Below are 55,857 nucleotides of genomic sequence, written 5' to 3' on the forward strand. Positions count from 1 at the left end.
ACATCACGGCACCGACGTACAAGGTTGGCGACACGACGTACAACAACGTCGGCGACGCGCTGGACGCGATGGCGAAGAACGGCGGCTCCGACCCGAACGGCGTGTCTTACGACAGCGCGACGAAGGACAAGGTGACGCTGGCCGGCCAGAACGGTACGACGCTGTCGAACGTTGCGGCAGGCAAGGCCGACACGGACGCAGTGAACGTGTCGCAACTGAAGTCGTCGGGTCTGATCGACAAGGACGGCAACGCGGCGGCTGCGCTGACGTACGACAAGAACGAGGACGGCACGCCCAACTTCACGTCGGCAACGTTGGCAGGCGAAGGCGGCACGACGCTGACGAACGTGAAGGCCGGTGCACTGTCGGCGACGAGCACGGACGCAGTGAACGGCTCGCAACTGTTCGCGACGAACGAGAACCTCGGCAACCTGAAGGACTCACTGACGGATGGCGGCGTGATCGACAAGACGACGGGCGAATCGCTGGCGGTGGTGTACGACAGCACGACGAAGGACAAGGTGACGCTGGCCGGCGGCCAGACCGGCACGACGCTGTCGAACGTGAAGGCTGGTACGGCCGACATGGATGCGGTGAACGTGTCGCAACTGAAGTCGTCGGGCCTGATCGGCGAGAACGGCAAGGCGCTTGCAGCCGTGACCTACGATACGCACACCGACGGCACCACGAACTTCGCTTCGGTGACGTTCGGTGGCATGAACGCCGGCGTCCCCGTCGCGCTGCATAACGTTGCTGCCGGCAAGGTATCGACCGATGCAGTCAACGTGTCGCAGTTGAAGGGCGTGACCGACATCATCGGCGGTGGTGCGGGCATCGATGCGGACGGCAAGGTTACCTCGCCGGTCTACAACGTCGACGGCAAGGATTATGTGTCGGTCGGCGATGCCATCAAGGCGCTGGAGCAGCGTGAGGGCGGCACCGGCAACGGTACGAACCCGAACGCGGTCGTCTATGACGACGCCACCAAGGCAGCGGTGACGCTGGCTGGCGCGAAGGGCACGGTGCTTCGTAACGTCGCGGACGGCTCGCTTGCCGAGTTCAGCACCGAGGCTGTCAACGGCGGTCAGGTGAATTTCCTCGCGTCGAGCATCGCGGATAGTCTCGGCGGCGGTGCGAAGTTCGACCCGGTGACCGGCGACATCTCGGCGCCGACGTATGAACTGACTGCGGCGGATGGCTTGACGAACACGTACGACAACGTCGGGGACGCGTTCAAGCACGTCGACGAGCGCGTGTCGACGCACACGAAGCAGATCGACACGCTGGAGAAGGGTGTCGCGAATGCGGTTCAGTACGACGACGCAACGCATGCCGCTGTCACGTTCGGTGGCGCAGGCGCGGCGCCCGTCATGCTGAAGAACGTCGCGGACGGTGTCGACGAGACCGATGCGGTCAACGTGCGACAACTGCGCTCGGCCGGCCTGGTCGGTGAAGACGGCAAGCTGCAGTCGGCAGTCGTCTACGACAAGAACGCGGCGGTACGACGAACTACGGTTCGGTGACGCTCGGCGGTGTCGGCGCGGCTACTCCGGTCGCCCTGCACAACGTGGCGGCCGGCAAGGCTGCGACGGATGCGGTGAACGTCAGCCAGTTGAGTGGCGTGACCGATGCGCTCGGCGGCGGTGCGAAGATCGACGAGGAAACCGGCAAGGTCGTCGCGCCGACCTACGACGTGGGGGGCAACACCTTCCACAACGCAGGCGACGCACTGACGAACATCGACAACCGGGTCACGCAGATCCAGGACAACCTTGGTGAGGCCACGAAATTGGTCGGCGCTGTCGCTTACGACAAGAACGGCGACGGCACCGTGAATTTCAACACGGTGACGCTGGGCAACGGCTTGTCGACGGGACCGGTGGTGCTGACGAACGTCGCGGACGGCAAGAGCCAGTACGACGCCGTGAACTACGGTCAGTTCTCGAAGCTGGAAGGGCGTGTCAGCAATATCGACGAACGTCTGAACACTATGACCACACCTGGCGGCAACAACAGCGGTAACGACGGTGGGTCCGGCAGCAACCTGATCGGTGGAACGGGCGGTAGCGGCAAGGACAGTGCCGAGATCGTCGCCGCGAAACCGGGCAACGGCAACGGCAACATCGCTGTCGGCTCCAGCTCGCAGATCGTCGATGGCAAGAACAACGCCGCGGCAATCGGTGCCGGTTCGAAGGTGTCGGCCGACAACGGCACGGCGCTTGGCCAGGGTGCGTCGGTGTCGTCCGGTGCGGACAACTCGGTTGCGCTGGGCCAGGGCTCGCAGGCGACCGAGGCCAACACCGTGTCGGTCGGCTCTGACGGCCACGAGCGCCGGATCGTCAACGTCGCGGACGGGGTGAAGGCCACGGACGCCGTCAGCAAGGGGCAGTTCGACCGTGCACTCGGCGGTATGCAAGGCCAGATCAACGACATCTCGCGTAATGCCTATTCCGGTATCGCGGCGGCCACGGCGCTGACGATGATTCCGGGTGTCGATCCGGGCAAGACGCTGTCGTTCGGTATCGGTGGCGGCTCGTACAAGGGCTATCAGGCAGTCGCGCTGGGCGGTGAAGCGCGCATCACGGAGAACCTGAAGATGCGCGCCGGCGTCGGCCTCAGCAGCGGCGGCAATACCTACGGTGTGGGCGCGTCGTATCAGTGGTAAGGCGGTTGACGCGGGCCGTTCGGCCCGCGTCGTCACCTGATGCGTGGCAGGCGGGCACTTGTCGCCCGCCACGCCACGCATCACACCACGCGCAAGCGACTCCATTTCCACCGATCAATTTCCATGAGTCCGCGTCGAACGGACTGAACCATCATGAAAACACCACAACATTTTGTTCGCCGGGGCCTGCTCGGCGCATTCGTAGTTCTGCTGAGCGCATGCGCGACGCAATCCGGCCCGACGTATACCGTTCGGGCGATCAAAGCCACCGATCAACCCGGGCCCGTGTTTCGCGTGACGTGTGAGGGGCTGGTATCCAGCACGCGCTCGTGTGAAGCGGCTGCGCAGAAAGTCTGTGCCGGCAAGCCGGTTACGCCGCTGCAGGCCGTCGATCGCGTTCGTGGCGGCGCCGCGATGGGCGATCCGCGCGAATTGACGTTCATGTGCGGCGTGCCGCCTCAGGCGAGTGTCGCACCTCCTGTCGTCGCGCAAGCGCAACCGGTCGTGCAGGCGCAGCCGGCGGCCGAGCCCGTCGCGCAGCGTCACGTGCTGCTGCAGGGCAGCGCGAACTTCGCGTTCGACAGCGCGGCGCTGACGCCGAGCGCCCGCCAGGAACTCGATCGCTTTCTGGACGTGAATCGCGAGGCCCGATTTCGCCGTGTGACGGTCACGGGCTACACCGATTCGCAGGGTGCGCATGCACATAACGTTCGACTGTCCGAGGCGCGCGCGCGCGCGGTGGCCACGTACCTGCGCACGGGCGGGCTGCACGCGGAACACTTTACGACCGTCGGCAAGGGCGCGGCAGAGCCGGTCGCCAGCAACGCGACGGCCGAAGGGCGCGCGCAGAACCGACGAGTCGAAATCGAACTCGAGAAGGCGTAACGAACGTGATTGACGACTCCGCGGTCACCAATGACGGTCGCCGCGGAGCGCGGATTGACATGTCCGGATGGCTCCGGGGCATCCTGGACTGATACTAGAAGGTAAAAATGGCAGAGCAGAAAGCAACGACGCGTCCGTCGCGTCCGACAATCGAAGCAGTCACCGACAACGTACCGCCGCACACCGGCGTGATTCAAAACGGCGGCCTGACCAACGACTCGAAGCCGACGGTGAGCGGTCGCGGCGATCCTGGTTCGACGATCCATCTTCTGGTGGATGGCATCGAGGTTGGAAGCGTGGTGGTCGGTGCAAACGGGACATGGAGTGTCGCGCTCACGCAGCCGTTGAACGACGGCGAGTATCGCCTGACGGCGCGCGCGAGCAACGACGTCGGCATGAGCGTGCCGTCGACGTCGTACGGCATCCAGGTTGACGTGACACCGCCGTCGCAGCCGAAGATCGAAGCGGCGACGGAGGGTGCGCAGCCGACGCTGTCGGGTCACGCAGAAGCGTATTCGACGGTGGCGATCTACGACGGCACGACGCTGCTGGGCACGACGCAGACGAATATCGACGGAACGTGGACCTTTCAGCTGACGTCGCCCCTGTCGAACGGCACGCATGCACTGACGGTAACGGCGACGGACCCGGCGGGCAATACGAGCGCGCGCTCGGACGGCTTCGACGTGACGGTGGGGCCGGTGACGCCGCCGGTGCCGCTGGCGAAGGCGGTGCTCGACGACATGGGGCACGACAGCGGGAATTTGAATTTCGACCGTCTGACGAACGACGGCACGGGCGGGCGCTTGCTGAACGGTCACCTGATTGGTGCGCTGGCGGCGGGCGAGAAGGTGCAGGTGTCGACGGACGGCGGACGGACGTGGCTGGACGCGCTGATGAACGCGGACGGCACCTGGATGGTGACCGACCTGAACGAGCACGGCGGCAACTGGACGATCCAGACGCGCGTGGTGAACGGCGCCGGCGCGGCGGGCGAGGTGAAGGTGTACGACGTCGAACTGGACACGACGTCACCCGATCCGGTGCTGAAGGCGGTACGCTCGGGCGATGTGATCGACGTCTCGTTCGCCGGCAAGGACATGGTGGTCGGGGACGCGATCAACGTGATGATCGGCGATCAGCGCATCTCGTACAACCTGACGGCGGCCGATATCGCGGCCGGCCGGGTGAAAGTGACGATCCCGGCGGGCATCGCGGCGACGATGGACGAGCACGCGAGCTATGGTATCGCGCTGGTGGATCGGAGCGGGAACATTTCTGACTATCTGGTGACAAGATTTGTCGAGAAAGTGAACCCGGGAACGGGTACCGATGCGGGCATCGAATATCAGACCGTGGATTTCAACGATCGCAAAACACAGGACTTCAACGGCAGCATGCCGATCGACTTCGGCTTGTTTACAGCGGTGCTCGCGAAGCCGGTGCCGGTCAACGGTAAGCCGGGTGTCGAGCAGGGTATTCGTACTGGCGGCGGCGGTGGCTTCGGGCTGGGGTACAAGAAGATCGTGCCGGAAAGCGGGGAGACGGGGTTGCTGATCAACCTCAGCGGGATGCCGAAGTTTTACCTGAACAACGGCGCGCACGCGCGTGCATTGACGGTCGATCTCGGCATCAGCGTCACGGCGAGCTATGAGCATATGACGGCCTATTTCTATGACGACGCCGGCAAGTTGATTTATCGGGAGGACCTGAGGGTCCACGGGACAACGCCGAACGGCGAGATTCATACGTATCAGGTCGTCTTGCCGGATAACCTGCAGTTCTCGGCTTTCAGCATCGGATGGTATTCGGGCACTGGAGCACTGGGTGGCCTGAATGCGCTCTGGGTCGACAATATTGGATTTGCGGGGGGAGACTTTTCGCCGTTGTCGCACGCGGTGAATGTCGACTTCAACGATAAAAAGCCGCAAGACTTCAACGGAAGCATGCCGATCGACTTTGGCACGTTTACCGCCGTGCTCGGTAAGCCGGTGTCGGTCAACGGTAAGCCGGGCGTCGAGCAGGGTATTCGTACTGGCGGCGGCGGCGGTTTCGGGCTGGGGGAAAAGAAGATCGTGCCGGAAAGCGGGGAGACGGGGTTGCTGATCAACCTCAGCGAGATGCCGAAGTTTTACCTGAACAACGGGGCGCATGCGCACGCATTGACGATTGATCTCGGCATCAGCGTCGTGGCGAGTTATGAGCATATGACCGCGTATTTCTACGACGACGCGGGCAAGGAGATTCATCGACAGGATCTGTGGATCAACGGGAGAACGCCGAACGGCGAGATTCATACGTATGAGGTGGTCCTGCCGGACAATTTGCAGTTCTCGTCTTTCGGCATCGGATGGTATGCGAACAATGGGGCAATAGGTGGCTTGAATGCGCTCTGGATCGACAACGTCGGTTTTTCCGGTGGCAGTTTCGCCAAATCGACCTGGGAAACGGTCACCGAACTCGTTCCTCCGGCCGACGTGCAGCACGTGCTGACGTACGCGGATGCCGAGTATTTCGGCTCGGCTCACGGTACGGAATTCCAGCTCGACAACGTGGCGTACTTCATAAACCAGCATGCCGGTCTGCATGGTGGTGCGGGCATCGATACGCTGAAACTCATGGGTGCCGGTCAGACGCTGGATGTGTCGAAACTGTTGAACGTCGGCGGCCACGACAAGATTTCGTCGATCGAGGTCATCGACATCACCGGTGCGGGCAACAACACGCTGAAGCTGTCGATGCGTGACGTGCTGGAACTCGGCCACGAGAACGTGTTCCGAACCGATGGCCACACGCAATTGATGGTGAACGGCAACGCCGGCGATCGGGTCGAGTTGTCTGGCATGGACGGGCTGGACCTCTGGCGCGGCCAATGGACGGACCAGGGCCTGATCGCAGTCGAGGGCCAGGCGTACCGCGTATACGAGAACGCGGCGCTGCACGTCGAACTGCTCGTGCAATCGTCCGTATCGACCCAACTGGTCTAATCCGCGCGCGGGCCGGAATCGCGTCGAGTCGAGACGCGGTCCCGGCCCGTGTCGTTCCCGCTGTGCTGAGGCCAGCGGTTGGGTTCTTTCCGTTGTTTCTTCATGCGTAGCCCGCAGCGAGTTGCGGGCTGCGCATGTCTGCGTATTCAAAGACCTCCATTCAAACTTGTCCCAATGGTTCTGGATTCCTTTTGGGACTCGTCCCATTTTTGCGCGTAGGCACATTTCGTAAAGTTGTTGCTTTCCTGTCGCGGTTCCATTGGCGTCCTGCGATAGCCGTCTCGTCCCGTCATGCGACGGGAGACTCAGCCGCATCGGTGTATGCGCCGACCCTGTCGCTCGTGCGAAACAGCCGCGTCCTGGAGCGCGCCAGGGTTCCGTGAATTCCAGTGGCCAGATAGCGATTTCGATATGAATGCCCGACCTCCCGAGACCGGTGGCGGTAACGCGCCGAATCTTCCGGACACCCTCACCCACGACAGCCTGCTCGATTCAGTCGCATGGCTTTGCACGCACTACGGTTTGGGCAGAAGCCATGCAGTCCTCGTTTCCGGTCTTGCCAAATACGGCCGGCTGACACCATCGCAGGCGATCGAGGCGCTGACGCAGGCCGGTCTTGCGGCGAAGCTGGTGGAGCGCCCGCTGACGCAGTTACCCGAACATCTGTTGCCGGCCGTGCTGTTGCGCCGGAACGGTAGCGCATGCGTGCTGCTCGGCTGGCGCATTGACGATTCGGCGGAGCAGGACGCACGCATCCGTTATCGCGCTGTGCTGCCTGAACTCGGCGATGGGCCGGTCGAATGCACCGCCGCGGAACTGGGCGAGACCTACGCCGGCTACGCGATGCTCGTGAAGCCGGCGGCGAAGGTCGACGCGCGTCCGGACGACCTGCCGACCGAACCGGCCGGGCACTGGTTGCTGCGAACGCTGTGGCGCTATCGCAGCTATTACGCGAGCGCGGCGGTCGGCGCGTTTCTGATCAACGTGCTGGGCCTCGCCAGCGTGTTCTTTACGATGAACGTCTACGACCGTGTCGTTCCGAACCAGGCGTATGTGACGCTCTGGTCGCTCGCGATCGGCGTCGCGCTCGCAATGCTGATGGAAGCGGTGTCGCGGCACGTGCGTGCCCATGTGCTCGATACCGCGGGCAAGAAGGCCGATCTGGTGCTCGGCACCCTGCTGTTTCGGCAGGCGCTGGCGATCCGGATGGAGCACCGGCCGGCGTCGGCCGGCTCCTTCGCGCACCGGTTGCGCGAGTTCGAATCGGTGCGGGACTTCGCGACATCGGCGACGCTGTCGGCAGTATCCGATCTGCCGTTCGTCTTTTTGTTCGTTGGCGTGGTGTTCGCGGTCGGCGGCCCGCTCGGCTGGATTCCGCTCATGATGATCCCGCTGATCGTCGGCCTCGGCACGATCGTGCAATGGCCCCTCGCGCGTGCGATGCGCGAAAACCTGCGTGAGGCGTCGTTGAAGCAGGGCGTGCTGATCGAGTCGATCGACGGGCTCGAGACGCTGAAGGCAGTCGGCGGCGAAGGCGCGATGCGCCACCGCTGGGACGCGTTCAGTGCGAAGACGGCGGCCTCGTCGATGCAGTCGCGCGAGTTGTCCAGCATGGCGACCAGTTGTGTGTCGTTCCTGCAGCAGATGCAGACCGTCGCGATCGTGATCGTCGGCGTGTACCTGATCGGCGAAGGCAAGCTCACCCAGGGCGCGCTGATCGGCTCCGTGATGCTGGCCGGCCGTGTGACGGCACCGCTCGGGCAGGTCATGGGGCTTGCGCTGCGGTTTCAGCAGGCGAAGAGCGCAATGCATTCGCTCAACGAACTGATGGCGATGCCGGTCGAGCACGAGCCAGGGCAGGATTATCTGGCGCAGCCGCCGCTCAGCGGCCATGTGAAGCTCGACGGTGTGTCGTTCCAGTATCCGTCGGCCGGCCTGCAGCAAAACGCGCCCGCGCTGGATCAGATATCGGTGGAGATCCGGCCCGGCGAGCGCGTCGCGATACTCGGCCGGGTCGGCAGCGGGAAATCGACGCTGCTGCGCTTGATTGCGCGGCTTTATCAGCCGACGGAGGGCAAGCTGCTCGCCGATGGGCTCGACGCCGCCCAGATCGCCCCGGCCGACTGGCGCCGAACCTTCGGCTACGTCGGCCAGGACAGCCGGCTGTTTTACGGTTCGCTGCGCGAGAACGTGACGATCGGCCGTCCCGACGTGCCGGCCACGGAACTGCTGCGCGTGCTCAAACTGACGGGGCTCGATGCGCTGGTCGCCCGGCATCCGCTCGGCGCGAATCTTCAGGTCGGCGAAAACGGCCGTGATCTGTCGGGCGGGCAGCGCCAGCTCGTCGCGCTGGCGCGCAGCCTGATCGCGCGTCCGCGAACATTGTTGCTCGACGAGCCGACGAGCGCGATGGACTCCCAGACGGAGTCGCAGTTCATCGAGCATTTGAAGCATGCGACCTCCGACCAGACGCTGGTCGTGGTGACGCATCGCACGTCGCTGTTGGCGCTCGTCGACCGGATCGTGATCGTCGATCAAGGCAAGATCGTGATGGATGGGGAAAAGGCGCGTGTGCTGGCGGCACTGTCGGGCCAACCCGAGGCGGATGAGCCTCCCCCGCAGCCCGAGGCGCAGCGAAACCGTGCGCCGAAAATCCGCGTGGTCGAGCGCGGCGTGCAACCCGGTGCGTCGCCAGCGGAATCGAACGGCGGCGTGGTGTCGTCGGCTGCGGAGGCATCATGATGCGGCGCATTCGATCGATGCCGGGCCGCGGAACGGCGCCGCGCCTGCGAGCCGGCGATGCCGCCTACATGAGCGACATTCGCGAGGCGCTGCTCGTGCGCTCGTCCGCGGGTGCACAGCTGATTCTCTATCTGATCGCAATCGTGCTCGGCGCCGGTCTGGTGTGGGCGCACTTCGCTCGCGTCGAGGAGGTCACGCGCAGCGAAGCGACGGTCGTATCGCCGAGCCGCGAACAATTGATTCAGAGTCTCGAGGGCGGCATCGTCCAGAGCGTGGCGGTGCGCGAGGGCGAGGTGGTCGAAAAAGGGCAGTTGCTCGCGAAGATCGATCCGGCACGCGCGCAATCGAGCTATCGCGAAGTGTTGACCAAGGCGCTGGAGCTCAAGGCGAGCGTGTCACGCGCGCGTGCCGAAGCCTATGGAGTGCCGCTGGACTTTCCGGAAGACGTGAAGCGCGAATCCGGCCTCGTCGCGCAGGCCACCGCAACATACCGTGCCCGCCGCCGCGCGCTCGACGAGCAGGTCACCGCGCTGGAGAAGAGTCAGGCGCTGGTCCGGCGCGAGATCGCGATGTCGGAGCCGCTCGCGGCGAAGGGGCTGGTCTCGGAAGTCGAGATCCTGCGCATGCGGCGTCAGTCGACGGACATCGCCGCGCAGATCGCCGAGCGCCGGAGCCGTTTCACCGCGGAGGCCAGTACCGAGCTGTCGCGGCTCGAACAGGAGCTCGCGCAAACCAACGAAGTGCTGGCCGGGCGCGCGGACGTGCTGGCGCGCACCGATGTCGTCGCGCCGATGCGCGGCGTGGTGAAGAACATCCGCATCCGCACGCCGGGTGGCGTCGTGCAGTCGGGCGAACACATCATGGAGATTGCGCCGCTCGACGGCCGCGTACTGGTCGAAGCGCGGATCAAGCCATCCGACGTCGCGTTCCTGCGGCCGGGGTTGCCGGTGCTCGTGAAGCTGAGCGCGTACGACTTCTCGATCTACGGCGGATTGCACGGGCACGTTGTCAGCCTCGGCCCGGACACGTTGAAGGATGATCAGAAGGCCGCGATGGGGCGTCCCGACGCGAACTATTACCGGCTCATGGTCGAGACGGACTCGGACGCGCTCGCCGCGGCCGGCAAGCGTCTGCCGGTATTGCCGGGCATGCAGGCAACGGTCGATATCCGCACCGGCGAGAAGACGGTGCTCGATTACCTGCTCAAGCCGATCTTCAAGGCCCGCGAGGCCTTCAGGGAGCGTTGAGCATGAGCGGATTTCGAATCAACGGCGCGTGCGTCGATGCGCGCGAATTTCGCGCGGGGCTTCGTGTCGCCGCGTCGGCGGTATTGCTTGTCTTGTCGATGTGGCAATTGGCCGGGACTGCGCACGCCGCCAATATCGTGCCGCCACGTGTTGCGATGGCGTCGACATCGACTGACGCGCAGGCTACTGCCGCCGGCTCCGATGGACCGACGGGCGCATCCGCGCCGACGCGCGATGATTCCGCGTCGGCACCTGCCGCGGGGCGTGCGATGACCGAGCGTGAATTGCGGCAGATGCTGTATGCCGCGGCGGAAGCGGCCGTCGACGTCAGTCCGCAGGTGCGGCGCCTTTACGCGGAGTACCAGGCGGCGCAGTCGGATGTCGATCAGGCGAAAGGCGCGCGTTGGCCGCAATTGCAGTTGAACGCCCAGACGCGCGCCGCGCAGTTCGGCTCGAATGCCGGCAGCGCATACGATCCAGGCAACGCGCTGAACGTGAACCTGACGACGACGCTGTTCGACTGGGGCCGCACCGAGAAAACGATCGGCAGCCGGCAGGACCTCGCGAGCGCGGGTCAGGAGCGCTACGTTGCGCAGATGGAAGATTCCGCCTATCAGGTCACGGCTACCCTCGTCGAGCTGTCGAAGCAGCGCAACATCGCCACGTTGAGTCAGCGCTTCGTCGACCGGATGGCGCGTCTCGTGCGGATGCTCGAGGAGATCGTCGCGATCGATCGCGGTCGCGGCAGCGAGCTTACCCAGGCGAAGGCCCGTTTGCTGCAGGCCGAGGCGAGTCGCGATGCGGCGCTGGCGAAATACCGAACGGTCGAGCTGAATCTTCGCAAGCTGGTGGGCGAGCGGCCGGTGCCGACGCTCATGCTGACGGACTCGCACTGGCCGCTGCATCCTGGCAATCTCGACCGGCTGATGTCCGCGCTCGATGAAAACCCGCGCCTGCGACAGGCACGCGCCGAAGCGAGTGCGGCCGAACTGAACCGCGATGCGGTGCGCGCGGCGTCCAGGCCGCAATTGAACTGGGTCGTCAGCACGAATACCGGCCAGGATGCCATCGGACGCCGCATGCCGTGGCAGACGATGCTCACGTTGACGTGGAATGCGTTCACCGGCGGCTCGGCGACTGCGGCGACGGACGCGGCGACGTTCCGTGCGTCGGCGAGCTGGAGTCAAGTCGAACAGATGCGTCTGGATCTCGAATATCAGGTGCGCAGCGCGGAGGAGGATGCGCAGGCGTTCGGGGAGCGGGCGGATCAGTATCGCGACTTGTCGGTCGAGTCGGCGCGCGTGCGCAGCGCGTTCTTCGACCAGTGGTATCACCTCGGGCGCCGCTCGCTGCTGGACGTGCTGATTGCCGAGAACGACGACTACAACAATCGCGTCAACGAGGTGGCGTACCGATTCGATGGCTATGCCGCGACGCTGCGGGGCTACGCATCGGCGGGCATGCTCGTGCAATGGTTGCGTGAGGGATGACGTATCGCGCGGTGTCCGGCACCGGCCGCGCAACGAGGGGAAATCATGAATCCTGGATCGATCGAGAACTGGTTTGAAGTGCCGCCGCCAAGAGCGGCTTCCTACCTGCCCGGTCCTTATGGCGTTCGGCACGGCGTCACCGATCGCTTCGCGCGCTCGTCGTCGGGGGCGGTCTATCTGTCGAGCCGTCGTTCTGTTATCGCCGCCGACGTGTGCGCGGCCGATTTCGGGCACGACAATCTGGCATGGAGCCGCCAGCCGCTACAGCGCGGTCGCGGCCGCGGTCGCCTCGTCTTGTCCGCGATCGGCGGTGCATTGCTCGGTGCAGCGTTAATGGCGTTGCTCGGCGGGATGATGGCAGTCTGCGGCGCGGAGTTGGGCCATCCGGCGCGGGGCGGCCTGCCCGCGGGCAAACAGGCGTCCGCGTCGGTTGTTGCGGCGGCCCACGAGGCGGTGCCGGTGCCGCCTGCAACGCCGGTTTCGGATTCAGCGCTGGCTTTGGTGCCACCCTCTGCGCCGACGGCCAGCCAGGCGGATGCGTTACCCGATCCAGTCCGCGTGGCGAGCGGGCATCCGGCATCGGCATTGCAGCCGACGCCACTTCGGCGGCCCGACAGGACGGGCGTGCGCGCCCGCGAACGCGGGACGGGGCGGTCGATATCCGCGAAAGCCACGTTGCGTCGCGTGCCGGCCCAGCCTCCCCGAGCGGCGCCGGCAGAGCCATCCGTACCGGGAGCGCCGGACCGATGCGGCGCCGACTGGCCGTGTGGCGACGCGCTGCGCGCGTTGCAGGTCGAGCTGAAGCACCGGGAAGCGAGCAAGCCAATACCGGCGGCGGTACAAAGCAATGCGGCGCAGACGTCGGTTCGCCTGACCGACCACCGGCGCGTGACCGAGTGGTAATTCGGGGGCTGTGAAAGCCGCTGCTTGCCCGGGCGCTTCAGTGTCGTGCCGGAATCCGTGTCACGCGTTCACTGCAGAATCAGCAGCAGATGCGCATCGGCCTGTTCACCCGGCGCCTGCTTGAATCCGCTCTTCGCGAAACGATGCCAGCGCCCGATCACGTAGCTGACGAGCAGGCTCGCGCGGGCCGCGGGATCATAGTCAGCCGGCAACGTGAACGGTGCGGCGCCGTCCTGCGGCGCGTTGGCCTCCGTGCGCGCGACCCTCAGGCATTGCTTGACGGTCGCCTCGATCCGGTCGAGCAACTGATTCACGCGTTCGGTGAGGCGCTCGTCCTCGCCGATCAGGGCCTCGCCGGTCAGCACGCGCGTCATCCCGGGGTTCTTCGCGGTGAAATTGAGCATCGTCAGCGCGATCGTGCGTGCCTGCAGCACGCCGTTCGGCTCCTTCGCGACGATCTGGTTGACGAGTCCGAACAGCGCCTGCTCGATGAACTCGATCAGCCCTTCGTACATCTTCGCCTTGCTGGCGAAATGCCGGTAGAGCGCGGCTTCCGACACGTCGAGCCGGGCCGCGAGCGCGGCGGTCGTGATTTTCTCGGGCTTCGGCACCTCGAGCATTGCGGCGAGCGTCTGCAGGATCATCACGCGCCGCTCGCCCGGCTTTGGGCGCGGGCGGGACGGCGTGGCCTGGTCTTCCTTTACGGCTTGGTCCTGCGGGTAAGTCGGCTGCATTTCTGTCGCCCCGATCGTGTGCCCAGTCGGAGCGATTTTAACGAACGAATGCGCTGGTCGACATAATGTGGACGGCCGATGCTCGGCAGATGGCCCGGCAGGTGGCCGGTGATCCATACGGTACCGATGCCGAGCCGCTTGTAGCGTTTCAGATGGCTGCGGGTATCTTCGACGAGGATCGCGTCGGCCAGCCGCGCGTGCGCGGCACGCAAGGCCCGGCGCAGCATCGTGTGGTCGGGCTTCGCGCGCCAGGCGCGCCGGTCGCGCATGTGCTCGATCGCGATCACGCGCTCGAACAGCCGCTCGATGCGCAGCTCGCGCAGTACCGCACGCGCGTAGTTCTCCGGCGCGTTGGTCAGCACGAACTTGCGACCCGGCAGCGCGGCGATGATGCGCGCGAGGCCGCGCTCGGCGTGCAGCATCGCGGGCAGGTCGGCAAACGTGTGGACAACCCGCAGGAAGTCGTGCGGATCGATCGGATGATGGCGCGTGAGGCCGAGAAGCGCGGCGCCGTAGCGCTGCGTGTAGCCGGTGCGCAGCCGGTCGGCCTCGACACGCCCGACGTGGAGCGTGTCGATGATGTACTGCGTCATCGCGCGGTTGATCTCCGGAAAGATCGCGTGCGATGCGTGGTGCAGCGTGTTGTCGAGATCGAACAGCCAGACTGGCGCGCCGGCACGCGGCCGGCTGCGGGAGATGCGCCGGCGTCGCAGCGACGCCGGCAGGTCGGAACGCTTGGGGAGGCGGCGTGCGCTCAATGCGAGCGGATCATCGTGCCGAACGGCTGCTCGGTCAGGATTTCCAGCAGCACCGAGTGCTCGATCCGGCCGTCGACGATGTGCACCGACTTCACGCCGCTCTTCGCGGCGTCGAGCGCCGACGAGATCTTCGGCAGCATGCCGCCCGAAATCGTGCCGTCCTCGAACAGCGCGTCGATCTCGCGTGCCGACAGGTCGGTCAGCAGGTTGCCGTCCTTGTCCATCACGCCGGGGATGTTGGTCATCATCAGCAGCTTCTCGGCGTTCAGCACGGTCGCGAGCTTGCCGGCGACGAGGTCGGCATTGATGTTGTACGACAGGCCGTCCTCACCGAAGCCGATCGGCGAGATCACCGGGATGAACGCGTCGTCCTGCAGCGCCTTCACGACGGCCGGATTGATCGCCTCGACTTCGCCGACCTGGCCGATGTCGATGTACTGGCCCGGGTTGTCGCGGTCCGGCATCAGCAGCTTGCGCGCGTGGATCAGGCCGCCGTCCTTGCCCGTCAGGCCCACCGCGTGGCCGCCGAAGTGGTTGATCAGCGTCACGATGTCCTGCTGCACTTCGCCGCCCAGCACCCATTCGACGACTTCCATCGTCTCTTCGTCGGTGACGCGCATGCCCTGGATGAAGGTGCCGGCCTTGCCGATCTTCTTCAGTGCCTGATCGATCTGCGGACCGCCGCCGTGGACGATCACCGGATTGATGCCGACCAGTTTCAGCAGGATCACGTCGCGTGCGAAGCCTTGCTTGAGCCGCTCTTCCGTCATCGCATTGCCGCCGTATTTGATGACCACGGTCTTGCCGTGATAGCGACGGATGTACGGCAGCGCTTCCGCGAGGATTTCTGCTTTCAGCGTGGGGGCGATCTGCGAGAGGTCGATGGGCTCGGACATGGCGGCAGCTCTGGCTGGGAACGGTTGAAACAGGGCGAATTGTACAGGAGTGGCGCAGCGCAGCATCGGGTTTTTGGGCTGGCCGGACGGTGGGTGCCGCGGGCCCCGGCCCATACGCGGCGGCCCGCCGGCCGTGGCGCCGAGCCCCGCGACGGCGCCGCAGGCGGGGCGGGCGGCGCGTGTGCCCGGACGTGTTTTGCGGGACGCATCGGCCGATCGGCCGACGTGCAAAATCCGTTCGCCGCGCTATGCTTGACGCGTAGGGTGACGTTCATGCCCGTTACCGCGCCTTCGCCATGACCGATTCCGCCGTCGACACTCGTTCGACCCCGCGCCGCGCGCGCTGCCCGCACTGCGGGCGCGGCTTCGACTGCGGCGCCGGTACCCAGCCGTTCGACTGCTGGTGCGCGTCGATGCCGGTCGTGCCCGGCGGCGCGCCGCCGGCGGCCGGCACGCGCTGCCGGTGCCCCGAGTGCCTCGCCGACGAAATCGCCCAGCGCATGGCCGGTGCGGCCGGCTGACGGCGCAGGCGCGTGCGACCGGCCGAGGCGCCGGCTTGTCGGGCCGTGCCTTGATGCGTTCCTGTGTGTATTCGTCCGCCACGATCCGGCCCCCGGTAGAGGCGCCGCACGCTAAACGGGTAAACTGCTCGGATGCAACGAATCACCACCACCGGGCGCGTCAACCTCAGTCACCTGTTCTGGCTGCGCAATCTCGCGATCATCGGCCAGCTCGCGACGATCGGCGTCGTGCAGACCTATTTCGGCGTGCACCTGCCGTTGCCGGCGATGCTGATGGTCATCGCGCTCGAAATCGTTTTCAACGCGCTGACCTGGGTGCGCGTGCTGCGCGCGCGGCCCGAGACCGATTTCGAGCTGCTCGGCCAGCTGTGGGTCGACCTCGGTGCGCTGTCGGCGCTGCTGTTCCTGTCGGGCGGCACGACCAACCCGTTCGTGTCGCTGTATCTGCCGTCGCTCGCGATCGCGGCGGCCGTGCTGCCGTGGCACCTGATGATCTGGCTCGCGGCGTTCGCGGTCGCGTGCTACGCGGCGCTCGGCTTCGATTCGGTGCCGCTCAACATGGATAACCCGGCGAACCTGTTCGACTACTACCGCACCGGGATGTGGGTGAACTTCATGGTCAGCGTCGGGCTGATCGCGTGGTTCGTCGCGCGCATGTCGAACGCGCTGCGCCAGCGCGATTCGGCGCTCGGCGAAGCGCAGGCGCACCTGCTGCGCGACGAGCGCGCGGTCGCGCTCGGCGTGCAGGCCGCAACTGTCGCCCACGAGATGGGTACGCCGCTGTCGACGATCGCGATGCTCGCGGAGGAACTGCGCGACGCGGCACGCGCCGATCCGGGGCTGGCACGCTACGAGGCCGACCTGAAGGTGCTGGAAGAGCAGATGACACTCTGCACGTCGGCGCTCGCGCGCCTGCGCAGCCGCGCGAGCGCGCCGGCGAGCCGCCAGCCGGTGGACGACTGGCTCGATACCTTCGTCGAGCACTGGCGCCTGCGGCATCCGCACGTGCAGTTCGAACTGCTGGGCGCGCGCCCGTCGGGCGTCGCGCTCGACGACACGGTCGCGGCCGGCCAGATCCTGACGATCCTGCTGGACAACGCCGCGCGGGCGAGCCCGCATCGCGTGACGCTGGCCGCGAAGCTCGCGCACAACGAGCGGGCGGCCGACCAGATCGAATTCGAAGTACGCGACGACGGCCCGGGCATTCCGGCCGCGTTGCGCCAATCGCTCGGCGCGATGCCGGTCGACAGCACGCAGGGCGGACACGGAGTCGGCCTGTACCTCGCGTTCAGCGCGGCCGTGCGCCTGGGCGGCGAAATCGAGCTGTCCGATGTCACGCCGCGCGCGGCGGGCGGCAACGGGCGCGCCGCAGGCGGCGCGAATGGTCACGCCGCTGCCGCGTCGGGCCAGCGCACGACCGAACGGGCGGCAGCCACGCCGGACAGCCGCCCGGCCGGCTCGCCGGGCCGCGGCACGCGCGCGGTGCTGCGCCTGCCGGTGGCGCGCATCGCGGCGCCGGCCGCCTCAACCAACACGTAGACGGAGAAACCACATGAGCGAGAACAATTTCCTGGTGATCGACGACAACGAGGTGTTCGCGGGCACCCTCGCGCGCGGCCTCGAGCGCCGCGGCTATGCGGTCCAGCAGGCGCACGACAAGGAGGCGGCGCTGCGGCTCGCGGCCGGCGGCAAGTTCCAGTTCATCACCGTCGACCTGCATCTCGGCGAGGATTCGGGCCTGAGCCTGATCGCGCCGCTGTGCGACCTGCAGCCCGACGCGCGGATCCTCGTGCTGACCGGCTACGCGAGCATCGCGACCGCCGTGCAGGCCGTGAAGGAGGGCGCCGACAACTATCTCGCGAAGCCGGCGAACATCGAGTCGATCCTGGCCGCGCTGCAGACCAACGCCAGCGAGGTGCAGGCCGACGAGGCGCTCGAGAATCCGGTCGTGCTGTCGGTCGATCGGCTCGAATGGGAGCACATCCAGCGCGTGCTCGCGGAGAACAACAACAACATCTCGGCCACCGCGCGCGCGCTGAACATGCACCGCCGCACGCTGCAGCGCAAGCTCGCGAAGAAGCCGGTGCGCCAGTAAGCGGCGCCGCGCCGTCGGCGTGCCGCACCAACGGCATCAACGAAAACGGGCGGCCCGCCGGGCCGCCCGTTTCGCATTCGACGCCGCGCGCGTTACAGCACGTAGCGCGACAGGTCTTCGTCCTGCGACACCTCGCCGAGCGCATTCTCGACATATTTCGCGTCGATCGTCACGCGCTCGCCGGCGTGGTTGCCGGCCGAGAACGACACTTCCTCGAGCAGCTTCTCGATCACCGTGTACAGCCGGCGCGCACCGATGTTCTCGGTCTTCTCGTTGACCGCATACGCGATCTCGGCGAGGCGGCGGATGCCGTCCGCGGCAAACTCGAGTTGCACGTCTTCCGTAGCGAGCAGCGCCTGGTACTGCTTGACGAGGCTCGCGTCGGTCGCGTCGAGGATCGCCTCGAAATCCTCCACCGACAGCGAGTCGAGCTCGACGCGGATCGGAAAGCGCCCCTGCAGTTCGGGGATCAGGTCGCTCGGCTTCGCGAGGTGGAACGCGCCGCTCGCGATGAACAGGATGTGATCGGTCTTCACCATCCCGTACTTCGTGTTGACGGTCGTGCCCTCGACCAGCGGCAGCAGGTCGCGCTGCACGCCCTGGCGCGACACTTCGCCGCCGCTGCCTTCGTTGTTGCGCGACGTGATCTTGTCGATCTCGTCGAGGAACACGATGCCGTTCTGCTCGACGTTCTGCACGGCCTTCGTCTTCACTTCCTCGTCGTTGAGCATCTTCGCCGCTTCCTCGTCGGTCAGCAGCTTCAGCGCTTCCTTGATCTTGACCTTGCGGCGCTGCTTCTTGCCGCTGCCGAGGTTCGAGAACATCGAGCGGATCTGCTCGGTCATCTCTTCCATCCCCGGCGGCGCCATGATGTCCATGCCGGCCGACGGCTGCTCGAGGTCGAGCTCGACTTCCTTGTCGTCGAGCTGGCCTTCGCGCAGGCGCTTGCGGAAGGTCTGGCGCGTCGCGTTGTTGTCGTCGTTCGCGTGATCGGCGTTGCCGCCGAAGCCGACCGCGCGCGGTTGCGGCAGCAGGATGTCGAGGATGCGGTCTTCCGCCTGGTCGGTCGCCTTGCTGCGCACCTTGCGCATCTCGGATTCACGCGTCTGCTTGACCGAGATCTCGATCAGGTCGCGCACGATGCTGTCGACGTCACGGCCGACGTAGCCGACTTCGGTGAATTTGGTGGCTTCGATCTTGACGAACGGCGCATCGGCGAGCTTCGCGAGGCGGCGCGCGATTTCGGTCTTGCCGACGCCCGTCGGCCCGATCATCAGGATGTTCTTCGGCGTGATTTCCTGGCGCAGCGGCTCGCCGACCTGCTGGCGGCGCCAGCGGTTGCGCAGTGCGACGGCGACGGCCTTCTTCGCCTTGGCCTGACCAATGATGTGCTTGTCGAGTTCCGAGACGATCTCGGCAGGGGTCATGGTGCTCATGGTGCGGTCCTTACTCGATCGTTTCGATGATGCGGTTGTGGTTGGTGTAGATGCACATGTCGCCGGCGATCTCGAGCGACTTCTCGACGATTTCGCGCGGGGACAGCTCGGTGTTCTCCGCGAGCGCGCGGGCCGCGGCCTGCGCGTACGCACCGCCCGAGCCGATCGCGCAGATGCCGCCTTCCGGGTCGAGCACGTCGCCGTTGCCGGTGATCACGAGCGTGGTGGTGGCATCGGCCGTGATCAGCATCGCCTCGAGGCGGCGCAGCATCCGGTCGGTGCGCCAGTCCTTCGCGAGCTCGACGGCCGCGCGGGTCAGATTGCCCTGATGCTTCTCGAGCTTCGCCTCGAAGCGATCGAGCAGCGAGAACGCATCGGCGGTGCCGCCCGCGAATCCGACCAGAACCTGGTTGTTGTAGATCCGCCGCACTTTCCGCGCGCCACCCTTCATGACGATGTTGCCGAGGGTTACCTGGCCGTCGCCGCCGAGCGCGACCTTGTCGCCGCGCCGGACCGAAACGATGGTCGTGCCGTGAAATTGCTCCATCTGCGTTCCTTGAGAAAAACGGGGAAGAGTCGGGCGGCGCGAGGCGCCGCCGCGTGAATCGCAGTGCGCCGGGGAGCGGCCCGGCGCGCGTCCGTTTCATTTTAGGGCGGGCGCCGGGATATCAAGAGGTGGAGGGGGCAAATCGGCCGGCCGGGAACCGGGCCGGAAAAACAAAAAGCGCGCGGCAGGCCGCGCGCTTCCGGGAAGCAGCGTGTCAGAGCGGAACGCCGCTCGATCAGTCGCCGAACAGCTTCTGGCGCAGCTCGCGGCGCTCTTGCGCCTCGAGCGACAGCGTCGCCGTCGGGCGCGCGAGCAGGCGCGGGATGCCGATCGGTTCGCCGGTTTCCTCGCACCAGCCGTAATCGCCGGAATCGATGCGGGCGAGCGACTGCTGAACCTTCTTGAGGAGCTTGCGTTCGCGGTCGCGCGTACGCAGCTCGAGCGCGTGCTCTTCCTCGATCGTCGCGCGATCGGCGGGGTCGGGCACGATCACCGTCTCGCGCAGATTCTCGGTCGTCTGGCCGGCATTCTTGAGGATGTCCGCCTGCAACTGTTCGAGCCGATTTTTGAAGAAGGCGAGCTGATCCTCATTCATGTAATCCTTGTCGCTCATCTTCAGGATTTCGGCTTCGGTCAAGAGTTTCTTCGTCATCTGCTTGCTTCTTCAATGTGCGGCAAATCAGGAGATATTGCCTGCACTTTGGGATTACCCGCAACCGCGCTTGCAATCATTTGCGATCTGCCGCCGCGGGGCCGAAAGCCTCTGGAAAACCGGTTCTCAAATACCAGGACAGGCCTGGCGCTGATTTGCGCGCGGCGAACCGGTGCTGCGCGGCAAATCGCATCGGCCGCGGCCGGGTGGCGGATGGGCGATCCGGCGCGGTTGCGACGCCCGGTATTGGTTCAGCAAGAACCGGGCCTGTTATTGCCGTACTCCAGCGGGCACGTATTGTAACTGAATCGCAAGCGGGCGCCGTATCGGGTCGATCCCCGTCGGCTGCGCCAATATCTAGAAAATATAACGCGCAAATCGCGAAAAAGCGATGACGGTGAAACCCTTGCCGCGCAAGGCACCCGCCAAGCACCGCGGCCGCCCCTGAAGGCGGCCGCGTGGAAGGCGCCCGATGCCGGGGCCTGAACGCTCAGGCGAGGCAGGCGTCGAGGCCGTCGGTGATCAGGTCCTGCGGCAGATCGACGCCGATGAACACCATCTTGTTCGTCTTCTTCTCGACCGGCAGCCACTTCGCGGCGAGGTCGCTGCCCATCATCTGGTGCACGCCCTGGAACACGACCTTGCGATCGACGCCCTTCATGTACAGCACGCCCTTGTAGCGCAGCATCCGTTCGCCGTAGATCTGCAGGATGCCGCCGAGGAAGTCTTCCAGCTTGTTCGGGTCGAACGGGCGGTCGTTGCGATACACGAACGACTTGATCTTGTCGTCGTGGTGCGCGTGGTGGTGGTGATGATGGCCGTGGTCGTGATCGTGCGCGCATTGACCGTGATCGTGGTCGCAATCGGCGTGATCGTGATCATGGCCGTGATCGTGGTGAGCATGCGCGTGGTCGTCTTCGGCGAGGAAATCCGGGTCGATCTCGAGCTTCGCGTTCAGGTTGAAGCCGCGCAGGTCGAAGATTTCCTTGATGTCGGCTTCGCCGAAGTTGACGATCTTGATCGTCGCCTTCGGGTTCATGTGCATCAGGCGATGCTTGAGGCCGGCGACGGTCTGGTCGTCGACGAGGTCCGACTTCGTGATGAACAGGCGATCGGCGAAGCCGACCTGGCGCTGCACGACTTCGTGTTCGTCGAGCTGCGCGTTCGCGTGCTTCGCGTCGACGAGCGTGATGACCGCATCCAGCAGGAAGTCGTCGGCGATTTCGCTGTCGATGAAGAACGTTTGCGCGACGGGGCCCGGGTTCGCGAGGCCGGTGGTTTCGATCACGATGCGGTCGAAGTCGAGCTTGCCTTCGCGCTTCTTCGCGGCCAGATCGCCGAGCGCGCGGGCGAGGTCGCCGCGGATCGTGCAGCAGATGCAGCCGTTGCTCATCTGGATGATCTGCTCGTTCGAGTCCTGCACGAGGATCTCGTTGTCGATGTTCTCTTCGCCGAACTCGTTCTCGATCACGGCGATCTTCATGCCGTGCTGTTCGTTCAGGATGCGCTTGAGCAGCGTCGTCTTGCCGCTGCCGAGGAAGCCGGTGAGGATGGTGACGGGAGTGGCCATGTCGGTCGCCTGTGGTTCGTGAATCGGGGTCAAAACCAGGATGTGCGTCGCGCCTCCCGCTGCGAGCGGGGGCGCACAACCATCCATTGAAACATACCTGTCAAGCCCCCGCCCGTCGTCCGGACGACAGGCGAAAGCGCTGGCCCGCCAGATCGGGCTGGCGCGCCGGGTTGTCCGCCAAGATCGGGGCGATCAGACGATTTGCAACAGCAGGCCCTTCAGATATTCGCCTTCCGGGAACGCGGCGAGCAGCGGGTGGTCGACGCCCGCGCCGAGCCGCTTCAGGATGCGCGCGTCGACCTTCGCGTCGGCCGCCGCGCCCGCGACGATCTTCTGGAACAGGTCCATGTCGATCGCGCCCGAGCACGAGTACGTGAACAGCAGGCCGCCCGGGCGCAGCAGCTTGAAGCCGCTCAGGTTGATGTCCTTGTAGGCGCGCGCCGCGCGATCGACGCTGTCGCGGGTCGGCGCGAACTTCGGCGGATCGAGCACGATCAGGTCGAAACGCTCGCCTTCTTCGACGAGGCGGCGCAGCGTCTTGAAGGCATCGGCGTCGAGCCAGGTCGCGCGTTCGGCGTCGAAGCCGTTGGCCACGACGTTCTGCTGCGCGAGCGCGAGCGCATCGCCCGACGAGTCGATCGACACGACGCGTTTCGCGCCGCCCTTGAGCGCCGCGAGCGAGAAGCCGCCCGTGTAGCAGAAGCAGTTCAGCACGTCGCGATCGGCCGCGTACTGCGCGACCAGCGCGCGGTTGTCGCGCTGATCGACGTAGAAGCCCGTCTTGTGGCCGTTCGGCACGTCGACGTGATAGCGCACGCCGTTTTCGTTCGCGATCAGCGTCGCGGGCGGCGCATCGCCGGCCAGCACGCCGGTCGTCTGTTCGAGCCCTTCCTTGTCGCGGATCGACACGTCCGAGCGCTCGTACACGTTCGGGCAGCCGGTCGCGCCGGTGAGCGCCGCGACGATCGCCTCCTTCCACGCTTCGACGCCCGCGGCCATGAACTGGCAGACGAGCTGGCCGCGCGGCGCGGCGCCGGCTTCGGCCGTGTCCGCGACGTAGTAGTCGACGATCAGCCCCGGCAGCCCGTCGGCCTCGCCGAACACGAGCCGCACCGCGCCCGTGCCCGATACCATCGTCGTACGGTGCGCGACCGCGCGCTGCACGCGGCGCTTGAAGAATGCGTGATCGATCGGCTCGTTCTCGTCGAAGCTCCACACGCGCACGCGGATCTGCGACTGCGGGCTGTACGCGCCGCGCGCGAGGAAGCGGCCGTCGTGCGCACGCACGATGACGGTCGCGCCGGGCGCAGGCTTGCCGTCGACGCGGTCGATCGCATTGGCGTAGATCCACGGATGGCGGCGCAGCAGCGATTTTTCCTTGGACGGCTTGAGGGTGACGGTTTGCATGATGAGATCGAAATGGGCCGTGCGCGACGCTGGCCGTGGCCGGCCGCCGCGCGCGGTGGGTAACACGGGACGCGCGTCAGTCGCGCTTCTTCGCGCGCGGATGCGCGCTGTCGTAAATCTTCGCGAGGTGCTGGAAGTCGAGCGACGTGTAGACCTGCGTCGCGGAGATGCTCGCGTGGCCAAGCAGTTCCTGCACCGCGCGCAGGTCGCCGCTCGACTGCAGCACGTGCGTCGCGAACGAATGACGCAGCACGTGCGGGTGGACGTTGGCGGGGATGCCCGCGGCGAGCGCCGCGCGCTTCACGCGCTCGCGCACGACGCCCGGCGCCATCCGGTTGCCGCGCACGGACACGAACAGCGGATGCGGGTCGTGCTTCACGAATTCGCCGCGCACCACGAGCCACGCGTTCAGCGCATCGATCGCCTTGCGGCCGACCGGCACCTTGCGTTCCTTGTTGCCCTTGCCGCGCACGGTGACTTCGGCTTCGGCGAGATCGAGCCAGCCGGCCGAGCGGTAGCCGTCGGCCTGCGTGTACCTGACGTCGAGCCCGACCAGTTCGGCGAGGCGCAGCCCCGACGAATAGAACAGCTCGAGGATCGCGTGATCGCGGATGCCTTCGGTCGTGCCGGCGAGCGGCGCGTCCATCAGCGCCGAGGCGTCGTCGACCGACAGCGCTTTCGGCAAGGTTTTCGGGCGCTTCGGCGCGCGCACCGCGGCGACCGGGTTCGCGGGCATCTCGATGTGCTGCGCGAGCCAGCGGTAGAACGCGCGCCAGGCGGACAGCCGGTGCGAGATCGAGCGCGCCGACAATCCGCCCGCATGCGCGCGCGCGACCGCGCCGCGCATGTCGACGGCCGTCAGCGTGTCGAACGGGCGACCGGCGGCGAGCTTCTTCAGTTCGTCGAGTTCGTGCGTGTACGCGCGCAGCGTGTGTTCCGACAGCTGCCTGACGTGCTTCAGGTTCGACAGGTAGGCGGCGATCGGATCGTCGGTCATCGCGGGCGCGACATCAGTGCGGCAGCAGGCGCGTGAGCGCGGCGCTCGCAAGCGTCGCGATCTGCGCGAGGAAGTCGGTCGCCATTCCGTCGTGGAAGCGGCGCGGATCGGGCGAGCCGAGCACGAGCAGGCCGAACGCGGGCGCATCGGTGCCGGCGAGCGGCGCGCGCAGCGCGAGCAGCGCGACCGACGTGGCCGCACCGTCGCCGGCCGGCGCGGCTTCGGCGCCTTCCGCCGCGTTCGCGGCCGGTGCCGCGAGCGCGGGCGCGAGCCACTGGGCAGCCTCGAAACCGGTGTTCGCGCCGCAGTACGGCGTCGACAGCCCGTTCGTGAACAGGCGCACTTCCTCGCCGACCTGGCGCGCGAAATCGGCCTGCGCGTAGGTGTCGGCGACGTCCCATACGCGCAGCGCGGTCTGCGGCACGTCGAACACGTCGGCGATGCCTTCGGCGATCGTGCGCGGCAGCGCGTACGGGTCGCGTTCCGCGATCACGCGCGCGGTCCAGCGGCTGAACTTCGCGGACAGGCTGTCGTTCTCGTGGCCATAGCGCACGAGTTCGGCGAGCCGGCGCTCGAGATGCTTGTTCTTGTCGCGCAGCATCTCCATCTGCCGCTCCTGCAGCGAGATCGCGGCCTTGCCGTGCGGGTTCGCGAGGCGGATCGTCGCGAGCAGTTCGGCGTGCTGCGCGAAGAATTCGGGATTGGCGAGCAGGTAGTCGGCGACTTCGCGATCGTTCATGTGGCTGGAGCGTTCAGTTATCAAGGACGTTGCAGGGTCAGGCGGTGAGGTCGATCTCGCCTTCGAACACGGTCGCGGCGGGCCCGGCCATCATCAGTGCGGCGGCTTCGTCGCGCGCGCCGTCCCAGCCGATCGTCAGCGTGCCGCCGTGCGTATGGACGGTCACGGGCGAATCGAGCAGGCCACGCCGGATGCCGGCCGCGACCGCCGCGCACGCGCCCGTGCCGCACGCGAGCGTCTCGCCCGCGCCGCGTTCGTACACGCGCAGCTTCACTTCGTGGCGCGACACGATCTGCATGAAGCCGGCGTTCACGCGCTGCGGGAAGCGTGCGTGGCGCTCGATGAGCGGGCCTTCTTCCAGCACCGGATACGCTTCGACGTCGTCGACGACCTGCACCGCATGCGGATTGCCCATCGACACCGCCGAAATCCAGCGCGTCGCGCCGCCGACGTCCAGCGGCCACAGCGTGTCGCGGCCTTCGGCGCGGCCGTCGAGGCCCGACGCTTCAAACGGCACCTGCGCCGGCGCGAATACGGGCGCGCCCATGTCGACGACGACTTCGCCGTTGTCCTGCAGCGTCAGCGTGATCAGGCCCTTCATGACCTGAACGCGCACGCTGCGCTTGTCGGTCAGGCCGCGGTCGCTGACGAACTTCACGAAACAGCGTGCGCCGTTGCCGCAGTGTTCGACTTCGCCGCCGTCGCAATTGAAGATCCGGTACTTGAAATCCGCGCCGTCGACGGTCGGCTTTTCGACGAGCAGCAACTGGTCGGCGCCGATGCCGAAGTGCCGGTTGGCGAGCGCGCGCACCTGCGCTTCGGTGAGCGGCGGCAACGCACGCGAATAGCCGTCGAGCACGACGAAGTCGTTGCCCGCGCCGTGCATCTTGGTGAACGAGAGTTTCACTGGGTCCGGAATTCCATGACGAACAAGGCGGCCAGCACGACGCGAACGGCCGGCTGCGGTGCCGGGCGGCGTCGTTCGTCGTGCTGATCTCAGCCGCAAATGATACATGCAGCGGACAGGGGCGTCCTGCACGGCCATGCCGGCATCGCGCCCGAAATGGCGCTGCGTCGCGAAGCGGGGCTTGGCGAGGCCGGCGAGCGCATGACGGCACGCTCGCGGTCGCCCGGCAGGGTCAGTACAGGCTCGGCTCGCCGGGCGGGCGCGTCTTGAAGCGCTTGTGCACCCAGTAGTACTGCTCCGGCATCAGCGGGATCTGTTGCTCGAGGAATTCGTTCATCCGCCGCGCGTCGAGGTCGTCGTCGCCGGTCGGGTAGTGATCCCACGGCTTGAATACCTTCAGCCGGTAGCCCTTGTAGTTCGGCAGCACCTCGCCGATGAACGGCACGACCTGCGCGCGGCCCGTCTTCGCGAGGCGGCCGACGGCCGTCAGCGTGCAGGCCGGTACGCCGAAGAAGGGCACGAACGTCGAGTTGCGCAGCCCGTAGTCCATGTCGGCGCCGAGCATCACGGGCTTGCGGTCGCGCAGCCAGCGCAGCACGATGCGCGCGCTGTCCGCGCGGCCCGCCAGTTCCGCGCCGAAGCGGCTGCGGCCGGCTTTCGCGGCGGCGTCGATGTCCGGGTTCTTCATCGGCGTGTAGAGCGACCCGCACGGCCGGTCGAGCGCGAGATTGAGCGCCATCGAGCCGGCCTCGATGCCGACGAAATGGAGACCGAGCAGGAGCGTGGGCGGCATGTCCGGATCGCTCAGGTCGATCTCGCTGTCGATCGTGAACAGCTTGCGGTAAGCCTCTTCCGACGCGAACCACTGATAGCTGCGCTCGACGTAGCTGCGGATCGCATGGCGGAAATGCTGGCCGGCCACTTCCTCGCGCCGTTCGTCGCTCCAGTCGGGGAAGCAGAGTTTCAGATTGGTATGTACGATGCGCTTTCGCCGGCTGGGAATCTGGTACAGCAGCCAGCCGAGGCCATCGCCGAACCGCGCGGTCACACCGTACGGCAGCAGGGCGAGCAGCTTCAGAAAGCCGATGGCGAGATGCGTGCCGAGGCGGCCTAGCATGCGGAATCTCCGTGGGGCCGGCTGGCCGGCACGTTGCGAACAGGGGGGATGGACAGCGGGCGATGCAGCACGGGCGACGCTCTGTGACAATTCACGAAAGTCGCTATAATACGGGCTTCGCCGAGTTAACTGACAACTTGCGGGGCGAAGCCGGCTGGCGCGAAGCGCGCTGCCCGGTCCTGGTAATCCGCTAAAGCGTCGCCGCTTCAGGCCCAACGAAGCTGGCTACGTGAAACCAACCGTAACCACACAGGAGCCTGAAAAAGTGGCAAACGATTATCTCTTCACGTCCGAATCCGTCTCTGAAGGCCATCCGGACAAAGTCGCGGACCAAATCTCGGACGCGATTCTCGACGCCATCCTCGAGCAGGACAAATATTCCCGCGTTGCGGCCGAAACGCTGTGCAACACGGGTCTCGTCGTTCTCGCCGGTGAAATCACCACGACGGCCAACATCGATTACATCCAGATCGCGCGCGACACGATCAAGCGCATCGGCTACGACAACACCGACTACGGCATCGACTACAAGGGTTGCGCGGTGCTCGTCGCGTACGACAAGCAGTCGCCCGACATCGCGCAAGGCGTCGATCGCGCACATGACGACAACCTCGATCAAGGCGCGGGCGACCAGGGCCTGATGTTCGGTTACGCATGCGACGAAACGCCGGAACTTATGCCGCTGCCGATCTACCTGTCGCACCGCCTCGTCGAGCGCCAGGCCAGCCTGCGCCGCGACGGCCGCCTGCCGTGGCTGCGTCCGGACGCGAAGTCGCAGGTGACGGTTCGCTACGTCGACGGCCGCCCGGATTCGATCGACACCGTCGTGCTGTCGACGCAGCACGCACCGGACATCGAACTGCCGGCGCTGCGCGAAGCCGTGATCGAGGAAATCATCAAGCCGACGCTGCCGGCCGACCTGATCAAGGGCGACATCAAGTTCCTGGTGAACCCGACCGGCCGGTTCGTGATCGGCGGCCCGCAGGGCGACTGCGGCCTGACGGGTCGCAAGATCATCGTCGACACGTACGGCGGTGCCGCACCGCACGGCGGCGGCGCGTTCTCGGGCAAGGATCCGTCGAAGGTCGACCGCTCGGCAGCGTATGCCGGCCGCTACGTCGCGAAGAACATCGTCGCCGCAGGCCTCGCGTCGCGCGCGCTGATCCAGGTGTCGTACGCGATCGGCGTCGCCGAGCCGACCTCGGTGATGGTCAACACGTTCGGCACGGGCCGCGTGTCGGATGCCGTGATCACGAAGCTCGTGCGCGAGCATTTCGACCTGCGTCCGAAGGGCATCATCAAGATGCTCGACCTGCTGCGCCCGATCTACGAGAAGACGGCAGCTTACGGCCACTTCGGCCGCGAAGAGCCGGAATTCTCGTGGGAAGCAACCGACAAGGCACTCGTGCTGGCCGAAGCGGCCGGCGTGGAGCCGACGGCACGCGTCGCGTAAGCGTCGTCCGCCTGAAAACGAAAAACCCCGGCATGCCGGGGTTTTTTTATGCGTGTCGAGCGCCGGCGAAATGACGGCGATCGTGGCGGGCACGGCCCGCCGGCGCGGTGTCAGCGGGCGCTGAACCCGAACCACCCATTGCTGGCCGCGAGGCGGCGCGGGCGGTTGATGCGGCGCTGCGGGCCGAGCGTGCGGCGCAGCGCGAGCGCGCGCAGCGACGACGGCTTCTGCAGCAGCGAACGCAGGCCGGCGCGGCGTGCGAACGCCTGCGCGCTCATCATCGAGAAGAATGCGTGGAACCACGCACGGATGCCGTCCAGCCGGCTGTGCGCGTGCGTGTGCCTGGCGAGCGCCTGCGTGCGGGCGCGGTGATGGCGCAGCGAGCGGGCGGGAGCGGAGGGCACGACGCGCTTCGCAGCGCGGTTGAAACGGGAAGTCAGACGGAATGGCATGTGAACGATGCTTCGCTTGTATGGATGGCGCCCTTGAAGAGCGCACTGGTATGAACGGCCTCGGATGACGCAACGGATCTTACCGAAAGTCGTTGCGCGCCGCGCCCGCCAGAATTGACAGGCCGCGACAGGCTACAAGGGTTTCGTGACGTGCAAAAGTCGCGATAAACCCTTGTGCCGCAAGCGAGTCGCCGCATACCGCCTGTCGCTGAGGCTCCCGCCGCGCCGTACAGTTCCCTTGATCGCGATCAAATCCGCGATTGGCATGCCCCTGCGCACGACAATGGCGCTGTTCGCGGTATCCGGCGCCGATTTACAATCGTCAAATTCACACAATAAACGTCTGGCATCCCATGTCGTCTTCATTGCAGTCGGAATCGATCCGCGCGCAAGTCGCGGAATTGCGCGAACGTGGTTTCGTCGTCGCGCGCGGCCTCGTCGGCGAAGCGCAGTGCGCGGCGCTCAAGCGCATCGCGGAGCGCCAGTTGCAGGAAGCGGCGGAGCCGATCGAGTTCGAGGCGGATTTGCGCTACCCGGGCGCGCCCGAGTCGAAGCATGCGCCGGGCGGGCATACGGTGCGGCGGCTGCTGGACGCCTATGGGCGCGATCCGGCGTTCGCCGAGCGCGCGATCGCGCCCGAAATCGGCGCGTGGATGCGCGAGTACTTCGGCGAGCAGCCGGTGCTGTCGCGCACGCATCACAACTGCATGATGACGAAGCACCCTGCGTACGGGAGCCTGACGGGCTGGCATCGCGACTTCCGCTACTGGTCGTTCGAACGCGCGGACATGGTGTCGGTGTGGCTCGCCCTCGGGCCGGAAACGAATGAAAACGGCGCGCTCTGGCTGGTGCCGGGCTCGCACACGGCCGAATTCGGGCCGGAAGCGTTCGACGACGCGAAGTTCTTCCGCAGCGACCTGCCGGAGAACCGCAAGATGATCGATGCGGCAACCTGCCCCCCGCTCCAGACGGGCGACGTCGTGTTCTTCCACTGCAACACGCTGCATTCGGCGGGGCAGAACCGCTCCGACCAGGTGAAATTCTCGCTCGTCTACACGTATCACGGGGTGAGCAACCGACCGGTGCCGGGCACGCGTTCGGCGACGAAGCCGGAAGTGCAGTTCTAGCAGCGGTTCGGGCGGTGGTGCAGCCGTGCCGGTTGGCCGCTGCCGGTCGCCCACTGCCGGGTCGCCCGAAGCCGGTCGCCCGCTGCGGCGCTGCGGCCGCGTGGGCGGATGAAGAAACGGGCGGCCTGGGCCGCCCGTTGCGTTTTGAGCCGCCCGCTCGCGCACCGCGAGTCGTCGCGCGCCGCGCGGCTACGCGATCAGCGCTTGTTGCCCGGCATCGCGAGGCCGATCAGGCCGATCAGCGACGCGACCGCGCCGCCGGCGATCAGCAGGATCGTCTTCGTGGCGGGCGAGCCGGTGAAGAAACGCGACATGTTGTCGTTGATCGAATGGAACGACTGGCCGCCGAAATACAGCAGCACGACGCCGCCGACGAGCAGTGCAACCGAGATGACCCGGGACATACCAACCTCGCTGTAACGGTGATTCGAGACGCCGCAGTGTAGGCGACGCGCGCGGTCGCGTCCATTGCCGTGCAGGCTCGCGCCGCGTTCGCTACCATAGCCGTCGTTGTTTCCTTCGCCGCCGGCGCGCGATGCTCGCGTGCGGCGCGCGTCCCTTCCCCCGACGTCCTGACGGAACCGACCCATGGCCTATGAAGCAGCTTCCGAACGTTATGCCGACATGCAATACCGCACCTGCGGCAAATCCGGGCTCAAACTGCCCGCGCTGTCGCTCGGTCTGTGGCACAACTTCGGCGACTCGACGCCGATCGACACGCAGCGCGACATCCTGCGCACCGCGTTCGATCTCGGCATCAATCACTTCGACCTGGCGAACAACTACGGGCCGCCGTACGGCAGCGCCGAAACCAATTTCGGCCGGCTGCTGAAGGAAGATTTCCGGCCGTACCGCGACGAGCTGCTGATCTCGACGAAGGCCGGCTGGGACATGTGGCCGGGGCCGTACGGCAGCGGCGGCGGGTCGCGCAAGTACGTGCTCGCGAGCCTCGACCAGAGCCTGCAGCGGATGGGCCTCGACTACGTCGACATCTTCTATTCGCATCGCTTCGACGCGCACACGCCGCTCGAGGAAACGGCCGGCGCGCTCGCATCGGCCGTGCGGCAGGGCAAGGCGCTGTACATCGGCATCTCGTCGTACTCGGCCGCGAAGACGCGCGAGATGGCCGAACTGCTCGCGCAATACCAGGTGCCGCTGCTGATCCACCAGCCTTCGTACAACATGCTGAACCGCTGGATCGAGCAGGATCTGCTCGGGACGCTCGACGAGATCGGCACGGGCAGCATCGCGTTCACGCCGCTCGCGCAGGGGCTGCTGACGTCGAAATACCTGAACGGCGTGCCGGCCGATGCGCGGGTGAACAAGCCGGGCGGCGGTTCGCTGAAACAGGACCATCTGAGCGCGGACAACCTCGAGCACGTGCGCAAGCTCAACGGCATCGCGCAGCGGCGCGGGCAAAGCCTCGCGCAGATGGCGCTCGCGTGGGTGTTGCGCAATGGTCGCGTGACGTCGGCGCTGATCGGCGCGAGCCGCGCGGAGCAGGTGCGTGAAAACGTCGGCGCGCTGAAGAACCTCGAGTTCTCGGCCGACGAACTCGCGGAGATCGATCGTCATGCGACCGAAGGCGGCATCAATCTGTGGGAAAAGCCGTCAACCGATCAGGCGATCTGACCGGCCGCGAGGGCAGTCGCTACGGGATGCGAACGATCGCATCCCGTAATCGCGGCGCACGCAAGCAAGCCGTCACGTCGCTGCGGTGCAGCGATGTGACCGGCACGCGAACGCGTTGCTACAGCAGTGCGGGAAGGCCTTCGACGAGCAATACCGCAACGCCGACGCCGAGCATCACGCCGAGCACGCGCAGCAGGTTGTGGCGGAATTGGGTCGCGCAGGGAACCGCGCCGAGAAATAGCGCGCCGGCCAGCGCCATCGGAATCAACAGGATGAAGTCGCCGATCGTGAAATAGGTCGTCATGCGTGTCTCCATAGTCGGCCGGCGCAGGCGCACGCGCCTGTACCCGCCCCATGCCGGGCATTTCTAATATGTGCCGGACCGATTGCGAGTGGGGCCGGCAGTTCGAGTATAGGCAACCGCGCAGCGTTTTTCGCTATCCGAACCATTAAAAGTATGCGGAAACCCCGGGAATTCTGCATTTCCCCGGGGAATCAGACGAATGCCTTGCGCACGGCTTTCCGGCTCCTTTCCGTTTGCGCCGAAACGTCGTACGTGTTCGATACGGGCCGCCGCACTCGCGGGTGCGGCGGCCGTCCGCTTACGCGCGCTCGGGTTGCGCGCGAGCGGCCGGGGTGCGGAACACGAGCACGAGCCCCGCGACGATCGCCCCCATGCCGGCGAGCGCGAGCGGCGCCGGCCGGTTGCCGAGCCAGACCGCGTCCATCAGCGTGGTGACGACGGGCACGAGATAGAACAGGCTCGTCACGTTGACGAGATCGCCGCGCTGCATCAAGCGGTAGAACAGCAACTGCGCGATCACCGAGATCACGATGCCGAGCCACAGCAGCGGCACGACGAACACCCAGCTCGCATCGAGCGCGATGGGCCGGAACGGCAGGATCGCCACGCACAGCGCGAGGCCGATCGCGTTCTGCAGCGGCAGCACGTCGGCAGGCGCCGCACGCACGCGCTTTTGCAGCAGCGAGCCGACGGTCAGCGCGGCGAGCGCTGTGAGCGCGCAGGCGATGCCGATGATCGGCAGGCCGGCGCCGCCCACGCCGCGGCACACGACGAGCGCGAGGCCGGCCAGCGACAGCCCGAGCCCCGCGACGCGCATCGGTTGCCAGCGCCGCTCGACCATCGCGAGCGTGACGATCGGCTGCACGCCGAGGATCGTCGCGAGCACGCCCGGTGCGATCCCCTGATCGAGCGCGAGCAGGTAGAAGATCGAATAGCCGCCCATCATCAGCAGGCCGGTCAGCGCGGCCATGCGCCGCTCGCCGCGCGGCGGCAGCCAGCGGCCGCGCATGACGGCCAGTACGAGCAGCACGAGTGACGCGAGCGCGAAACGTGCGGTGAGAAAGACGAACGCGGATGCATGACGCAGACCGAGTTCAGCGAAGATCGCGCCGCTGCTCCACAGCAGCACGAAGAGCGACGTCACGCCATGCGCGGCGAGCGCGCGTTTGAACGAAACCATATGAATCCACCTGTCGAACGGATCGATACGTTCCATGTCGCGCGCGCGGCAACGCGCCGTGCGTGACGACGCACGAACGGCTGCACACGGGCGAATGGAAAACGAAAAAGCGAAAGCCGGCTGGTCAGCCGACGCGTGCCGCCGGCGGGGGCGGCGCGGCGCCGACGAGCGGCGGTGCGACAGGAGGAGGAAGGACCGACGGATGCGCGCACGCCTGCGGCCGCGAGTCGAACTGCGGCCGGGATTGAGCGAGTGCGGACGTGAACGGATGCATCGTGTCGAAATGCGCTTGAACGCGAATGAGCTTCAACGGTACCGCAAGGCGGCCATCCGGCGCAACTGTCTGCGCAAAGACTCGGTTGCGTGCAGGAACGTCATGTGATGCCGCCGCGTTCGCAAAGACGCGGCCATGCCGACCGCGAGCACGCCGGCGAGCGAGCGCAGCATGAGCATCCGACATTAGTGCGGCGTGAAGGCGGCGACGAGCGTGAGCAGCGACGACAGCACCAGCGACATCGTCATCAACCAGTGGCGGCTCGCACCTTTCGACACGAAGCCCGCGAAAGTACCGCGACGCTCGCGCGCGAGTCGTTGCGCGAGCCGCGTTCGAGATAGGGCGGGTCGGCATCGCTCTGCGCGGCCGCGGGCGTGGTTCCGTCGGATGCGGTCACGCGAGATATCACAACGGCCGGAGCAAAGGCCAGACGATACGTGCATCGCGCAATTCGAGCGCGTATCGCATGCCCGGCGCGATTCGGCGGACAGTCACATTCGACAGGGTATGATGGGGGTATCCGCCCGTGCAAGCGCACGCGCGACGCAGTGGTTGATTGGAGACATTCGACGAATTCGCGGCACTTCGCCCGCTTCTTCTTCTTTTCGCGCTTCGATAAACCGTGAACAATGGGATCATGCGCAACACCCCGCCGAGGGCGGCGCGGATCGTGCATTTGCCGGCTCGTCAGTGGGCCGGGTTTCAAGATTCAAGAGTGGGGAACCATCATGCATGTCGGGTCGATTGTCTGCACTACCCATATCGCGGTGCCCAAGGGCGCGCGCGGCATCGTCCAGCGCCTTCTGGGCGACATGGCCATGGTGACCTGGTACGCGGGCGTGCCGGGCGAGTCGAAAGAACTCAACACCGAGCCGTTCTTTCTCGAGGACCTGATCGATACCGGCGAATCCGTGCTGCCGGCCGGCGCCGCGATCCACTGAGCACGCGCGCCGCATCGGACGCTCGTGTTTCGGCGCGGCTGACGGCACAATGCGGGGCATGACAGACGCCACTTCCGCCCCCGCTGCTCCCGCCGGCCCGCCGTTCGCCGGCCTCACGCCCGAGTGCGTGCTCGACGCGCTCGACAGCGTGCTGATGCCGGCCGGGCTGCGCACCGACGGGCGCATGCTCGCCCTCAACAGCTACGAGAACCGCGTCTATCAGGTCGGCATCGAAGACGGCCCGCCCGTCGTCGCGAAGTTCTACCGGCCCGAGCGATGGTCGGACGACGCGATCCTCGAAGAACACGCATTCGTCGCCGAACTTGCCGCGCGCGAGATTCCGGTGGTGCCCGCGACCGCCTTCGACGGCCGCACGCTGCACGCGTTCGACGGCTTCCGCTTCTCGATCTTCGAGCGGCGCGGCGGCCGCGCGCCCGATCTCGACCGCAGCGACACGCTCGAATGGCTCGGCCGCTTCATCGGCCGCATTCACGCGGTCGGCGCGACGCAGCCTTACGTCGCGCGTCCGGTGCTCGACATCCGCACGTTCGGCTACGAGCCGCGCGACTACCTGCTCGCGCACGATTTCATTCCCGCCGATGTCCGCCCTGCCTACGAGACGGCGGTCACGCTCGCGCTCGAAGGCGTCGAGGCGGCGTTCGAGCGTGCGGGCGAAATCCGCCTGCTGCGCACGCACGGCGATTGCCATCCGAGCAACGTGCTGTGGACCGACGCGGGGCCGCATTTCGTCGACTTCGACGACAGCCGGATGGCACCGGCGGTCCAGGACCTGTGGCTGCTGCTGCCGGGCGATCGCGAAGGCGCGTCGCGCGCGCTCGCGGACCTGCTCGCCGGTTATGAGGACTTCTGCGAATTCGAGCCGCGCGAGTTGCATCTGGTCGAAGCGCTGCGCACGCTGCGGTTGATCCACTATGCGGCGTGGCTTGCGCGCCGCTGGAACGATCCTGCGTTTCCGGCCGCGTTCCCGTGGTTCAACACGCATCGCTATTGGGAAGCACGCGTACTCGAGCTGCGCGAGCAGATCGGCGCGATGCAGGAAGGGCCGCTCTGGCCCGTGTGACGGCGCGCGCGGCAGCGTCGCCGCGCGGCGTGTTCAGCGCGGGTCGCCACGCATCGCGCGCGGCCCGCATCGCTCAGAACTTCAGCATCATCCTGATCACCGCGGCGAAGCGCCTGCCGTAAGGCGGCGCGATCAGCCCGCGCGTATTCAGGCGCGCCTGCGTGAGCACGGGCTTCATCTTCGAGAACGTCACGAAGCCGTCGTAGCCGTGATACGCACCCATCCCGCTCGCGCCGACGCCGCCGAACGGCAAGCTGCCGCACGCGATGTGCAGCAGCGCGTCGTTGACCGTCACGCCGCCCGAGATCGTTTCGCGCATCACGCGGTCGACCGTGCCGCCATCCTCGTCGAACAGATACAGCGCAAGCGGGCGCGGGCGCGCATTCACGTACGCGATCGCCTCGTCGAGCCGCTCGTATGGCACGAGCGGCAGCAAGGGCCCGAAGATTTCCTCCTGCATCAGCTGCGACGCGGCCGGCACGTGCGTGACCGCGCACGGCACGAAGCGGCGCGACGCGGGATCGGACTGCGCGTCCGACAGCGGATGCAGTTGCGCGCCGGCCGCCTGCGCGTCGGTCGCCAGCTGCTGCAGCCGCGCGTAATGGCGCGGCGACACGATCGTCGTGTAATCGCCGTTGGTCGAGAGGTCCGGATACAGCTTGGCGAAGCGCGCCCGCGCGCGCTCGATGAATGCGGCTTCCATCCCGCGCGGCAGCAGCACGTAGTCGGGCGCGATGCAGGTCTGGCCTGCGTTCAGCGTCTTGCCGCCGACGATCGCGTCGACCGCGGCATCGAAGCGCGCATTCGGGCCGATGATCGCGGGCGACTTGCCGCCGAGTTCGAGCGTGACGGGCGTGAGATTGTCGGCCGCGGCGCGCATCACGTGGCGGCCGACATGCGTCGAGCCGGTGAACAGCAGGTGATCGAACGGCAACGCGCTGAACGCGGCGCCGATCTCGGCATCGCCGTTCACGACCGCGACGTGGTCGCGCGAGAAGGTCTTCGCGATCAGTTGCTCGAACAACGCCGACGTGCGCGGCGTCAGTTCGGACATCTTGATGATCGCGCGGTTGCCGGCCGCGAGCGCGCAGATCAGCGGCCCGGCCGCGAGCAGGATCGGATAGTTCCACGGCACGACGATGCCGACCACGCCGAGCGGTTGCGGCAGCACCTTCGCGCGCGCCGGCCGCAGCCACTTGTTCATCGGCTTGCTGATCGGCTTCATCCAGCGCTTGCCGTGCTTGAGCGCGTCGTCGATCTCTTCCTTCGCCATCCAGATTTCCGACAGCAGCACTTCCTGCTTCGCGCGGTGGCCGAAGTCGGCGCTGATCGCGTCGGCGAGTGCATCCGCGTGATCGAGCAGCATGGTGCGCAGCGCGCGCAGGTGCTGCGCGCGGGAGTCCCACTCCGGATACGGCGCGCGCAGGTAGGCCGCGCGCTGATCGCGCAGCAGCGCCGTCAGCGCATCGACCGATGGCAGCGCTTGCGGGGCCAGTTCGGGCAGGTCGTTCTTCATGTCGTCTCCTCCAGTGGGGCGTGGCACGTCGGCCAGCAGTCAGGCCGCACGTGAGCGCTCGGCGCGCGTGGCGGGGCGGATCAGGGTGGCGCGCGTCGCGCGGCGGGGGGCCGGATGCGATGCGCGGGTGAAAACAGGGTGCAGCGTGCGGCAAGCGTCGTATCCGCGCGACGGTGTTCGCGTCCGAAAACGGGGTGGCACGGTGCGCGGGTGCGGCCGGATGCGATTTCCGGCTGCTGCGCGATCGCACGCTGCGGGTGCTTGCGCGCACACCGAAGCGGGGCTGCGCGAAGCGCGCGTCGACCCACGCACCGGCAGGTCGGATCGCTCATTCGACGAGCCATCCAAACGGTCGGCCACACGTTGCGTCGTTCGATTTCGACCGGCCGCGCGCTCGGTGCCGGTCGCAACCATTTGGGCGTCCGTTTGAAATGAAATGCGGGCCGCGCGCGGTGCGTCCGGACCACCCGGTCGGCACGCGGCCTGCAGAACGTCGCACTGCATCATCGTCTCCCTTTTTTCACGACGGCGCGGCTTCTGGCGGCCGCTGCCTCGCGTCGCATCGATCGATACATCTTAAATTTAGTTCACGCGGGCGTTTAGAGGAATCGCTCTTGAATCGGCGTGCCGCGCGCGCGACGGCCATTCCTACAATGCCCGAACATTACAAGCGGGAGCCGGCCGCGCCGGGCGCCGTTCATGACACGAAGGAGACGTGACATGCAATACGACTACATCATCGTGGGCGGCGGGTCGGGCGGCTCGAGCGTCGCCGGCCGCCTCGCCGATGCATGCCCCGACGCGACGATCGCGCTGATCGAGGCCGGCCGGCACACGGAGCGCAACCTGCTCGTCAACATGCCGGTGGGAATCGCGGCGCTCGTGCCGTTCAAGCTCGGCACGAACTACGGTTACGAGACGGTGCCGCAGCCGGGCCTCGGCGGCCGTCGCGGCTACCAGCCGCGCGGGCGCGGAATGGGCGGCTCGAGCGCGATCAACGCGATGATCTACACACGCGGCCACCCGGGCGACTACGACGAGTGGGCCCAGCTCGGCGCGACGGGCTGGGGCTGGCAGGACGTGCTGCCGTATTTCCGCCGCGCGGAAGGCAACGCGCGCGGCGCCGATGCATGGCACGGCGCGGACGGCCCGTTGACGGTGTCCGATCTGCGCTTTCGCAATCCGTTCTCCGAACGATTCATCCAGGCCGCGCACGCGGCCGGCTATCCGCTGAACAACGATTTCAACGGCGCGACGCAGGAAGGCGTCGGCTTCTATCAGGTCACGCATCGCGACGGCTCGCGCTGCAGCGTCGCGCGTGCGTATATCTATGGCCGCAACCGGCCGAACCTGCACGTGATCACCGATGCGACGGTGCTGCGCGTGGGCTTCGACGGCAAGCGCGCGGTCGGCGTCGTGGTGTCGCGCGACGGACGCGTCGAGACGCTCGGCGCGCGGGCGGAGGTGATTCTGTCGGCCGGCGCGTTCAATTCGCCGCAACTGCTGATGTGCTCGGGGATCGGTCCGGCGGAGCAGTTGCGCCGGCACGGGATCGCGATCGTGCAGGACGCGCCGGACGTCGGCGCCAACCTGATCGACCATATCGACTTCATCATCAACACGCGCGTGAATTCGTCGGAGCTGGTCGGCATCTGCGTGCGCGGCATCGCGAAGATGACGCCGGCGCTCGCGCGCTATTTCTCGAGCCGCACGGGGATGATGACGAGCAACGTCGCGGAGGCCGGCGGCTTCATCAAGAGCGATCCGTCGCTCGACCGACCGGACCTGCAGCTGCATTTCTGCACGGCGCTGGTCGACGACCATAACCGCAAGATGCACTGGGGCTTCGGCTATTCGCTGCACGTGTGCGCGCTGCGCCCGTTCAGCCGTGGCACGGTCGCCCTCGCGAGCGGCGATGCGCGCGACGCGCCGCTGATCGATCCGCGCTTCTTCAGCGATACGCGCGATCTCGACCTGCTCGTGCGCGGTGCGCAGGCGATGCGCCGGATCCTGTCGCAGGCGCCGCTCGCGTCGCAGGGCGGGCGCGAGCTGTACACGCGGGCGGACCAGAGCGAAGCCGAGCTGCGCGCGACGATCGTCGCGCACGCCGACACGATCTATCACCCGGTCGGCACCTGCCGGATGGGTTCGGATGTGCGCGCGGTCGTGGATCCGCAACTGCGCGTGCGGGGTGTCGACGGGCTGCGGGTGGTGGACGCGTCGGTGATGCCGACGCTGATCGGCGGGAACACGAATGCGCCGTCGGTGATGATCGGCGAACGCGCGGCGGACTTCATCGTCGCGACGCGCAAGGGCGCGGTGCCGCGCGGCGAGGCAGCCGCGGCGGTGCACGGCCGCTGAGCGGCGCGCACCGGCACGCGAGCGGCGCGATGCTCAGGCGAACGTATCGACGAGGCCCGCGCGGCTCACGGTCGCGCCGGCCGCTGCGGATTGCGCAGCGTCGACCGGTGCATCGACGGCTGACGATCCGGCGCGTGCGCGCGGCGACGGCCGGCCGCCGGCGAAGCTCTGTTGCGGGTTCTGCTGCTGCTGCGCGAAGCCGCCGTCGCTGACGGTCGCGCTGCCCAGGCCGAGCCCGCCCGCTTCCATCGCTTCGCGCAGCTTCGGCAGCGCGGCTTCGACCGCGTCGCGCACCTGCGCGTGCTGCGAGACGAACAGCGCATGCGCGTGATTGTCCGCGACACGCAGCACGACCTGCAGCGGGCCGAGGTCCGGCGGGTTCAGCGTCAGCTCGGCGCTCTGCTGATGCGCATTCGACAGGAACACGACCTTCTGGCTCAGCGCGTCGGTCCAGTCGGCGGTGCCGACATGCGGGGCCAGCACATGGGCGTTGGCTGCGGCGACCGAGCTGGCGGCCGGCGATGCCTGCAGGTTCGCCTGCGCGGCTGCCGCAGCCGTTGCGGCGGCGGCGACCGATGCGTCGGCGGCCGGGCTGGCGGCTTCCTCGGTGGCTGCGAGCGCATGCGCGGCCGGCTGGCCGGCGGCGCCGGCCTGCAGCGCCTGGGCGGTGGTTTGCGTGGGCGTCGGCTGTGTTGCGAGCGCGCCTTTCGCGTCGGCGAGCGTGCGGTCGAAGGTCGGGACTTTCGGCGTCAGCGGCGCGGCGGCGGCCGATGCGGACGTTGTCGATGCCGGCGCTGTCGCGGCCGCGGCTGCTGCCGTGCCCGTCGCGGGCATCGCGATCGCGCTCGCGCCGCCCGTCAGTTTCGCCAGCGCAGCTTGCAGCGCTTCGCGGCCCGACGCCGGCAACGCCGGGTCGGCGGCCGCATCGTTGCTTGCATGATTCGTCAGCGCGGCCGTGGCGTCGGGTTGGCCGGACACGGCCGTCGTTTGCGCGGCCGTGGCGGCGGTATCGGCAGCGGCACCGGCCGGCGTCGCATCGTTCACGCGCGCCTGCAGTTGCGCCTGAACGGCGGCGGCCGCGGCGAGCGCGGCGGCGTCGGCGCTGGGCGTCGCGTTCGGGTCGTCGGTTGACTTGTCGTCGACGCGGTCGGCGGCCTTCGCGCCGGCGGGCGACGTCGACGATGCCTGTTGCGTCGCGGTATCCGGCTTGCCGGCGTTCGCCGCGTCGTGCCGTGTGCCGACGCTTTGCTTCAGCGTCTGCGCGAACGGCACGGCGGCCGGGCTGGTTGCGGCATCGTTGCCGGCGGACGTCGCGGCGGCGGACGAACCCGCGCCGCGCGCGGCCTTGATGGCGGAGCCGGCGGTGTCGAGCAGCGCGCCGAGCAGGGGCAGGGGAGGCATGGCGATTCTCTCGTTCGAAGGCGGTGAGCGGTTACGCCGAGCGGGCCGCGTCGGCCCGCATGCGCAGAATCTTCGCGGCGTGTTCGTCGGCGTCGCGCTGTTCGCGCTTCGCGGCACGCTGCGTTTCCTGCGCGACGCCGCGCGCCTGCAGGGTTTCGTATGAGCCGACGGTGCGTTTCTTCTGTTGCCAGTTCGGGCGCGCCTCGTCGATGCGGAGCTCGGCCGCGGCCAGCACGTTGCGCTGCTGGGCGATCGCCGCGTCGAGCGTATCGATGAACGCCTGGAAATTACGCCAGTTGCCGGCCGGCATCCCGTGCTGCGCGGACTGCGAAAAGCGCGCGTGGTATTCGTCGCGATAGCGCAGCAGCGCGTCGAGCTGCTCGGCGGCCGCGGTGCGGTCGCGCTGCGCGGTGCCGAGCTGCTTCGTGGCCGTGTCGAGATCTTCCTGCGCGCGGTCGAGCAGCAGTTGAAGGGGAAAGCCGTGTGCCATCGGAATCAGCCTCCGTGTACGTCGAACAGCGCATCGAGCCCGGCGAGGCTCGACGCGAACGGCGCGCATTCGCGAAAGCCCTGCTGCAGGAACGATTCGATGCGCGGATAGAGCGCGATCGCGCGGTCGAGCTGTGCGTCGCGGCCCGGTGCATAGGCGCCGACCGCGATCAGGTCGCGATTGCGCTGGTAGCGCGACAGCATCTGCTTGAACTGCCGCACGCGATCGAGATGCGTTTCGTCGATCAGCGCGGTCATCGCGCGGCTGATCGACGCCTCGATGTCGATCGCCGGATAGTGGCCGGCCTCGGCGAGCGCGCGTGACAGCACGATATGGCCGTCGAGGATCGCGCGCGCCGAGTCGGCGATCGGATCCTGCTGGTCGTCGCCTTCGGTCAGCACCGTGTAGAACGCGGTGATCGAGCCGCCGCCTTCGGGCCCGTTGCCGGTGCGCTCGACGAGCGCGGGCAGCTTCGCGAACACCGACGGCGGATAGCCCTTGGTCGCGGGCGGCTCTCCGATCGCGAGTGCGATCTCGCGCTGCGCCATCGCGTAGCGCGTCAGCGAATCCATCAGCAGCAGCACGTGCTTGCCCTGATCGCGGAAATACTCGGCGAGCGACGTCGCGTAGGCGGCGCCCTGCATCCGCAGCAGCGGCGACACGTCGGCCGGCGCCGCGACGACGACCGAGCGCGCGAGCCCATCCTCGCCGAGGATCTGTTCGATGAATTCCTTCACTTCGCGGCCGCGTTCGCCGATCAGCCCGATTACGATCACTTCCGCGCTGGTGTAGCGCGCCATCGTGCCGAGCAGCACCGACTTGCCCACGCCGGAACCCGCGAACAGGCCCATCCGCTGCCCGCGGCCGACGGTGAGCAGCGCGTTGATCGCGCGCACGCCGACGTCGAGCACGCTGTGGATCGGCTCGCGATCGAGCGGGTTGATCGACGGCGCCGACAGCGAAGCGTCGACCTTCGACGCGAGCGGGCCGAGGCCGTCGAGCGGGCGGCCCGACGCGTCGACGACACGCCCGAGCATTTCCCAGCCGACCGGCAGTCGTTTCGCGCCCGCGAGCGGGTCGGCGACGGGCGCGCTTTCGCGCGGCCACACGCGCGCGCCGGGCAGCACGCCGGCGACGTCGGTGGTCGGCATCAGGAACAGGCGATCGCCTGAGAACCCGACGACTTCCGCTTCCGCGTGCGGGAGCGTGCTGCCGGGCGGCAGTTCGATCGTGCATTCGGCGCCGACCGACAGGCGCAGCCCGATCGCCTCCAGCACGAGGCCCGCGGCGCGCGTGAGGCGCCCGCACGGCCGCAGCGGCAGCGCGCGGTGGCTGCGCGTCGCGAGCCCGTTCAGGTGCGTGCGCCAGTGCGCGAGATGCGGATTGTGCGGGGCGCGCGGTGCGTCGTCCGCAGCGGGTGCCGCGTGCGGAGCGGCGCCGTGGGCGGTGTCATGCGCGCCGTCGGGGCCGAACGACGCGAGCGCGAGTTCGCGCTCGAGCGGCGTCATCCCGTCGTACAGGATCGATTCGGGCGTGGGCGTCACCATGCGCTCACCTTGCCGATCGCGGCGGCGACACGCTGCCAGCGGGTGGGCAGCGTCGCGTCGACCTCGCCCGTCGCGGCGTGCGCGCGGCAGCCGCCGCGCTCGATCGACGTGTCGGTGCGCACGGTCCAGCCGAGCGTATCGAGATCGTCCTGCAGATAGGCTTCGACGACGGGCAGGTCGGCCGGATTCACCGCGAGATGCGGCGCGCCGGACAACGCCGGTTCGGCGGCGAGCACGTCGCGCACGGCCGCGACGAGCGCCGCGGGATCGTGCTTCACGTGCTGGCGCACGACCTGCTGCGCGATGTCGAGCGCGAGCTGCGCGAGATCGGACGCGAGATCGTGCTCGGCGCTCGACACGGCTTCGCGGAACGACGCGGCGAGCGCCGCGAGCTGCACGGCCTGTTCGCGGGCTTCGGCCTGGCCGGCCTCGAAACCCTGCTCGCGGCCCTGGTCGAAACCGGCCTGGTAACCCAGCGCCTGGCCTTCGACGTGACCGGCCGCATGGCCTTCGGCATGCGCGGCGTCGCGCACGCGCTGCAGTTCCTCGGCGAGCGCGGCGGCGGCCGCGGCCGCGTCGTCGGGCGGCGGCGGGGGCGGCGGCGGATCGAACGACGCCATCTCCCACCGCTGGTACGCGGTGAGCGTGGCGGCCCGATCGCGCACGGAATCAGACATATGCGTCTTCCGCCTTGCCGCCGATCACGATCTGACCGCTCTCGGCGAGATTGCGCACGATCTGCAGGATGCGGCGCTGCTGCGTCTCGACTTCCGACACGCGCACCGGGCCGCGTGCGTCGAGATCCTCCGCGAGCAGTTCGGCCGCGCGTTGCGACATGTTCGCGAGGAACTTCTGGCGCAGCGCGGGCGGCGCGCCCTTCAGCGCGATGATCAGCGTTTCCGACTCGACTTCCTTCAGCACCATCTGGATCGCGCGATCCTCGAGGTCGAGCAGGTTCTCGAACACGAACATCTGGTCGACGATCTTCTGCGCGAGGTCGGCGTCGTACTGGCGCACGCTTTCGAGCACACCTTCCTCATGATTGCTCGTCATGAAGTTGAGGATCTCGGCCGCGGTGCGGATGCCGCCCATCGGGCTGCGCTTCAGGTTGTCGCTGCCGGACAGCAGGCCGGTGAGCACGTCGTCGAGCTCGCGCAGCGCGGCCGGCTGGATGCCGTCGAGCGTCGCGATCCGCAGCAGCACGTCGTTGCGCAGCCGCTCGGTGAAGCACGACGCGATCTCGGACGCCTGGTCGCGGTCGAGGTGCACAAGGATCGTCGCGATGATCTGCGGATGCTCGTTCTTGATCAGTTCTGCCACCGCGCCCGAGTCCATCCACTTCAGGCCCTCGATGCCGCTCGTGTCGCTGCCCTGCAGGATCCGGTCGATCAGCACGCCGGCCTTGTCCTCGCCGAGCGCCTTGGTCAGCACCGAGCGGATGTACTCGCTGGAATCGAGCGACAGCGCGGTGTGCTGCTCGGCTTCCTTCGCGAATTCCTGCAGCACGCCCTCGACCTGCTCGCGCGTGACGTTCTTCAGCGCGGCCATCGCGGCGCCGATCTTCTGCACCTCGCGCGGCGCGAGGAACTTGAATACTTCAGCGGCCTCTTCCTCGCCGATCGACATCAGCAGCAGCGCGCTCTTGGTCAGGCCTTCAGCGTTCATCGGACACCCAGTTCTTCACGACGGTGGCGACGATCTTCGGATCCTGGCGGGCGATCGTGCGCGCGTAGTCGAGGTTGCGTTCGTAGCGGTTCTTTTCGTTCTCGAAGCCCAGCAGCAGCGGATCGGGCTCGTCGGCCTTGTCCGGGGCGGGCAGGCCGTCGAGCGCGACCGGATCGTCGGGCGCCGCGAGCGCCGGGGCGACCGGCTCGGGCGGCGGGAACGCGCGGCGCATCGCCGGGCGCACGAACATGAAATAGAGCGCCGCCGCGGCTGCCGCGATGCCGAGCCACTTCGCGGCTTCCTTCGCCATCGCGATCATGTCCGGCTGGCGCCACCACGGCAGGTCGGCGTACGGATCGCCGACGCTCGAGAACGCGCTGTTCACGACGTTCACCGAGTCGCCGCGCTTCTCGTCGTAGCCCATCGCGTCCTTCACGAGCTGCTCGACCTGCGCGAGCTTCGCGGGCGGCAGCGGCTGCATCGTCACGTGGCCCTTCGCGTCGGCGACCGGCTGGTAGTTGACGACGACGGCGACCGACAGCCGCTTCACGTTGCCCATCGACTGCTCGACGTGGCGGATCGTCTTGTCGAGCTCGTAGTTGGTGGTCTGGTCCTTGCGATCGCTGACGGGCGTCGACTGCGCGCCGTTCTGGCCGTTGCCGGCGACGATCGGCGCGGAGGCCGGCTGCGGCGGCGTGTTCGACAGCGCGCCCGGCACGCCCGATGCGCCACCCTGCGCGAGTTCGGTCGCGCTGCTGGTCTGCTGGCTGCGGATCGCGGCCTGCTGCGGCGTGCCGTTCGGGCCGTAGCTTTCCGAGGTCTGCTCGAGCTTCGAGAAATCGATGTCGGCGCTGACCTGCGAGCGCGCGTTGCCGGTGCCGAAGATCGGCGCGAGGATCGCATCGATGCGCTTCTGCGTATTGCGCTCGACCTGCTGCACGTACTTGAGCTGGCTCGCGTCGAGGCCGGATGCCGACGCGGTCTGCGTCAGCAGGTTGCCGTCCTGGTCGACGATCGTCACGTTCTTCGCCGGCATGTCCGGCACGCCGGACGACACCATCCGCGTGATCGCCTGCACCTGGCCCTCGTCGAGCACGCGGCCCGGGTAGAGGTCGACGAACACCGACGCGCTCGGCGCTTCCTTGTCGCGCACGAACACCGACGGCTTCGGGATCGCGAGATGCACGCGCGCGCCGCGCACCGCGTTGATCGATTCGATCGTGCGCTGCAGCTCGCCTTCGAGCGCGCGCTGGTAGTTCACCTGCTCGGCGAACTGGCTGATGCCGAATTTCTGGTTGTCCATCAGCTCGAAGCCGACCGAGCCGCCCTTGGGCAGGCCCAGCGCGGCGAGCTTCAGGCGCGTTTCATGCACCTGGTTCGACGGCACGAGGATCGCACCGCCGGCGTCGGCGAACTTGTACGGAACGTTGGCCTGCTGGAGCGCGGCGATGATCGCGCCGCCGTCGCGGTCCGACAGGTTGCTGTACAGCACGCGATAGTCGGGCGCGCGGCTCCACAGCACGAGCGCGGTGATCGCGGCGATCGCGAACGCGACGGCGATCACGAACGGCAGCTTCGGGTTGCCCTTCATCCGCGAGATGCCGGGGATGCGTTCCGCGAAACCGCCGAACCCGAAGTCCGCGCCGGCGCCGCCTGCTCCCGGCAACGCGGCGGCCGCGGTGGCGCCGGGCACCGGGCTGGCGAGGCCCGTGCGGGCGTCGGGGTTGATCAGCGAGTTGGCCTGCGAATCCATGCGTGGAGTTTCTCCGGAGCGGGACGACTGAGCCGCTCGGACGAGCGGACGGACAATGACACGTTGCGATTATCGGGACCCGGGGGCGACTCCGATCGACCGAAAAGAGCGGGGTTTCCCCCGTACTTTCGCGGCTTTGGCGGGCGCCGCGCTGCTATCCTTTTTCGCGATCCGGCATGGTGCGCATGGTGCGGCGCCGGCGCGAACGCCCGGTGGGCCCGGGTCTCTTCTCTTATGTGTGGGGACAGCATGACTGCCAACGTCAGCGGAATCGGTTCGGTGTTGCAACAGATGCAGGCGATGGCCGCGCAGGCGGGCGGCGGCGTCGCGAGCCCGACGGCGGCGCTCGCCGGCTCGGGCGCCGCGACGGCCGGCACGTTCGCGAGCGCGATGAAGGCGTCGCTCGACAAGATCAGCGGCGACCAGCAGCACGCGCTCGGCGAGGCGCAGGCGTTCGAGGTCGGCGCGGCGAACGTGTCGCTGAACGACGTGATGGTCGACATGCAGAAGGCCAACATCGGCTTCCAGTTCGGGCTCCAGGTCCGCAACAAGCTCGTGAGCGCGTACAACGACATCATGCAGATGTCGGTGTGACGAAGCGGTCACGCCGGGCGCGGCCGGGCTGGCGGCCCGCGCGCCTAAAGCTTTTCAATTCCCTTCCGATAACTCCGGTACAAGGCCGCGTCGTGCAACGCAGGGCGGCGGCTTCCGCATAGCCAACGCATCACAAGGAGAAGAAGCGCATGTTTTCCCCAGGACACGCTGGAGCCAGTGCGTACGCGCGTGTCGGCGTCGAGACGGGGGTGATGGGCGCCTCCCCGCACCGGCTGATCGCGATGCTGTACCAGGGCGCGCGGCAGGCCATCGCGCTCGCGCGCATGCACCTGCAGCAGGGCAACGTGCCCGCACGCGGCGAAGCGATCGGCAAGGCGATCGGGATCGTCGAGAGCGGGCTGCAGGCGTCGTTGAACCGCGACGCGGGCGGCGAGATCGCCGGGCGCCTGGATGCGCTGTACGCCTATATCGTCCGGCGTTTGCTGGAAGCCAACATGCATGCGAGCGACGCGATGCTGGTCGAGGTCGACGGACTGCTCGCCACGCTCGAGGAAGCGTGGACGGGCATCGCCCCCGAAGTCGCGCGGATGACCGCGCAACAGGCGGCGGACGCGGCGCGATGAATCTCAAGGCCGAATACTTCGCCCGCTACGAGGCGCTCGCGGCCGTGTCGGGCCGCATGCTGAGCGCGGCACGCGGTGCCGACTGGAGCGCGCTGCCGGAGTTGCAGGACGAATTCCTGCGGCTCGTCGACGGGCTGAAGGAGGCCGATCCGGGCGTCGCGCTCGACGAATCGGACCTCGGCCGCAAGCTCGGGCTGATCCGCCGCATCCTCGCCGACGACGCCGCGATCCGCGATCTCGCGAGCCCGGAAGTCGCGCGGCTGTCCGCGCTGTTCGAGGCGCGGCGCTCGACCAAGGTATTGACCGATCTCTACCGCGCGCGCGGCTAGTGCCCGTTTGCCGGGGCGGCGGTTGCCGCGCCCGGCTTCGCAACGATGTGGCTGAGGTGAGCAGGCTCCGATCATGACCGGTATCGACTCCGTTGCGGCCGCCGTGCTGGCGAGCCGCCTCGACAGCCTGCTGAGCGGCACCGTGTCGCCGTCGGCCGGCGGCGGGGCGGCGTCGCAGGTCGGCACGCCCGGCGCCGGCGCATCGTCCGCGGCGCCGGCAGGCGGCTCGCCCGTCGCGCCGCCGGCATCCGCGCAGACCGCGTTGTCCGACGTCGCGCTCGTGCTCGACGCGATCTCGCGCTCGGGCGGGGCCGCGACGCCCGTGATCGCCGGTCGCACGCCGCTGCTGGCCGATCCGTCCGTGCTGCTGAGTGCGGCGGCCGTGCCGCTCGACGCGCGGCCGGCCGCGGGTCCTGCTGCGTCTGTCGCATCTTCTTCCGCTGCATTGCCCGCATCCGACGTCGGGGCCGCGCGTGCCGCGTCGGACGCGCCGCCCGTCGCCGCGCTGCGCGCGGCGCTCGCGCAGGCCGTGAGCGAAAGCGGCCTCTTTTACGAATCCCATCTCGCGCAGTGGCTGGCCGGCCAGCGCCCGCTCGCCGCGCTGATGCGCGAGCCGCAGGCGCGCCTCACGGCCGAGCCGGTGCAGCCGGCCCCGGATGCCGCGCAGCAAGACGCGCCCGATGTGCTCGACGAACTGCTCGCGCCGCGTCTGCCGCTGCCGGCGGCCGCGCGAACCGCCGTGCAGCCGGGCGCAGCCGCGCCGGGCGGTGCGGCTGCGCACTCGCTCGCTTCCGCGCAGAACGCGCCGGCGGCCGCTCGGCCGGGCATGGCGTCGAGCACGGCCGGAACGACCGACCCGCTCGGCGACCATCCCGACGCGCGCTGGACGCCCGCGCGCGCCGAACTGGCCGCCGCGTCGGCCGATCCGCAGGCGCAGGCATCGGCTGCTCCCGTGCATCCGGCCGCCGTGCCGATCGTGCGGCAGCAGCTCGATGCGCTGGCGACCGACCAGTTCCGCTGGGCGGGCGAGGCGTGGCCCGGCGCGCGGCTCGACTGGACGATCGAGCCCGACGATTCCGGCGGCCACGCGTCGCGCGGCGGCGACGACGCGGGGGACGGCATCGCGTGGCGCACGCGGCTGACGCTCACGCTGCCGTCGCTCGGGACGGTCGACGCGGAACTGGTGTTGAACGGCGCGCAACTCGTCGCGCGGCTGCGCGCGAATTCGGCGGGCGCCGACCGGCTCACGCGCCACGAGGCCGCGCTGCGGCAGCGGTTCGAGGGTTCGGGGCTGCGGCTCGGCGGACTGTCGATTCGCGCGGTCGGCGACGAACCGGACGGCTTCGACCCGCTCGTCGCGCACGCGGCCGCCGCCGCGTATGCGCGCAGTGCGCCGGGCGGCACGCCGGGTGCCGACGACGAGACGCCGCGATGAGCATGGCGTCCCGCAAGCGCGCGGCCGCGCTCGTCTACGATCCGAAAGGCGGCGATGCCGCGCCGCGCGTGGTCGCGAAGGGATATGGCCTGGTCGCCGAAATGATCGTCGCCCGGGCACGCGATGCGGGGCTGTACGTGCATACCGCGCCGGAGATGGTGTCGCTGCTGATGCAGGTCGACCTCGACGACCGGATTCCGCCGCAGCTTTACCAGGCCGTCGCGGATCTGCTCGCGTGGCTGTATGCGCTCGATCGCACCGAGCCCGAGCCGGGCGACGCCGCGCCGCGCTTTCCACTGCCGCCGCTGCGCCGCTGAACAAACGGCCGCCCGGTTTCTTGCGAACGGCTGTCGCGGTCTTTCGCAATCATTTCGCCGGTATGTTCGCTCTATGACCGGGGATTGGCGCGCAATCCACCTGCTTCATCGCTCATCACCTGAATTTGTCGGCCGCCCGCCGTGCGCGCTCCGATTGAGCCGCCGCGTCATTTGTGTAATGATATCCATTCTCATTTTCACGTTATCCGGGCGACGCGCGTTTTCCGTGCGTCGCCCGTTGCTTTGAACGAATGGACCTTCTCGCGTGAACGCGCCCGAAACGATCGCCCCGCCGCAGGCGGGCATGCCCCCCGCGGACATCACCGTGCCGCATCCGGCCGCACGTCCGCTGAGCGACGCCGAACTGGCGGCGCGCCGCCAGCGTTCGCGCCGCGCGACCTTCATCAAATGGCTGCGCAAGGTGCACGGCTGGGTCGGGCTATGGGGCGCGGTGCTCGGGCTGTTGTTCGGCGTGACGGGCGTGCTGCTCAACCACCGTGCGCCGCCGCTGAAGATCTCGACCGGAGAACCGCAGGTCGAGCAGATGCAGATCGCGTTGCCGGACCCGGCGCCGAAGTCGCCCGCGGCGATGACGAAGTGGCTGCAGCACGAACTGCACTTCGACGGCCGGCCGGGCCGTGTGCGCAAGGAACCCGCGCAGCCGGTCGCGTGGGGCGACAAGCGCGTAATGCAGCCCGAGCACTGGCAGATGGGCCTGTTCGGGCCGCACCAGAACCTGCAGGCCGAATACTGGGTCGGCAACGGCTACGTGTCGGTGAAGCGCACCGGCAACACGTTCCTGACGACGCTGAACAACCTGCATCGCGGCGTCGGCATGAATCTCGGCTGGGTGCTGCTGATGGACACGATCGCGGGTTCGCTGATCCTGTTGTCGCTGACGGGCGTATTGCTGTGGACGGAGCTGAACAAGCGCCGCACGGTCGGCGTCGTGCTGGTGGTCGGGTCGGTCGCCGCGGCGCTCGCCGCGGGCCTTGCCTGAGGCAACGTATCTGACGTAACGGTTGAAACGCGCCGGCCCGGTGCCGGCGCGCGATGCGCGCATCCGGCGCGACGGCCCTGCGCCGCTGCCCGCGCCGGCCGCCCTCAGAGGCCGCAGGTCGCGCCGTTGTTGGCCGCGATCTCGCGGGCGGCCTTCGCCCCCTCGACCTGCAGGATCGTCGGCAGCGACACGTTGTTCTTCGCGGCCGTGACCTCGGCGAGGATCGAGATCGCGATTTCCGGCGGCGTGCGGCTGCCGATGTAGATGCCGGCCGGCCCGTGCAGCCGCGCCAGTTCCGCGTCGTTCAGGTCGAATTCGAGCAGCCGCTCGCGCCGCGCCGCGTTGTTGCGCCGCGAGCCGAGCGCGCCCACATAGAACGCAGGCGTCTTGAGCGCTTCCATCAGCGCGAGATCGTCGAGCTTCGGGTCGTGGGTGAGCGCGATCACGGCCGAACGCGCGTCGAGCTTCATGTCGAGCACGGTGTCGTCGGGCATCGTGTGCACGACGCGGGTGCCCGGCACGTCCCACGCATCCGTGTACTCCTCGCGCGGATCGCAGACCGTCACCTGGTAGTCGAGCCCGACCGCGATCTGGCACAGATAGCGGGACAACTGCCCGGCACCGATCACGAGCATCCGGTAGCGCGGCCCGTGGATCGTCACGAGCCGTTCGCCGTCGAACGCGAGCCCGTCGGTCGCCTGCGCGGGCGACAGCGACGCGCGGCCGGTCGCCAGCGTCATCGTGCGCGTGACGAGCCGGCCGGCTTCCACCTCGGCGCACAACGCGGAGACACCGCTGTCGCGCGTGAGCGGCTCCAGCACGAGCTGGATCGTGCCGCCGCAGGGGAGCCCGAAGCGGTGCGCTTCCTCGGCCGTCACGCCGTACTTGACCGCTTCCGGGCGCGCATCGGCCGCGATGCCGCTCGCATGCACGCGGGCGATCAGGTCGTCCTCGATGCACCCGCCGGACACGGAGCCGACCACAAGCCCGTCCTCGCGCACCGCGAGCATCGCGCCTTCGGGGCGGGGCGACGAGCCCCACGTCTTCACGACCGTCACGAGCAGCACGCGGCGCCCTTCGTCGAGCCAGCGCGCGCTCGACTTCAACACGTCGAGATCCACACTTTCCATCGCCGTTCCCTCATTGATTGGGCGCATTATGACGCGCCCGCCGCAGGCTTGCTTGCGGTGCGCCGACGCGTGGCCGATCGGTGGCGGCAATCGGGAGGACTGGCTCGGGCGGCCCCGCTCAGACTGCCCGCACACGCTGCCCGCGCCGCCCCACAAACGCAAACGGCGCGCCCGCGAGGCGGGTGCGCCGTTGCAGCGGAGCGACGCGGCGCGTCGCAGCCGGCTGTCAGTCCGCGTGGCCGCGGGCGAGCTTCGAGTGGTGCCGCGAATACAGGAAGTAGATCACGAGGCCGATCACGAGCCAGATGCCGAACGCGGCCCACGTGACGGGCTGCAGGTTCAGCATCAGGAACAGGCACGCGGCGACCGCGAGGATCGGCACCACCGGCACGCCCGGGCAGCGGAACGCGCGCGGCAGCTCCGGGTGTGTGCGGCGCAGCACCAGCACCGCGATCGACACCATCGAGAACGCGGCGAGCGTGCCGATGTTGATCAGCTCGGCGAGCACGTTCAGCGGCACGAGCGCGGCGATCAGCCCGAAGAACAGGCCGACGAGCCAGGTCGTCAGGAACGGCGTCGCGAAGCGCGGATGCACGCGCGACAGCATCGCCGGCAGCAGCCCGTCGCGCGACATCGCGAAGATGATCCGCGTCTGGCCGTAGCTCATCACGAGGATCACGGTCAGCATGCCGAGCACCGCGCCGAGATCGATGAAGCCCGCGACCCACTTCTCGCCGGCGATTTGCAGCGCATACGAGATCGGGTGCGACACGTTCGCGTACTGGGCCGCCGGCACGATGCCGGTCGCGACCGCCGCGACCGTCACGTACAGCACCGCGCACACGGCGAGCGACGCGATGATGCCGATCGGCAGGTCGCGCTTCGGATTCTTCACTTCTTCGGCCGCCGACGACACCGCGTCGAAGCCGATGAACGCGAAGAACATCACGGCTGCCGCGCCGAACACGCCGTTCCAGCCGTGCGGCATGAACGGTTTCCAGTTCGCGGGCGTCACGTGGAACAGGCCGACCGCGATCACGAGCAGCACCACCGACACCTTGATGAACACCATGATGTTGTTGATGCGGGTCGACTCGCGGATGCCGATCGACAGCAGCGTCGTGATCACCAGCATCACGAGGAACGCGGGCAGGTTGAACCACGTGACGACGCCGGGGACCGCGCCCGGCGCGGCCGTCAGCACGGTCGGCAGCGCGAGCCCGAAGCCCTGCAGCAGCGACTGCAGGTAGCCCGACCAGCCGACCGACACGGCCGACGCCGCGAGGCCGTATTCGAGCATCAGGTCCCAGCCGATGATCCATGCGACGAGCTCGCCGAGCGTCGCGTACGAGTACGTGTAGATCGAGCCGGCGACCGGAATCGTCGACGCGAATTCCGCGTACGACAGCGCCGCGAGGCCGCACGCGATCGCCGCGATCACGAACGACAGCATCAGCGCGGGGCCGGCCTGAACGGCGCCCGTGCCGGTCAGCACGAAGATCCCGGTGCCGATGATCGCGCCGATGCCGAGGAAGGTGAGGTCGATTGCGCCGAGCGCTTTCTTGAGCCCGGCGCCGTGCGCGCCGGCGATCATGCGATCGACGTTTTTCTTGCGGAAGAGGGACATTGCGGATGAGTCTCCAGCGCGCGCGAACGCAGCGGCGCCGAGTGAGAGAAGGAAAACCCGCAATTTTAGCCGATTTGGCGCGCAAGCCCCGCTGCGGTGCAGCGGCGCGCGGCGGAATCGTCCGAGAAAACAAGCGCTTGCGCGCAGCGTGCGGCGACCACAGCTGGCCCGTGGCAGGCCGGCGCGGCGCGCGTCGTACGATTTCGGTGAATGCGGGGGATCAGGCGCCCGACGCGGGCGCCATGTCGACGAGCCGGTTGCTCATCACGTAGAACGTCAGTTCCGCGTTGTTCGACAGCCGCATCTTCTCGAGCAGCCGCGACCGATACACGCTGACCGTCTTCACCGACAGCGACAGCGTGTTCGCGATGTCGGTGAGGCGCTTGCCCGATGCCAGCATGCAGAGCGTCTGGTATTCGCGATCGGACAGCTTCTCGTGCGGCAGCGGTTCGTTCTCGAACGACACGTATTCGGCGAGCGCCTCGGCCATCGCCGGGCTCACGTACTTGCGGCCGGCCGCGACCTGCTGGATCGCGCCGATCATCTGCGCGGCATTCACCGTCTTCGACAGATAGCCGGACGCGCCGGCCTTCAGCGCGCGCACCGCGTACTGGTCCTCGCGGTACATCGAGAACATCAGCACCGGCGTGCCCGGCAGCTTGCGCTTGATGCGCTTGAGCAACTCGATGCCGTTGGTGTCCGGCAGCGAGATGTCGAGCAGGATCACGTCGAAGGTCTGACGGTCGACGGCGGCCACCGCATCGCTGCCGGTCTCGGCTTCGGTCACTTCGCGCGCGACGCCGCGATCGATCAGCAGGTGGCGGACCCCTTGCCGGACGATTGCGTGGTCGTCCACGAGCAGGATGTTCAGGCTCATCGCGACCTCACGAAAGCGACGCGCGGCGCGCGGCGGCCGGCACCGCGAACAGCGAGTTCCAAGCGAAGCGCGCGGTGATGCGCGTGCCGCGGCCCGATTCCGGCGCGCGCGTGTCGAAGCTGCCGCCGAACGCCTCGCAGCGGGCGCGCATGCCGGCGAGTCCGTAGCCGACACGCCGGCGGCGCGAGAAACCGGTCCCATCATCGGTGACGATCAGGGACAGATGCGAGCCGTCCGTGTCGATCCGCACGTCGACGGACGCCGCGCGCGCATGCTTCGCGACGTTCGACAGCGCTTCCTGCGCGACGCGGAAGATCGCAAGCGCGCTTGCGCCGGCCAGCTGCGTGAGCCGTGCGTCGGCCGCGCAGACGAAGCTCGTGCGCAGGCCGGTGCGGGCCGCGTGGCTGTCGACCCATGCCGATAGCGCACCGACGAGCCCGCCGTCGAGCGCCGGCGTGTCGCGCTCGTCGATCAGGCGGCGGTTGGCATCGGTCGCGGCGTCGAGTGCCTGCTGCGCCAGTTCCAGCGCGCGCAGGCAGCCTTCGGGCGCATCGGCCGGCAGCCACGTTTGAACGTTTGCGAGCGCGAATCGGGCGGCGGTGAGTTCGGCGCCGAGCCCGTCATGCAACTCGCCGGCCAGATGGCGGCGGGCGGCTTCGTCGGCTGCCATCAATTGGGTGGACAGCGTCGCAATCCGGCTGGCGGAGGCGTCGCGCTTGGGGAGGGTTTCGGCCACGGGTGCGGCCGCGGCGCGGCTGTGCACGAGCGGCCGCGACGGGAACGGGGCGTGGGCGCCGGGGGGCGCGTTGAGCGACGTATCCATGACTCTCCCTGCTGTCAGAAAGCGATTCACACACCGGCTGGCTGCGTGGGTTGGCTGCCGTTTCGATCGCGGCCGCCGCCAGAGAGTCGCCCCGGGCCGAGGTAACAAAAGTTACATCTTGTAACGTTTGATTCCGACCCTTCAACGACCATCCGAACCGCAACCGCGCCGGCCGAATCATATCTCAAAAAATCTGGAAAAGTCATGCCGGGCGGACATTTAAGGGTAAATGTGAATAATCGGAACGAACCTGTTGTAGGAAAAACACCGACACGAAAGCACCGGGCCCGCCCGTATCAAAATGTAACTATTTGAGATTAGATGGTCGCAGTTTGTTACGAATTCGCCAAGTGGGGACGAAAAAAAACCGGAGCTTTTGCTCCGGTTTCTTGATGCCGCACAAATTCGGGGATCGATCAGTCCACGAATGCGCGCTCGATCACGTAGTGACCCGGTGCGCTGTTCTTGCCTTCGATCAGGCCGGCCTGCTTCAGCAGGTCGGTCGTGTCCTTCAGCATCGCGGTGCTGCCGCACAGCATCACGCGGTCGTTTTCCGGTGAGAACGCCGGCACGCCGAGATCCGTGAACAGCTTGCCCGTCGCGATCAGGTCGGTGATCCGGCCCTCGTTGTCGAACGCTTCGCGCGTGACCGTCGGGTAGTACACGAGC

The 55,857-nt window shown here is 67.7% G+C and carries 50 protein-coding genes and 3 pseudogenes (1 of these 53 only partly in view); 24 read left to right on the forward strand and 29 right to left on the reverse strand.

The genetic code is table 11. The features are described 5' to 3' along the window. From ABIC50_RS29340 to ABIC50_RS29375, 9 genes and pseudogenes are all read left to right on the forward strand, one after another. Nucleotides 1-1,412 (forward strand): annotated as a pseudogene (locus ABIC50_RS29340) (hypothetical protein); the annotation flags it as partial. A gap of 155 nt (nt 1,413-1,567) precedes the next feature. Then, nucleotides 1,568-1,636: pseudogene (locus ABIC50_RS34040) on the forward strand (hypothetical protein); the annotation flags it as partial. 162 nt (nt 1,637-1,798) lie between these two features. Further along, nucleotides 1,799-2,665 (forward strand): annotated as a pseudogene (locus tag ABIC50_RS29345) (YadA family autotransporter adhesin); the annotation flags it as partial. A 153-nt stretch (nt 2,666-2,818) separates the two neighbouring features. Beyond that, entirely contained in the window at nt 2,819-3,550 is a 732-nt protein-coding gene (locus ABIC50_RS34045) for an OmpA family protein (RefSeq protein WP_471686035.1), read from the forward strand. A gap of 107 nt (nt 3,551-3,657) precedes the next feature. Then, the gene (locus tag ABIC50_RS29355) at nt 3,658-6,537 is read left to right on the forward strand and encodes an Ig-like domain-containing protein (RefSeq protein WP_354168397.1); all 2,880 of its coding nucleotides are present in this window, start codon (nt 3,658-3,660) and stop codon (nt 6,535-6,537) included. Between the two features lie 411 nt (nt 6,538-6,948). Then, nucleotides 6,949-9,279: a type I secretion system permease/ATPase gene (locus tag ABIC50_RS29360; RefSeq protein WP_354168399.1), complete on the forward strand. Its 2,331-nt coding sequence runs from the start codon at nt 6,949-6,951 to the stop codon at nt 9,277-9,279. After that, the gene (locus tag ABIC50_RS29365) at nt 9,276-10,526 is read left to right on the forward strand and encodes an HlyD family type I secretion periplasmic adaptor subunit (protein WP_354168401.1); all 1,251 of its coding nucleotides are present in this window, start codon (nt 9,276-9,278) and stop codon (nt 10,524-10,526) included. Before ABIC50_RS29360 ends, ABIC50_RS29365 begins: the two co-directional genes overlap by 4 nt. 269 nt (nt 10,527-10,795) lie before the next feature. Further along, nucleotides 10,796-12,016 carry a TolC family protein gene (locus ABIC50_RS29370; RefSeq protein ID WP_041491408.1) on the forward strand — a complete coding sequence of 407 codons (1,221 nt, stop codon included), beginning with the start codon at nt 10,796-10,798 and terminating at the stop codon, nt 12,014-12,016. A gap of 45 nt (nt 12,017-12,061) precedes the next feature. After that, nucleotides 12,062-12,919: a hypothetical protein gene (locus ABIC50_RS29375; protein ID WP_354168403.1), complete on the forward strand. Its 858-nt coding sequence runs from the start codon at nt 12,062-12,064 to the stop codon at nt 12,917-12,919. A 68-nt stretch (nt 12,920-12,987) separates the two neighbouring features. Here ABIC50_RS29375 and slmA read toward each other — a convergent pair whose 3' ends face one another. The 3 genes from slmA to argB are packed head-to-tail and all read right to left on the reverse strand — an operon-like array spanning nt 12,988 to nt 15,307. Then, the gene (gene slmA / locus ABIC50_RS29380) at nt 12,988-13,653 is read right to left on the reverse strand and encodes a nucleoid occlusion factor SlmA (RefSeq protein WP_105834793.1); all 666 of its coding nucleotides are present in this window, start codon (nt 13,651-13,653) and stop codon (nt 12,988-12,990) included. After that, on the reverse strand, nt 13,620-14,411 hold the full coding sequence (locus tag ABIC50_RS29385) for a pyrimidine 5'-nucleotidase (RefSeq protein ID WP_354168405.1): 792 nt from the start codon (nt 14,409-14,411) through the stop codon (nt 13,620-13,622). The genes slmA and ABIC50_RS29385 overlap by 34 nt, the downstream gene beginning before the upstream one ends. Continuing rightward, nucleotides 14,408-15,307 carry an acetylglutamate kinase gene (gene argB / locus ABIC50_RS29390; RefSeq protein WP_006754950.1) on the reverse strand — a complete coding sequence of 300 codons (900 nt, stop codon included), beginning with the start codon at nt 15,305-15,307 and terminating at the stop codon, nt 14,408-14,410. The genes ABIC50_RS29385 and argB overlap by 4 nt, the downstream gene beginning before the upstream one ends. Before the next feature lie 296 nt (nt 15,308-15,603). Between argB and ABIC50_RS29395 the strand changes: the two genes are divergently transcribed. From ABIC50_RS29395 to ABIC50_RS29405, 3 genes are all read left to right on the forward strand, one after another. Next, nucleotides 15,604-15,828 carry a cysteine-rich CWC family protein gene (locus ABIC50_RS29395; RefSeq protein ID WP_175665911.1) on the forward strand — a complete coding sequence of 75 codons (225 nt, stop codon included), beginning with the start codon at nt 15,604-15,606 and terminating at the stop codon, nt 15,826-15,828. 132 nt (nt 15,829-15,960) lie between these two features. Next, a complete protein-coding gene (locus tag ABIC50_RS29400; RefSeq protein ID WP_354168407.1) occupies nt 15,961-17,367 on the forward strand; it encodes an ATP-binding protein in 1,407 nt (468 codons plus the stop codon). Nucleotides 17,368-17,380: 13 nt separating this feature from the next. Beyond that, on the forward strand, nt 17,381-17,923 hold the full coding sequence (locus ABIC50_RS29405; RefSeq protein ID WP_011658200.1) for a response regulator transcription factor: 543 nt from the start codon (nt 17,381-17,383) through the stop codon (nt 17,921-17,923). A gap of 92 nt (nt 17,924-18,015) precedes the next feature. Here ABIC50_RS29405 and hslU read toward each other — a convergent pair whose 3' ends face one another. From hslU to ABIC50_RS29450, 9 genes are all read right to left on the reverse strand, one after another. After that, the gene (gene hslU, locus ABIC50_RS29410) at nt 18,016-19,359 is read right to left on the reverse strand and encodes an ATP-dependent protease ATPase subunit HslU (RefSeq protein ID WP_126228716.1); all 1,344 of its coding nucleotides are present in this window, start codon (nt 19,357-19,359) and stop codon (nt 18,016-18,018) included. Between the two features lie 10 nt (nt 19,360-19,369). Continuing rightward, nucleotides 19,370-19,906 (reverse strand): ATP-dependent protease subunit HslV, encoded by a 537-nt coding sequence (hslV, locus tag ABIC50_RS29415; RefSeq protein ID WP_006760749.1) that lies wholly within the window; start codon nt 19,904-19,906, stop codon nt 19,370-19,372. Between the two features lie 235 nt (nt 19,907-20,141). Next, complete coding sequence (gene dksA / locus ABIC50_RS29420; RefSeq protein ID WP_006477498.1) at nt 20,142-20,558, reverse strand: RNA polymerase-binding protein DksA; 417 nt, start codon at nt 20,556-20,558, stop codon at nt 20,142-20,144. A gap of 490 nt (nt 20,559-21,048) precedes the next feature. Next, the gene (locus ABIC50_RS29425) at nt 21,049-22,128 is read right to left on the reverse strand and encodes a CobW family GTP-binding protein (protein ID WP_126228715.1); all 1,080 of its coding nucleotides are present in this window, start codon (nt 22,126-22,128) and stop codon (nt 21,049-21,051) included. Between the two features lie 192 nt (nt 22,129-22,320). Then, nucleotides 22,321-23,535 carry a class I SAM-dependent rRNA methyltransferase gene (locus ABIC50_RS29430; protein WP_354168409.1) on the reverse strand — a complete coding sequence of 405 codons (1,215 nt, stop codon included), beginning with the start codon at nt 23,533-23,535 and terminating at the stop codon, nt 22,321-22,323. A gap of 76 nt (nt 23,536-23,611) precedes the next feature. Then, entirely contained in the window at nt 23,612-24,532 is a 921-nt protein-coding gene (gene xerC, locus ABIC50_RS29435) for a tyrosine recombinase XerC (protein ID WP_354168411.1), read from the reverse strand. A 13-nt stretch (nt 24,533-24,545) separates the two neighbouring features. Next, nucleotides 24,546-25,271, reverse strand: a complete 726-nt coding sequence (locus ABIC50_RS29440) for a DUF484 family protein (protein WP_012364946.1) — start codon at nt 25,269-25,271, stop codon at nt 24,546-24,548. A gap of 37 nt (nt 25,272-25,308) precedes the next feature. Next, complete coding sequence (gene dapF, locus ABIC50_RS29445; protein WP_175657097.1) at nt 25,309-26,178, reverse strand: diaminopimelate epimerase; 870 nt, start codon at nt 26,176-26,178, stop codon at nt 25,309-25,311. Nucleotides 26,179-26,410: 232 nt separating this feature from the next. Continuing rightward, nucleotides 26,411-27,295 carry a lipid A biosynthesis lauroyl acyltransferase gene (locus ABIC50_RS29450; protein ID WP_354168413.1) on the reverse strand — a complete coding sequence of 295 codons (885 nt, stop codon included), beginning with the start codon at nt 27,293-27,295 and terminating at the stop codon, nt 26,411-26,413. A gap of 265 nt (nt 27,296-27,560) precedes the next feature. On the opposite strand from ABIC50_RS29450, the gene metK reads away from it, so the two are divergent. Continuing rightward, nucleotides 27,561-28,748, forward strand: a complete 1,188-nt coding sequence (gene metK / locus ABIC50_RS29455) for a methionine adenosyltransferase (RefSeq protein ID WP_006753004.1) — start codon at nt 27,561-27,563, stop codon at nt 28,746-28,748. Nucleotides 28,749-28,858: 110 nt separating this feature from the next. Here the strand turns inward: metK and ABIC50_RS29460 are convergent, their stop codons facing one another. Continuing rightward, a complete protein-coding gene (locus tag ABIC50_RS29460; RefSeq protein WP_006753005.1) occupies nt 28,859-29,200 on the reverse strand; it encodes a hypothetical protein in 342 nt (113 codons plus the stop codon). Between the two features lie 353 nt (nt 29,201-29,553). Between ABIC50_RS29460 and ABIC50_RS29465 the strand changes: the two genes are divergently transcribed. Beyond that, a complete protein-coding gene (locus ABIC50_RS29465; RefSeq protein ID WP_105834783.1) occupies nt 29,554-30,327 on the forward strand; it encodes a phytanoyl-CoA dioxygenase family protein in 774 nt (257 codons plus the stop codon). A 197-nt stretch (nt 30,328-30,524) separates the two neighbouring features. Here ABIC50_RS29465 and ABIC50_RS29470 read toward each other — a convergent pair whose 3' ends face one another. Beyond that, a complete protein-coding gene (locus tag ABIC50_RS29470) occupies nt 30,525-30,731 on the reverse strand; it encodes a DUF3185 family protein (protein WP_006753007.1) in 207 nt (68 codons plus the stop codon). Nucleotides 30,732-30,915: 184 nt separating this feature from the next. Here ABIC50_RS29470 and mgrA point away from each other — a divergent pair, with 184 nt between their 5' ends. Further along, nucleotides 30,916-31,959: an L-glyceraldehyde 3-phosphate reductase gene (gene mgrA, locus ABIC50_RS29475; protein WP_011658188.1), complete on the forward strand. Its 1,044-nt coding sequence runs from the start codon at nt 30,916-30,918 to the stop codon at nt 31,957-31,959. Between the two features lie 118 nt (nt 31,960-32,077). Here mgrA and ABIC50_RS29480 read toward each other — a convergent pair whose 3' ends face one another. From ABIC50_RS29480 to ABIC50_RS29490, 3 genes are all read right to left on the reverse strand, one after another. Continuing rightward, nucleotides 32,078-32,263, reverse strand: coding sequence for a hypothetical protein (locus ABIC50_RS29480; RefSeq protein ID WP_011658187.1), 186 nt, complete (start codon nt 32,261-32,263; stop codon nt 32,078-32,080). Nucleotides 32,264-32,561: 298 nt separating this feature from the next. Beyond that, the gene (locus ABIC50_RS29485; RefSeq protein WP_354168414.1) at nt 32,562-33,443 is read right to left on the reverse strand and encodes a DMT family transporter; all 882 of its coding nucleotides are present in this window, start codon (nt 33,441-33,443) and stop codon (nt 32,562-32,564) included. A gap of 306 nt (nt 33,444-33,749) precedes the next feature. Next, complete coding sequence (locus ABIC50_RS29490) at nt 33,750-33,890, reverse strand: hypothetical protein (RefSeq protein WP_354168416.1); 141 nt, start codon at nt 33,888-33,890, stop codon at nt 33,750-33,752. A 555-nt stretch (nt 33,891-34,445) separates the two neighbouring features. On the opposite strand from ABIC50_RS29490, the gene ABIC50_RS29495 reads away from it, so the two are divergent. Both ABIC50_RS29495 and ABIC50_RS29500 read left to right on the forward strand, forming a co-directional pair. Then, nucleotides 34,446-34,658: a hypothetical protein gene (locus tag ABIC50_RS29495; RefSeq protein WP_006753011.1), complete on the forward strand. Its 213-nt coding sequence runs from the start codon at nt 34,446-34,448 to the stop codon at nt 34,656-34,658. Between the two features lie 58 nt (nt 34,659-34,716). Beyond that, the gene (locus ABIC50_RS29500) at nt 34,717-35,739 is read left to right on the forward strand and encodes a serine/threonine protein kinase (protein ID WP_354168418.1); all 1,023 of its coding nucleotides are present in this window, start codon (nt 34,717-34,719) and stop codon (nt 35,737-35,739) included. Between the two features lie 73 nt (nt 35,740-35,812). Here ABIC50_RS29500 and ABIC50_RS29505 read toward each other — a convergent pair whose 3' ends face one another. After that, nucleotides 35,813-37,255, reverse strand: coding sequence for a coniferyl aldehyde dehydrogenase (locus tag ABIC50_RS29505; protein WP_175704140.1), 1,443 nt, complete (start codon nt 37,253-37,255; stop codon nt 35,813-35,815). 720 nt (nt 37,256-37,975) lie between these two features. Between ABIC50_RS29505 and ABIC50_RS29510 the strand changes: the two genes are divergently transcribed. Continuing rightward, entirely contained in the window at nt 37,976-39,616 is a 1,641-nt protein-coding gene (locus ABIC50_RS29510) for a GMC family oxidoreductase (protein ID WP_354168420.1), read from the forward strand. Nucleotides 39,617-39,649: 33 nt separating this feature from the next. Here the strand turns inward: ABIC50_RS29510 and ABIC50_RS29515 are convergent, their stop codons facing one another. Genes ABIC50_RS29515 through fliF form a run of 6 tightly spaced genes read right to left on the reverse strand, consistent with a single transcriptional unit; the run spans nt 39,650 to nt 46,472 of the window. Further along, a complete protein-coding gene (locus ABIC50_RS29515; protein ID WP_354168422.1) occupies nt 39,650-41,017 on the reverse strand; it encodes a flagellar hook-length control protein FliK in 1,368 nt (455 codons plus the stop codon). Between the two features lie 31 nt (nt 41,018-41,048). After that, nucleotides 41,049-41,507: a flagellar export protein FliJ gene (gene fliJ / locus ABIC50_RS29520; protein WP_006753016.1), complete on the reverse strand. Its 459-nt coding sequence runs from the start codon at nt 41,505-41,507 to the stop codon at nt 41,049-41,051. A gap of 5 nt (nt 41,508-41,512) precedes the next feature. Beyond that, entirely contained in the window at nt 41,513-43,054 is a 1,542-nt protein-coding gene (gene fliI, locus ABIC50_RS29525) for a flagellar protein export ATPase FliI (protein WP_354168424.1), read from the reverse strand. Next, nucleotides 43,048-43,731, reverse strand: coding sequence for a flagellar assembly protein FliH (gene fliH, locus ABIC50_RS29530; RefSeq protein ID WP_354168426.1), 684 nt, complete (start codon nt 43,729-43,731; stop codon nt 43,048-43,050). Before fliH ends, fliI begins: the two co-directional genes overlap by 7 nt. Beyond that, complete coding sequence (fliG, locus tag ABIC50_RS29535; RefSeq protein WP_006753019.1) at nt 43,724-44,719, reverse strand: flagellar motor switch protein FliG; 996 nt, start codon at nt 44,717-44,719, stop codon at nt 43,724-43,726. The genes fliH and fliG overlap by 8 nt, the downstream gene beginning before the upstream one ends. Beyond that, nucleotides 44,709-46,472 (reverse strand): flagellar basal-body MS-ring/collar protein FliF, encoded by a 1,764-nt coding sequence (fliF, locus tag ABIC50_RS29540; RefSeq protein WP_354168428.1) that lies wholly within the window; start codon nt 46,470-46,472, stop codon nt 44,709-44,711. The genes fliG and fliF overlap by 11 nt, the downstream gene beginning before the upstream one ends. A gap of 249 nt (nt 46,473-46,721) precedes the next feature. On the opposite strand from fliF, the gene fliE reads away from it, so the two are divergent. The 6 genes from fliE (at nt 46,722) to ABIC50_RS29570 (ending at nt 50,731) form a co-directional block, all read left to right on the forward strand. Then, complete coding sequence (gene fliE, locus ABIC50_RS29545; protein ID WP_006761724.1) at nt 46,722-47,066, forward strand: flagellar hook-basal body complex protein FliE; 345 nt, start codon at nt 46,722-46,724, stop codon at nt 47,064-47,066. 149 nt (nt 47,067-47,215) lie between these two features. Beyond that, nucleotides 47,216-47,650, forward strand: coding sequence for a flagellar export chaperone FliS (gene fliS / locus ABIC50_RS29550; protein ID WP_105831985.1), 435 nt, complete (start codon nt 47,216-47,218; stop codon nt 47,648-47,650). After that, entirely contained in the window at nt 47,647-47,979 is a 333-nt protein-coding gene (locus tag ABIC50_RS29555; protein ID WP_105831984.1) for a flagellar protein FliT, read from the forward strand. The genes fliS and ABIC50_RS29555 overlap by 4 nt, the downstream gene beginning before the upstream one ends. Nucleotides 47,980-48,052: 73 nt before the next feature. Then, nucleotides 48,053-49,414: a flagellar hook-length control protein FliK gene (fliK, locus tag ABIC50_RS29560; RefSeq protein ID WP_354168429.1), complete on the forward strand. Its 1,362-nt coding sequence runs from the start codon at nt 48,053-48,055 to the stop codon at nt 49,412-49,414. Next, a complete protein-coding gene (locus ABIC50_RS29565) occupies nt 49,411-49,731 on the forward strand; it encodes an EscU/YscU/HrcU family type III secretion system export apparatus switch protein (protein ID WP_165752180.1) in 321 nt (106 codons plus the stop codon). Before fliK ends, ABIC50_RS29565 begins: the two co-directional genes overlap by 4 nt. A gap of 265 nt (nt 49,732-49,996) precedes the next feature. Further along, nucleotides 49,997-50,731: a PepSY-associated TM helix domain-containing protein gene (locus ABIC50_RS29570; RefSeq protein ID WP_354168431.1), complete on the forward strand. Its 735-nt coding sequence runs from the start codon at nt 49,997-49,999 to the stop codon at nt 50,729-50,731. A gap of 104 nt (nt 50,732-50,835) precedes the next feature. Here ABIC50_RS29570 and ABIC50_RS29575 read toward each other — a convergent pair whose 3' ends face one another. The 5 genes from ABIC50_RS29575 to ABIC50_RS29595 all read right to left on the reverse strand — a co-directional run. After that, nucleotides 50,836-51,861, reverse strand: coding sequence for an XdhC family protein (locus tag ABIC50_RS29575; RefSeq protein ID WP_175657085.1), 1,026 nt, complete (start codon nt 51,859-51,861; stop codon nt 50,836-50,838). Nucleotides 51,862-52,087: 226 nt separating this feature from the next. After that, nucleotides 52,088-53,488, reverse strand: coding sequence for a branched-chain amino acid transporter BcaP (bcaP, locus tag ABIC50_RS29580; protein WP_175657084.1), 1,401 nt, complete (start codon nt 53,486-53,488; stop codon nt 52,088-52,090). 220 nt (nt 53,489-53,708) lie between these two features. Then, complete coding sequence (gene rqpR / locus ABIC50_RS29585) at nt 53,709-54,365, reverse strand: response regulator transcription factor RqpR (protein WP_006751915.1); 657 nt, start codon at nt 54,363-54,365, stop codon at nt 53,709-53,711. Between the two features lie 7 nt (nt 54,366-54,372). Next, entirely contained in the window at nt 54,373-55,188 is an 816-nt protein-coding gene (gene rqpS, locus ABIC50_RS29590; protein WP_175706465.1) for a quorum system sensor histidine kinase RqpS, read from the reverse strand. 416 nt (nt 55,189-55,604) lie between these two features. Continuing rightward, nucleotides 55,605-55,857 carry the final stretch of a ferredoxin--NADP reductase gene (locus ABIC50_RS29595; protein ID WP_354168433.1) on the reverse strand. 518 nt of this gene lie beyond the right edge of the window, so 253 of the gene's 771 nt are visible here — the last part of the coding sequence; its start codon lies off the right edge, out of view — the gene reads right to left on this strand; the stop codon is at nt 55,605-55,607.

It is taken from the genome of Burkholderia sp. 567 (genome assembly GCF_040545115.1).
Classification (GTDB): Bacteria; Pseudomonadota; Gammaproteobacteria; order Burkholderiales; family Burkholderiaceae; genus Burkholderia; species Burkholderia ambifaria.

What these genes read in the sequence shown, in the direction of transcription:
- ABIC50_RS34045 (WP_471686035.1), top strand. Translation starts at nt 2,819, where the DNA reads ATGAAAACACCACAACATTTTGTTCGCCGGGGCCTGCTCGGCGCATTC.
- ABIC50_RS29355 (WP_354168397.1), top strand. Translation starts at nt 3,658, where the DNA reads ATGGCAGAGCAGAAAGCAACGACGCGTCCGTCGCGTCCGACAATCGAA.
- ABIC50_RS29360 (WP_354168399.1), top strand. Translation starts at nt 6,949, where the DNA reads ATGAATGCCCGACCTCCCGAGACCGGTGGCGGTAACGCGCCGAATCTT.
- ABIC50_RS29365 (WP_354168401.1), top strand. Translation starts at nt 9,276, where the DNA reads ATGATGCGGCGCATTCGATCGATGCCGGGCCGCGGAACGGCGCCGCGC.
- ABIC50_RS29370 (WP_041491408.1), top strand. Translation starts at nt 10,796, where the DNA reads ATGACCGAGCGTGAATTGCGGCAGATGCTGTATGCCGCGGCGGAAGCG.
- ABIC50_RS29375 (WP_354168403.1), top strand. Translation starts at nt 12,062, where the DNA reads ATGAATCCTGGATCGATCGAGAACTGGTTTGAAGTGCCGCCGCCAAGA.
- slmA (WP_105834793.1), bottom strand. Translation starts at nt 13,653, where the DNA reads ATGCAGCCGACTTACCCGCAGGACCAAGCCGTAAAGGAAGACCAGGCC.
- argB (WP_006754950.1), bottom strand. Translation starts at nt 15,307, where the DNA reads ATGTCCGAGCCCATCGACCTCTCGCAGATCGCCCCCACGCTGAAAGCA.
- ABIC50_RS29395 (WP_175665911.1), top strand. Translation starts at nt 15,604, where the DNA reads ATGACCGATTCCGCCGTCGACACTCGTTCGACCCCGCGCCGCGCGCGC.
- ABIC50_RS29400 (WP_354168407.1), top strand. Translation starts at nt 15,961, where the DNA reads ATGCAACGAATCACCACCACCGGGCGCGTCAACCTCAGTCACCTGTTC.
- ABIC50_RS29405 (WP_011658200.1), top strand. Translation starts at nt 17,381, where the DNA reads ATGAGCGAGAACAATTTCCTGGTGATCGACGACAACGAGGTGTTCGCG.
- hslU (WP_126228716.1), bottom strand. Translation starts at nt 19,359, where the DNA reads ATGAGCACCATGACCCCTGCCGAGATCGTCTCGGAACTCGACAAGCAC.
- hslV (WP_006760749.1), bottom strand. Translation starts at nt 19,906, where the DNA reads ATGGAGCAATTTCACGGCACGACCATCGTTTCGGTCCGGCGCGGCGAC.
- dksA (WP_006477498.1), bottom strand. Translation starts at nt 20,558, where the DNA reads ATGACGAAGAAACTCTTGACCGAAGCCGAAATCCTGAAGATGAGCGAC.
- ABIC50_RS29425 (WP_126228715.1), bottom strand. Translation starts at nt 22,128, where the DNA reads ATGGCCACTCCCGTCACCATCCTCACCGGCTTCCTCGGCAGCGGCAAG.
- ABIC50_RS29430 (WP_354168409.1), bottom strand. Translation starts at nt 23,535, where the DNA reads ATGCAAACCGTCACCCTCAAGCCGTCCAAGGAAAAATCGCTGCTGCGC.
- xerC (WP_354168411.1), bottom strand. Translation starts at nt 24,532, where the DNA reads ATGACCGACGATCCGATCGCCGCCTACCTGTCGAACCTGAAGCACGTC.
- ABIC50_RS29440 (WP_012364946.1), bottom strand. Translation starts at nt 25,271, where the DNA reads ATGAACGATCGCGAAGTCGCCGACTACCTGCTCGCCAATCCCGAATTC.
- ABIC50_RS29450 (WP_354168413.1), bottom strand. Translation starts at nt 27,295, where the DNA reads ATGCTAGGCCGCCTCGGCACGCATCTCGCCATCGGCTTTCTGAAGCTG.
- ABIC50_RS29460 (WP_006753005.1), bottom strand. Translation starts at nt 29,200, where the DNA reads ATGCCATTCCGTCTGACTTCCCGTTTCAACCGCGCTGCGAAGCGCGTC.
- ABIC50_RS29465 (WP_105834783.1), top strand. Translation starts at nt 29,554, where the DNA reads ATGTCGTCTTCATTGCAGTCGGAATCGATCCGCGCGCAAGTCGCGGAA.
- ABIC50_RS29470 (WP_006753007.1), bottom strand. Translation starts at nt 30,731, where the DNA reads ATGTCCCGGGTCATCTCGGTTGCACTGCTCGTCGGCGGCGTCGTGCTG.
- mgrA (WP_011658188.1), top strand. Translation starts at nt 30,916, where the DNA reads ATGGCCTATGAAGCAGCTTCCGAACGTTATGCCGACATGCAATACCGC.
- ABIC50_RS29480 (WP_011658187.1), bottom strand. Translation starts at nt 32,263, where the DNA reads ATGACGACCTATTTCACGATCGGCGACTTCATCCTGTTGATTCCGATG.
- ABIC50_RS29485 (WP_354168414.1), bottom strand. Translation starts at nt 33,443, where the DNA reads ATGGTTTCGTTCAAACGCGCGCTCGCCGCGCATGGCGTGACGTCGCTC.
- ABIC50_RS29490 (WP_354168416.1), bottom strand. Translation starts at nt 33,890, where the DNA reads ATGCTGCGCTCGCTCGCCGGCGTGCTCGCGGTCGGCATGGCCGCGTCT.
- ABIC50_RS29495 (WP_006753011.1), top strand. Translation starts at nt 34,446, where the DNA reads ATGCATGTCGGGTCGATTGTCTGCACTACCCATATCGCGGTGCCCAAG.
- ABIC50_RS29500 (WP_354168418.1), top strand. Translation starts at nt 34,717, where the DNA reads ATGACAGACGCCACTTCCGCCCCCGCTGCTCCCGCCGGCCCGCCGTTC.
- ABIC50_RS29505 (WP_175704140.1), bottom strand. Translation starts at nt 37,255, where the DNA reads ATGAAGAACGACCTGCCCGAACTGGCCCCGCAAGCGCTGCCATCGGTC.
- ABIC50_RS29510 (WP_354168420.1), top strand. Translation starts at nt 37,976, where the DNA reads ATGCAATACGACTACATCATCGTGGGCGGCGGGTCGGGCGGCTCGAGC.
- ABIC50_RS29515 (WP_354168422.1), bottom strand. Translation starts at nt 41,017, where the DNA reads ATGCCTCCCCTGCCCCTGCTCGGCGCGCTGCTCGACACCGCCGGCTCC.
- fliJ (WP_006753016.1), bottom strand. Translation starts at nt 41,507, where the DNA reads ATGGCACACGGCTTTCCCCTTCAACTGCTGCTCGACCGCGCGCAGGAA.
- fliI (WP_354168424.1), bottom strand. Translation starts at nt 43,054, where the DNA reads ATGGTGACGCCCACGCCCGAATCGATCCTGTACGACGGGATGACGCCG.
- fliH (WP_354168426.1), bottom strand. Translation starts at nt 43,731, where the DNA reads ATGTCTGATTCCGTGCGCGATCGGGCCGCCACGCTCACCGCGTACCAG.
- fliG (WP_006753019.1), bottom strand. Translation starts at nt 44,719, where the DNA reads ATGAACGCTGAAGGCCTGACCAAGAGCGCGCTGCTGCTGATGTCGATC.
- fliF (WP_354168428.1), bottom strand. Translation starts at nt 46,472, where the DNA reads ATGGATTCGCAGGCCAACTCGCTGATCAACCCCGACGCCCGCACGGGC.
- fliE (WP_006761724.1), top strand. Translation starts at nt 46,722, where the DNA reads ATGACTGCCAACGTCAGCGGAATCGGTTCGGTGTTGCAACAGATGCAG.
- fliS (WP_105831985.1), top strand. Translation starts at nt 47,216, where the DNA reads ATGTTTTCCCCAGGACACGCTGGAGCCAGTGCGTACGCGCGTGTCGGC.
- ABIC50_RS29555 (WP_105831984.1), top strand. Translation starts at nt 47,647, where the DNA reads ATGAATCTCAAGGCCGAATACTTCGCCCGCTACGAGGCGCTCGCGGCC.
- fliK (WP_354168429.1), top strand. Translation starts at nt 48,053, where the DNA reads ATGACCGGTATCGACTCCGTTGCGGCCGCCGTGCTGGCGAGCCGCCTC.
- ABIC50_RS29565 (WP_165752180.1), top strand. Translation starts at nt 49,411, where the DNA reads ATGAGCATGGCGTCCCGCAAGCGCGCGGCCGCGCTCGTCTACGATCCG.
- ABIC50_RS29575 (WP_175657085.1), bottom strand. Translation starts at nt 51,861, where the DNA reads ATGGAAAGTGTGGATCTCGACGTGTTGAAGTCGAGCGCGCGCTGGCTC.
- bcaP (WP_175657084.1), bottom strand. Translation starts at nt 53,488, where the DNA reads ATGTCCCTCTTCCGCAAGAAAAACGTCGATCGCATGATCGCCGGCGCG.
- rqpR (WP_006751915.1), bottom strand. Translation starts at nt 54,365, where the DNA reads ATGAGCCTGAACATCCTGCTCGTGGACGACCACGCAATCGTCCGGCAA.
- rqpS (WP_175706465.1), bottom strand. Translation starts at nt 55,188, where the DNA reads ATGGATACGTCGCTCAACGCGCCCCCCGGCGCCCACGCCCCGTTCCCG.